The 57,517-nt window shown below is 66.1% G+C and carries 50 protein-coding genes and 1 pseudogene (1 of these 51 cut by a window edge); 33 read left to right on the top strand and 18 right to left on the bottom strand.

Going from position 1 to position 57,517, the window contains the following annotated elements; all coding sequences use genetic code 11:
• Together dnaG and QA600_RS19360 are read right to left on the bottom strand one after the other, a co-directional pair.
• A protein-coding gene (dnaG, locus tag QA600_RS19365) for a DNA primase DnaG (protein WP_278293575.1) crosses the window boundary here: on the bottom strand, positions 1 to 577 show its beginning. The gene continues 785 nt to the left of window position 1, outside the view; only the first 577 of its 1,362 coding nucleotides appear in the window; its start codon is at positions 575 to 577; its stop codon lies beyond the left edge, outside the window.
• Between the two features lie 129 nt (positions 578 to 706).
• On the bottom strand, positions 707 to 1,474 hold the full coding sequence (locus tag QA600_RS19360; RefSeq protein WP_278293574.1) for a helix-turn-helix domain-containing protein: 768 nt from the start codon (positions 1,472 to 1,474) through the stop codon (positions 707 to 709).
• A gap of 173 nt (positions 1,475 to 1,647) precedes the next feature.
• Here QA600_RS19360 and QA600_RS19355 point away from each other — a divergent pair, with 173 nt between their 5' ends.
• The 5 genes from QA600_RS19355 (at position 1,648) to QA600_RS19335 (ending at position 6,847) form a co-directional block, all read left to right on the top strand.
• A complete protein-coding gene (locus QA600_RS19355) occupies positions 1,648 to 1,917 on the top strand; it encodes a DUF3311 domain-containing protein (protein WP_278293573.1) in 270 nt (89 codons plus the stop codon).
• Positions 1,914 to 3,383, top strand: coding sequence for a sodium:solute symporter family protein (locus QA600_RS19350; RefSeq protein ID WP_278293572.1), 1,470 nt, complete (start codon positions 1,914 to 1,916; stop codon positions 3,381 to 3,383). Before QA600_RS19355 ends, QA600_RS19350 begins: the two co-directional genes overlap by 4 nt.
• A 141-nt stretch (positions 3,384 to 3,524) precedes the next feature.
• Positions 3,525 to 4,139 (top strand): hypothetical protein, encoded by a 615-nt coding sequence (locus tag QA600_RS19345; RefSeq protein ID WP_278293571.1) that lies wholly within the window; start codon positions 3,525 to 3,527, stop codon positions 4,137 to 4,139.
• Between the two features lie 120 nt (positions 4,140 to 4,259).
• Entirely contained in the window at positions 4,260 to 5,891 is a 1,632-nt protein-coding gene (locus tag QA600_RS19340) for a bacterio-opsin activator domain-containing protein (RefSeq protein WP_278293570.1), read from the top strand.
• A gap of 53 nt (positions 5,892 to 5,944) precedes the next feature.
• On the top strand, positions 5,945 to 6,847 hold the full coding sequence (locus QA600_RS19335) for a DUF6293 family protein (RefSeq protein WP_278293569.1): 903 nt from the start codon (positions 5,945 to 5,947) through the stop codon (positions 6,845 to 6,847).
• A gap of 104 nt (positions 6,848 to 6,951) precedes the next feature.
• Here QA600_RS19335 and QA600_RS19330 read toward each other — a convergent pair whose 3' ends face one another.
• The 3 genes from QA600_RS19330 to QA600_RS19320 all read right to left on the bottom strand — a co-directional run bounded on the left by QA600_RS19330 (position 6,952) and on the right by QA600_RS19320 (position 11,994).
• A complete protein-coding gene (locus QA600_RS19330) occupies positions 6,952 to 8,316 on the bottom strand; it encodes an AMP-binding protein (protein ID WP_345782040.1) in 1,365 nt (454 codons plus the stop codon).
• A gap of 117 nt (positions 8,317 to 8,433) precedes the next feature.
• A complete protein-coding gene (locus tag QA600_RS19325; RefSeq protein WP_278293568.1) occupies positions 8,434 to 9,069 on the bottom strand; it encodes a vitamin K epoxide reductase family protein in 636 nt (211 codons plus the stop codon).
• Positions 9,070 to 9,381: 312 nt separating this feature from the next.
• Entirely contained in the window at positions 9,382 to 11,994 is a 2,613-nt protein-coding gene (locus QA600_RS19320; protein ID WP_278293567.1) for an MMPL family transporter, read from the bottom strand.
• Positions 11,995 to 12,197: 203 nt separating this feature from the next.
• Between QA600_RS19320 and QA600_RS19315 the strand changes: the two genes are divergently transcribed.
• From QA600_RS19315 to QA600_RS19305, 3 genes are all read left to right on the top strand, one after another.
• Positions 12,198 to 12,836, top strand: coding sequence for a hypothetical protein (locus QA600_RS19315; RefSeq protein ID WP_278293566.1), 639 nt, complete (start codon positions 12,198 to 12,200; stop codon positions 12,834 to 12,836).
• A gap of 241 nt (positions 12,837 to 13,077) precedes the next feature.
• Positions 13,078 to 15,783, top strand: coding sequence for a valine--tRNA ligase (locus QA600_RS19310; protein WP_278293565.1), 2,706 nt, complete (start codon positions 13,078 to 13,080; stop codon positions 15,781 to 15,783).
• Between the two features lie 135 nt (positions 15,784 to 15,918).
• Complete coding sequence (locus QA600_RS19305; RefSeq protein WP_278293564.1) at positions 15,919 to 16,950, top strand: NAD-dependent epimerase/dehydratase family protein; 1,032 nt, start codon at positions 15,919 to 15,921, stop codon at positions 16,948 to 16,950.
• Between the two features lie 221 nt (positions 16,951 to 17,171).
• On the opposite strand, the gene QA600_RS19300 is transcribed toward QA600_RS19305, so the two are convergent.
• The 5 genes from QA600_RS19300 to QA600_RS19280 form a co-directional block, all read right to left on the bottom strand.
• Positions 17,172 to 18,584: an NAD(P)-binding protein gene (locus QA600_RS19300; RefSeq protein ID WP_278293563.1), complete on the bottom strand. Its 1,413-nt coding sequence runs from the start codon at positions 18,582 to 18,584 to the stop codon at positions 17,172 to 17,174.
• Between the two features lie 665 nt (positions 18,585 to 19,249).
• The gene (locus QA600_RS19295) at positions 19,250 to 20,236 is read right to left on the bottom strand and encodes a hypothetical protein (RefSeq protein WP_278293562.1); all 987 of its coding nucleotides are present in this window, start codon (positions 20,234 to 20,236) and stop codon (positions 19,250 to 19,252) included.
• A gap of 85 nt (positions 20,237 to 20,321) precedes the next feature.
• Positions 20,322 to 21,128, bottom strand: a complete 807-nt coding sequence (locus tag QA600_RS19290; RefSeq protein WP_278293561.1) for an ABC transporter permease subunit — start codon at positions 21,126 to 21,128, stop codon at positions 20,322 to 20,324.
• Positions 21,129 to 21,184: 56 nt separating this feature from the next.
• Positions 21,185 to 21,967: an ABC transporter permease subunit gene (locus tag QA600_RS19285; protein ID WP_278293560.1), complete on the bottom strand. Its 783-nt coding sequence runs from the start codon at positions 21,965 to 21,967 to the stop codon at positions 21,185 to 21,187.
• Positions 21,964 to 22,905: an ABC transporter ATP-binding protein gene (locus tag QA600_RS19280; RefSeq protein ID WP_278293559.1), complete on the bottom strand. Its 942-nt coding sequence runs from the start codon at positions 22,903 to 22,905 to the stop codon at positions 21,964 to 21,966. The genes QA600_RS19285 and QA600_RS19280 overlap by 4 nt, the downstream gene beginning before the upstream one ends.
• Positions 22,906 to 23,191: 286 nt before the next feature.
• Here QA600_RS19280 and QA600_RS19275 point away from each other — a divergent pair, with 286 nt between their 5' ends.
• Positions 23,192 to 24,115, top strand: coding sequence for a hypothetical protein (locus QA600_RS19275; protein WP_278293558.1), 924 nt, complete (start codon positions 23,192 to 23,194; stop codon positions 24,113 to 24,115).
• A 3-nt stretch (positions 24,116 to 24,118) separates the two neighbouring features.
• On the opposite strand, the gene QA600_RS19270 is transcribed toward QA600_RS19275, so the two are convergent.
• The gene (locus tag QA600_RS19270; RefSeq protein ID WP_278293557.1) at positions 24,119 to 24,829 is read right to left on the bottom strand and encodes a DUF1405 domain-containing protein; all 711 of its coding nucleotides are present in this window, start codon (positions 24,827 to 24,829) and stop codon (positions 24,119 to 24,121) included.
• A gap of 91 nt (positions 24,830 to 24,920) precedes the next feature.
• On the opposite strand from QA600_RS19270, the gene QA600_RS19265 reads away from it, so the two are divergent.
• The 3 genes from QA600_RS19265 to QA600_RS19255 all read left to right on the top strand — a co-directional run bounded on the left by QA600_RS19265 (position 24,921) and on the right by QA600_RS19255 (position 27,449).
• Entirely contained in the window at positions 24,921 to 25,682 is a 762-nt protein-coding gene (locus QA600_RS19265; RefSeq protein WP_278293556.1) for an acetoacetate decarboxylase family protein, read from the top strand.
• Between the two features lie 78 nt (positions 25,683 to 25,760).
• Entirely contained in the window at positions 25,761 to 26,669 is a 909-nt protein-coding gene (gene pdxS, locus QA600_RS19260; RefSeq protein ID WP_278293555.1) for a pyridoxal 5'-phosphate synthase lyase subunit PdxS, read from the top strand.
• A gap of 468 nt (positions 26,670 to 27,137) precedes the next feature.
• Positions 27,138 to 27,449: a hypothetical protein gene (locus tag QA600_RS19255; RefSeq protein WP_278293554.1), complete on the top strand. Its 312-nt coding sequence runs from the start codon at positions 27,138 to 27,140 to the stop codon at positions 27,447 to 27,449.
• A gap of 27 nt (positions 27,450 to 27,476) precedes the next feature.
• Here the strand turns inward: QA600_RS19255 and QA600_RS19250 are convergent, their stop codons facing one another.
• The 5 genes from QA600_RS19250 to QA600_RS19230 form a co-directional block, all read right to left on the bottom strand.
• The gene (locus tag QA600_RS19250; RefSeq protein WP_278293553.1) at positions 27,477 to 27,827 is read right to left on the bottom strand and encodes a hypothetical protein; all 351 of its coding nucleotides are present in this window, start codon (positions 27,825 to 27,827) and stop codon (positions 27,477 to 27,479) included.
• Between the two features lie 10 nt (positions 27,828 to 27,837).
• Positions 27,838 to 28,722: a homoserine kinase gene (locus tag QA600_RS19245; protein WP_278293552.1), complete on the bottom strand. Its 885-nt coding sequence runs from the start codon at positions 28,720 to 28,722 to the stop codon at positions 27,838 to 27,840.
• Positions 28,723 to 28,788: 66 nt separating this feature from the next.
• Positions 28,789 to 30,057 (bottom strand): MFS transporter, encoded by a 1,269-nt coding sequence (locus QA600_RS19240; protein WP_278293551.1) that lies wholly within the window; start codon positions 30,055 to 30,057, stop codon positions 28,789 to 28,791.
• A gap of 76 nt (positions 30,058 to 30,133) precedes the next feature.
• On the bottom strand, positions 30,134 to 30,439 hold the full coding sequence (locus QA600_RS19235; protein ID WP_278293550.1) for a HalOD1 output domain-containing protein: 306 nt from the start codon (positions 30,437 to 30,439) through the stop codon (positions 30,134 to 30,136).
• 215 nt (positions 30,440 to 30,654) lie between these two features.
• A complete protein-coding gene (locus QA600_RS19230) occupies positions 30,655 to 31,251 on the bottom strand; it encodes a DUF6149 family protein (RefSeq protein WP_278293549.1) in 597 nt (198 codons plus the stop codon).
• Between the two features lie 243 nt (positions 31,252 to 31,494).
• Between QA600_RS19230 and QA600_RS19225 the strand changes: the two genes are divergently transcribed.
• From QA600_RS19225 to carB, 9 genes are all read left to right on the top strand, one after another.
• On the top strand, positions 31,495 to 32,733 hold the full coding sequence (locus QA600_RS19225) for an FAD-dependent oxidoreductase (RefSeq protein WP_278293548.1): 1,239 nt from the start codon (positions 31,495 to 31,497) through the stop codon (positions 32,731 to 32,733).
• A gap of 149 nt (positions 32,734 to 32,882) precedes the next feature.
• Complete coding sequence (locus QA600_RS19220) at positions 32,883 to 33,104, top strand: hypothetical protein (protein WP_278293547.1); 222 nt, start codon at positions 32,883 to 32,885, stop codon at positions 33,102 to 33,104.
• A 61-nt stretch (positions 33,105 to 33,165) separates the two neighbouring features.
• On the top strand, positions 33,166 to 33,576 hold the full coding sequence (locus QA600_RS19215; RefSeq protein WP_278293546.1) for a hypothetical protein: 411 nt from the start codon (positions 33,166 to 33,168) through the stop codon (positions 33,574 to 33,576).
• Between the two features lie 109 nt (positions 33,577 to 33,685).
• Positions 33,686 to 34,597: an ArsR family transcriptional regulator gene (locus QA600_RS19210; RefSeq protein WP_278293545.1), complete on the top strand. Its 912-nt coding sequence runs from the start codon at positions 33,686 to 33,688 to the stop codon at positions 34,595 to 34,597.
• 173 nt (positions 34,598 to 34,770) lie between these two features.
• Entirely contained in the window at positions 34,771 to 35,688 is a 918-nt protein-coding gene (locus tag QA600_RS19205; protein WP_278293544.1) for an ABC transporter ATP-binding protein, read from the top strand.
• Complete coding sequence (locus tag QA600_RS19200) at positions 35,685 to 36,557, top strand: ABC transporter permease subunit (protein ID WP_278293543.1); 873 nt, start codon at positions 35,685 to 35,687, stop codon at positions 36,555 to 36,557. Before QA600_RS19205 ends, QA600_RS19200 begins: the two co-directional genes overlap by 4 nt.
• Positions 36,558 to 36,686: 129 nt before the next feature.
• Positions 36,687 to 37,223: a DUF5815 family protein gene (locus QA600_RS19195; protein ID WP_278293542.1), complete on the top strand. Its 537-nt coding sequence runs from the start codon at positions 36,687 to 36,689 to the stop codon at positions 37,221 to 37,223.
• A gap of 396 nt (positions 37,224 to 37,619) precedes the next feature.
• On the top strand, positions 37,620 to 38,183 hold the full coding sequence (locus tag QA600_RS19190; RefSeq protein WP_278293541.1) for a GrpB family protein: 564 nt from the start codon (positions 37,620 to 37,622) through the stop codon (positions 38,181 to 38,183).
• A gap of 126 nt (positions 38,184 to 38,309) precedes the next feature.
• Entirely contained in the window at positions 38,310 to 41,540 is a 3,231-nt protein-coding gene (gene carB, locus QA600_RS19185; RefSeq protein WP_278293540.1) for a carbamoyl-phosphate synthase large subunit, read from the top strand.
• Between the two features lie 546 nt (positions 41,541 to 42,086).
• Here carB and QA600_RS19180 read toward each other — a convergent pair.
• On the bottom strand, positions 42,087 to 43,742 hold the full coding sequence (locus tag QA600_RS19180) for a hypothetical protein (protein ID WP_278293539.1): 1,656 nt from the start codon (positions 43,740 to 43,742) through the stop codon (positions 42,087 to 42,089).
• Positions 43,743 to 43,962: 220 nt separating this feature from the next.
• Between QA600_RS19180 and QA600_RS19175 the strand changes: the two genes are divergently transcribed.
• The 12 genes from QA600_RS19175 (at position 43,963) to QA600_RS19120 (ending at position 56,755) form a co-directional block, all read left to right on the top strand.
• A complete protein-coding gene (locus QA600_RS19175) occupies positions 43,963 to 44,748 on the top strand; it encodes an ABC transporter ATP-binding protein (protein ID WP_278293538.1) in 786 nt (261 codons plus the stop codon).
• Between the two features lie 91 nt (positions 44,749 to 44,839).
• Positions 44,840 to 45,718, top strand: a complete 879-nt coding sequence (locus QA600_RS19170; protein WP_278293537.1) for a DUF5518 domain-containing protein — start codon at positions 44,840 to 44,842, stop codon at positions 45,716 to 45,718.
• A gap of 66 nt (positions 45,719 to 45,784) precedes the next feature.
• The gene (gene folP / locus QA600_RS19165) at positions 45,785 to 48,247 is read left to right on the top strand and encodes a dihydropteroate synthase (RefSeq protein WP_278293536.1); all 2,463 of its coding nucleotides are present in this window, start codon (positions 45,785 to 45,787) and stop codon (positions 48,245 to 48,247) included.
• 81 nt (positions 48,248 to 48,328) lie between these two features.
• The gene (locus QA600_RS19160) at positions 48,329 to 49,042 is read left to right on the top strand and encodes a hypothetical protein (protein WP_278293535.1); all 714 of its coding nucleotides are present in this window, start codon (positions 48,329 to 48,331) and stop codon (positions 49,040 to 49,042) included.
• Between the two features lie 28 nt (positions 49,043 to 49,070).
• Positions 49,071 to 50,147: a hypothetical protein gene (locus QA600_RS19155; protein WP_278293533.1), complete on the top strand. Its 1,077-nt coding sequence runs from the start codon at positions 49,071 to 49,073 to the stop codon at positions 50,145 to 50,147.
• A 250-nt stretch (positions 50,148 to 50,397) separates the two neighbouring features.
• The gene (locus QA600_RS19150) at positions 50,398 to 50,538 is read left to right on the top strand and encodes a hypothetical protein (RefSeq protein WP_278293532.1); all 141 of its coding nucleotides are present in this window, start codon (positions 50,398 to 50,400) and stop codon (positions 50,536 to 50,538) included.
• Positions 50,539 to 50,542: 4 nt separating this feature from the next.
• Entirely contained in the window at positions 50,543 to 51,532 is a 990-nt protein-coding gene (locus tag QA600_RS19145; RefSeq protein ID WP_278293531.1) for a putative sulfate exporter family transporter, read from the top strand.
• Positions 51,533 to 51,883: 351 nt separating this feature from the next.
• Entirely contained in the window at positions 51,884 to 52,864 is a 981-nt protein-coding gene (locus QA600_RS19140) for a substrate-binding domain-containing protein (protein WP_278293530.1), read from the top strand.
• A 1-nt stretch (position 52,865) separates the two neighbouring features.
• Complete coding sequence (gene pstC, locus QA600_RS19135) at positions 52,866 to 53,804, top strand: phosphate ABC transporter permease subunit PstC (RefSeq protein WP_278293529.1); 939 nt, start codon at positions 52,866 to 52,868, stop codon at positions 53,802 to 53,804.
• Complete coding sequence (locus tag QA600_RS19130) at positions 53,804 to 54,664, top strand: ABC transporter permease subunit (RefSeq protein WP_278293527.1); 861 nt, start codon at positions 53,804 to 53,806, stop codon at positions 54,662 to 54,664. Before pstC ends, QA600_RS19130 begins: the two co-directional genes overlap by 1 nt.
• A complete protein-coding gene (locus QA600_RS19125; RefSeq protein WP_278293525.1) occupies positions 54,661 to 55,494 on the top strand; it encodes a phosphate ABC transporter ATP-binding protein in 834 nt (277 codons plus the stop codon). The genes QA600_RS19130 and QA600_RS19125 overlap by 4 nt, the downstream gene beginning before the upstream one ends.
• 277 nt (positions 55,495 to 55,771) lie before the next feature.
• Positions 55,772 to 56,755 (top strand): putative sulfate exporter family transporter, encoded by a 984-nt coding sequence (locus QA600_RS19120; protein WP_278293524.1) that lies wholly within the window; start codon positions 55,772 to 55,774, stop codon positions 56,753 to 56,755.
• A gap of 1 nt (position 56,756) precedes the next feature.
• Here the strand turns inward: QA600_RS19120 and QA600_RS19115 are convergent.
• Positions 56,757 to 57,517, bottom strand: a pseudogene (locus QA600_RS19115) (hypothetical protein); the annotation flags it as partial.

Here is a 57,517-nt window from a genome sequence, read left to right as displayed (position 1 = left end):
CGACGGCGATAGCGTTCTTGACGCCGTACTTCAGCAGCGTCAGCACGTCCGAGCGCCCCTCGACGACGATGATCGCGTCGCTGTCGGTGACTCGCGGACCGGCGGGCAACCCCTCGTACTCGGTGATATCCTCGACGCGGACGTGCTGGCGAACCTCCGCGAGGATCTCCTCGGAGCTCATCATCGAGTCGTCGAATCCGGTTCGGAGCAGCTCCTTCGCCCGATCGACGACCTCCTTTCGTTTGGCCGTGCGGACGTCCTCGATCTCGCGCACCTCGAGGGAGGCCCGGCAGGGACCGACTCGGGTGATCGTCTCGAGCGAGGCCGCAAGCGTGGCCGTCTCGACTTTGTCGAGACTGGTCGCGATGGTGAGGGTTCCGTGTGACTGACCCTTGGTGCTGGTTATTTCGACGTCGATACGGCCGACTTTCTGTGACTGACGAAGGTCGCGGAGGTCGAGTTCGTCGCCCAGCAGGCCCTCCGTCTGGCCAAAGATCGCACCGACGACGTCGCTTCGCTCGACCACCCCGTCAGCCGTCACGTTCGCGTGGATGTGATATTTCGAGGTGTCTTCCATGGAGATCTGCCCCCGACGGTCCGGGGACGCCGAGACGAGACCGCGCGTCCGGGAAGTTACCTAGAGAGAGGGCAGTGAGACGCAAATAGCTGTTGACCTGGAGACGGCCGAACGGGAAAACAGTCGGGCTCAGTAGGCGGGCCGAGACCAGTACCAGTAGCACGTGACCGCGAGCAACACCGCCAGCCCACCCAGAAAGAACAGCAGTCCGGGCGGCACGGTTGCGAACACCGCCTCCGCGGTCTCGCCGCCCCCGAGGATCGCATCCCCTCCCTCGGCGCCGTCCCCGTTCGGGTCGCGCGTGCCGGGGTCGTCCGCCTGATCCGGCTCGTCGGCGTCCTCGCCGGCGATACCTACGTCCTCGTCTTCGGTCTCCGTATCCTCGGTCGTGACCTCATCACCCGCGGTGTCGGCTGTGTCCCCGTCATCGGCCCCCGGCGCCGTTCCCGCGGCCGCGCCGAACCAGCGGGTGACGCTGTACTGAACGAGCAGACTCGCACCGGCCAGCGCGGTGAGCCCGCCGACGAACCGTGAGAGGGCCGCCCGAAGCTGCGAGGCTTTCGACTCGTCGCTGGTGACGATCAGCGGACCGTCGGTCGCCGCGTACACGCTCATCTCGTTGCCCCGCGAGGAGTACCAGGTGTCGACGACCGTCACTAACCCGGCTTCCTCGAGGTTCTCGAGGTGGTAGCGGACGTTCTGAATCGACGAGTCGATCGCCTCCGCGATATCGCTTGGCGTGCTCGGTTCGTCGTCGACCTGCGCGTAGATCCGGCGGGCGGTCGTCGACGAGAGGGCGCCGAACACCGCGTCGGCGTCCTCCCCCTCGAGGTCGACGATTCGGGGCTGTCCCTCCTCGGACTCCGGCTCCGACCGGAAGGGAAACAGCCGAGCCATGTGTTGTACCCATTCGATTCCCGACACATATACCCCTTTTCCTCGCTGAAATGCCGGTTTCACCCAACAACAGTCGCCGGACGTGACGGGAACTGACCGACCGATGGAAAAAAGTTATTCAATAGTCGGTATCGAACAGAAACAGTTACACACGTAGAGACGAACGGCGACGTATGTCACGCCCGGCGCTGTGGGGATGGATCGCCGTTGCGATCGGACTGAGTGCGCTCACGATCCCGTGGTTTCTCTGGGGCGACGCGACGCTCGTCGCGGGGGTTCCGCTCTGGCTCTGGTGGCATGTCGGCTGGATGGGGCTGGCCTCGCTCGTCTTCTGGCTGTTCGCCCGCCGGTTCTGGGGGCTCGGGATCGAATCCGACGGCGACTCGAGCGGCGGTTCTCCAGGTTCGGGCTCGAGGGTCGACGCCGGGGGTGAGCGGCGGTGACGGTCGCGATCCAGCTCGGGATCATCGTCGGCTACCTCCTGCTGGCGCTCGCGATCGGGCTGGTCGCCTACCGTCTGACCGATCGGACGGCCGAGGACTTCTACCTCGCGAGCCGTACGGTGGGGACGATCGTCCTACTGTTTACGACGTTCGCGACGCTGCTGTCGGCGTTTACGTTCTTCGCGGGACCGAACGTCGCCTACGAGCAGGGTCCCGAGTGGGTGCTGGTCATGGGGCTGATGGACGGAATCATCTTCGCGATCCTCTGGTACGTGATCGGCTACAAACAGTGGCTGCTCGGCCGACAGTACGACTACGTCACCCTCGGCGAGATGCTCGGCGATCGGTTCGCCTCCCGCCGACTCAGGGGACTCGTCGCGGGCGTCAGCCTGCTCTGGCTGTTTCCGTACGTGATGCTCCAGCAGGTCGGCGCCGGCACCGCCTTACAGGCGCTGACCGAGGGGACGGTCCCGTACGCCGTCGGCGCCGGACTGATCACCGCCTTCATGATCCTCTACGTCGTCGTCGCCGGCTTCCGGGGGATCGCCTGGACGGACACCCTCCAGGGCGCGTTCATGCTCGTCACCACCTGGATCGCGCTCGTCTGGGTGCTCGCCGTCGTCGGCGGCCCGAGCGCGGCCTCGAGCGCGCTCGAGGCCGAAGCGGCCCACCACCTCGCGCTGGGAAGCGACTTCTACACCGTCCAGTGGATGCTCTCGACGGCGATCACGATCGGCTTCGGCGTCGCGATGTTCCCGCAGGTGAACCAGCGCTTCTTCGCCGCGGGCTCGAAGACGGTGCTCAAACGATCGTTCGCGCTCTGGCCGCTGCTGTGCGTGTTGTTGTTCGTCCCCTCGTTCTTACTCGGCGCGTGGGCCCGCGGGCTCGACGTCACGATTTCCGAAGGCGAGAACGTCCTCCCCGTGATCCTCGCCGAGTTCACACCAGTCTGGTTCGCCGCGCTGGTCATCGCCGGCGCGATGGCCGCGATGATGTCCTCGTCGGACTCGATGCTGCTGTCGGGCTCGTCGTACTTCACGCGGGATCTGTACCGCCCGTTCGTCGAGAGCGACCTCTCCGAGCGCCGCGAGGACCTGCTGGCTCGGATCGGCGTCGTCGGCTTCGCAACCGCTTCCTTCCTCGCGAGCCTCTGGAACCCCGCCACGCTGTTCGAACTCGGCGACGCCGCCTTCAGCGGCTTTGCCCAGCTGGCCCTCCCCGTGATGGTTGCGCTCTACTGGCGGAAGACGACCCGGGCCGGGATCACGGCAGGGATCCTCGCCAGCCAGGCGTTCTACCTCTCGAGTCTCTTCACCGCCGTCGTTCCGAGCGCGTACGCCGGCTGGACGGCAGGTCTCGTCGGGATGGGACTCGGGCTCGTCGTCACCGTCGGCGTCTCGCTGCTGACGACGCCCGCGGCCGACGAGCGGCGGACGATCTACTTCGACGGGCTCGAGGCGGACTGATACCGACCGCTGTACGTCGTTTCCGGTGCGACCGAAGAACGCGTGGCGGTCGCGCCGGCAAATCGTCACAGCATTCCGTACGACGGCGCGGCGGCACACGAGAGCAACACACCGAAAGGGGGTGACTGCGTACCGCTCGTCATGACGTCTGCGCTGCCGGAAGCCGTCCCCGGAACGTGGCACCGCGCCGGAACCCGGACGGGGAAGTCGAACGTCCTGATCGCGACGATCACCGCTGAAACGACCGTCTACGAACCCGCCGAGGAGGCAGCGTCCCTCGCGGCACTCGGTGCGAGCGACGTCCCCGTCCGGTCGCTGTTCACCGTCGATATGCAGTTTTCACCGTCGCTGTCGGTCGTCGGCGTCTCGCCCAAGAGCGTCCTGTCGACCGCAGCGCCGAAGGCGAGGCGCCAGTTCGTCGACATCGTCGAGGACGAGGGGGTCGTCGTCGAGGACACCCGCGAGACGCTCTCGTTCGAGCGCCCCGACGGAACGGCGGGACGCTGGTACGTCCTCGACGTCTCCTATCCGCTCTCGCCCGACCTCGAGACCGACCGAGCGACGATCCCTGCCGAGACGAACATCGCAATCTGGCCGACCGACGACGCCTACGGGATGGCCGGCGGAACCCTCCCACTCGAACTACCCGACGGCGTCGCGGAGACCCTCGACGGGCTCGAGGTCGATCCCGAGCGCGATCGCGAGACGATCGCGGCGCTGATTCGGTCGGTCGATCCCGACAGAGCATCCGAGTAGGGGACGAGGAGCGGTCGACCGGAGTATATACTAACGTCTGAAACGATACTGTACCGTTCATCAGCAGTTTCCTGTTCAATAATGTAGTACCCTTATTGTGCTGAGCAACACTCTGTGGCTATGGACGAGGACTTCCGCGAGGTCACAGCCCTCCTCGAGAGCGGCGACGGCGAGAGCGCGGAGGCGCTTCTCGACCGGCTCCCGGTCGGCGTATACGTACTCGACGCCGACCTCGAGTGCGTCTTCGCCAACGATCGGGTCGGCGAGTTTCTCGACACCGACCGAACGGAGACGCCGATCGCGGAACGGCTTCGTTCGCGGTTCGACGACGCACACGAACGGGCACTCGAGAACGGGGAGTCGATCACGGCCGACACCTACCACGAGCCCGCCGAGACCTGGCTCGAGGTGCGCCTCGAGCCCACCGGCTCGGGTCTGACGGGCTGTCTCCGGGACGTGAGTAGACGGAGGGAACGCGAGCGGCGCTTCGAGCGCCAGCGCGAACGAATGGAGGCGCTGAACGGCGTCTACGAGGTCATGCGGGCGATCAACGACGTGGTCGTTACCGACGCGAGCCGGGCGGAGCTCGAGCGGACGACCTGCGAGACGCTGGCGGACACGCCGGGGTACGAGTTCGCGTTCGTGGCCGGCGTCGACTCGGCGACAGGGGAGATAACCCAGCGGATCGAGGCCGGCATCGAGGGCTACGTCGAACGCATTCCGCTCTCGACCGATCCCGACGAGCCGTCGGGTCGGGGACCGGCCGGGCGGGCGATCCGAACGCAGCGGCTGCAGGTGTCGAACGACGTTCTCACCGACCCCGATTTCGAGCCCTGGCGCGAGGACGCCCGCGAGCTCGGCTACCGATCGGCCGCCGCGATCCCGATCGTCCACGGCGGCGGCCTCTACGGCGTCCTCGGCGTGACGAGCGCACACCGACATGCCTTCACCGAAGAGGTCGGCGAGGGGATCGGTCAGCTCGGCGAGATCCTCGGCCACGCGATCGCCGCCATCGAGCGCAAGCGCGCCCTGATGGGCGATCAGCTGATCGAGCTCGAGTACGAGATCAAGAACGCGGTCGACATGTTCGACGGCCCGGAGATGACCGACCGACACGTCTCGTTCGAACGGGTCGTTCGGGTCGACGACGAGCAGTTTCTCGAGTACGGCGTGACGAGCGTCGAGGCGTTCCCGGAGGTCGAGACGCTGGTCGAGCGGGTCCCCCACTGGGAGGACGTGACCGTCCTCGACGAATCGGCGGGCGAGATCACGTTCGAGCTCACGATCACGTCGCCGCCGCTGTTCTCGGTCGTCGCCTCCCACGGCGGCTACGTCGAGTCCGCCGCCATCGACGGCGGCGACTACCGGATGACGATCCACCTGCCCGAGAGCGCGGACATCCGGGCCGCGACCGAGGCGATCCAGGACGTGTACCCGGACGCGACGAACGTCGCCCGGCGGCAGGTGACGCCCTCGAACGAGTCGATCGCGCAGATCCAGGACCACCTCTACGGCGTCCTGACCGACCGCCAGCGCACCGTGCTCGAGACGGCCTACTACGCCGGTTTCTTCGAGTGGCCCCGACACAGCTCCGGCGAGGATATTTCCGAGACGCTCGGCATCACGCCCGCGACCTTCCACGAACACCTCCGCTCGGCCCAGCAGAAGATCGCCGCGGCGGTCGTCGACGAACCCGATACGACGCGAACCGACGTCGAATCCGCCCGCCCGTCGACGGACGACTCGAGGTGATCGATCACGACGGTTCTCACTGGTTTCATTACGACGCCGACGAAGTATCGGCCATGCAAACGCACATCGTCCCGGTCGGCTTCGACTACGACCGGCTGATCGCGCCGCTGGTCCGCGATCAGATCGACGTCGACCGCGTCATCCTGCTCGAGGGCGCCGTCGGCAGCGAGGCAAACGTCGAGTACTCCAGACACCTCTCGGAGAAGCTCGAGACCGACTTCCGAAACCTGCTGGGCGCCGAGACAGAACGGTTCGTCCTCGAGGACGTCTACGACTACGACGAGGCGTTCGAGCAGGCGTACAACCTAATCAGCGCCGAACTCGATCGAGGCCACGAGGTCTGGGTCAACGTCGCTGCGATGCCCCGCACGGTCAGCTTCGCGTTCGCGACCGCAGCCAACTCGCTGATGGTCGAACGCCAGGAGGATCGCGAGTCGATCCACACCTACTACACCGCCCCGGAGAAGTACCTGGAGACGGAACTCGCCGAGGAGCTGCGCGAGGGGATCGACCTGCTCCGGGATCTCGAGCGCGAGGGCGATCTCGAGGACGAACGGATCGAGAGACGCCTCGAGAGCGCCCGCTCGCTGCTCGCGGAGTTCGACGAGCGCGGGACGACGATCGGCGCCAAGGAGATCGACGGCCACCACGTCGTCGAGCTGCCGGTCGCCTCCTTCTCGAACGTCAAGCCGTTCGAGGAGCTCATCCTGTACAAGCTCGGCGAGGACGGCGAGTTCGCCTCGGTTTCCGAGCTCGCTGAGGCGCTGGCCCGCGAGTTGAACGAGGAGTACACCGACAGCTTCCGCTCGAAGGTGATCTACAACGTCGATCGGCTCGGCCCCGGCGGGAAGGGGTACATCGAGCGCGAGGAACACGGGAAATCGTATCGGACACGACTCTCGCGAATCGGCGAGCTGTGGGTGCGGGCGCACTCGAACTCGACCGGAGAGGACTGACTGAAGTCGGGAGCGCGTGCTTCGAGTGTGTCGGTACCGACTCGAAAACCGCCGCTGGCGATCGCGTTCCCGAGAGTAGGCCCCTACGAATCAGCCGACATGCGTTACCGTTCGCCGGCGTCGTCGGCCCGGCCCTCGAACCAGAAGTAGCCGTCCTCGTCGATCCGTCCGAGGTCGCCAGTCAGGTACCAGTCGCCGACGAACGCCTCGTCGGTGCGCTCGGGGTCCTCCCAGTACCCCAGGAAAAAGGATGGGAACTCCCCTTTGACGGCTATCTCGCCGGTTTCACCGACCTCGAGTTCGTCGCCGGTGTCGGGATCGACCACGCTGGCCTCGACGCCGGGCAGCGGTTTCCCCATGCTGCCCGGTCTGGTCTCGATCGAGGGGTAGGTGTTGATCAGCATGTTCCCCGTCTCGGCCTGGCCGTAGCTGTCGGCGATCGGCGTTCCCAGCGCCTGCTCGCCCCACTCGATCAGCTCGGCCTCGAGGGGGTCGCCGGTGCTCATCGCCCGATGGAGGTCCAGATCGTCGGGCTCGAGGTCGTCGGCCTCCTCGCGCAGCCGACGGTAGTGGACGGGAACTCCCGAGAGCACGGTGACGGGGAACTCCTCGAGCAGGGCGGTCCAGGTGTCGGGATCGAACCCACCGCCGTAGGCGAGAATGCTGTGGCCCCAGAACCAGACGCCCAGCGCGTTGACGGGCGCGGTGAGCCACCCCCGGTCGCCGGCCCCCCAGTAAAGGTCAGTCTCGTGTTGCTGGAGGTCCGCAGCGTACAGCTGGGCCGCGGCGACGCCGACGATCCAGCGGTGGCCGTGGACGATTCCCTTCGCCGACCCCGTGGCACCGCTGGTGTAGTACAGCAACGCGGGGTCCGAGCCCTCGGTCCGGACGGTCTCGTACTCGTTTTCGGCCCGGTCCATCGCTTCGTAGTAGCTGACGTCGCCCCGGCGAACGCCGACGCCGTCGTCGCTGACGACGATCACGTGCTCGACCGAGGGGACGTCCTCGAGGGCCGTCTCGAGGGTATCGCGGTTCTCGGGCGTCGTGACGACGACGCTCGCTTCGGCATCGGCGAGCCGGTAGGCGACCTCCTCGGGGCCGAGCTGCGGCTCGATCCCGCCGTAGACGCAGCCGGCCTTCAGGGAGCCAAGCATCGCGACGTACTGCTCGGGGATTCGGGGCGTGTAGCCGAAGACGCGGTCGCCCCGCTCGACCCCGAGGGTCTCGAGGACGTTCGCGAACCCGTTCGACCACTGCGCGAGCTCCCAGAACGTGATCCGCTCGCGCTCGCCGTCGTCCCCGACGAAGTACAGCGCGACGGTGCCGCGGTCGGTCCGGTAGCGGTCACAGACCTCGTGGGCGACGTTGATCTCGTCGGGCGCGCCCCAGTCGGCGTCGGCGTAGATGCTGTCCCACTCGAAAACCTCCGAGAGCCCCTCGTAGTCGGCCAGGTTCGGTGCCGTCTCCATGCACGAAACACCCACGTGAACGATCATAACTCATCGGACGGCACGGGCGGGTGGTTCGACCCGGTCTCGGATCGAGTGCATCCTTCGAAAACGACAACGAACGACTCGGTCGAAGAGTTAGACGAACGAAACCGCGTCCGGGAGCGGCAGGAGCGGAACCGCGAACAGCCCGGTGAGCGTGGCGAGTCCGACGAGGACCGTCACCATGATCAGCGGGACGTTCGTTCGTCCGAGCAGGCTTCCGAGATCGCCGGTCATACTCGAGAGCGAGGGCGTCGAACTCGTTCGCAGGATCGCCAGCTCGAGGCCGAACAGGGCGACGGTCGCGCCGGCGGACACCATACAGAACGGGCAGATCTCGCCGATCACGCCCAGCTGCAGGTAGACGAAGTACGACGAGAAGACCACGCCGCTCGCGGTGATCGGCGTCAGGATCTTGATCACCAGCGGATGGCGGGTGTCGAACCACCAGAGCGCGAGTCCGATCGTCGTCAGGTAGTAGAACCCGCCGAGCGTCGCGAGCGGAACACCGAAGACGTACGCCCATGGACTCGTGATCACTTCGATGCTTCCCTGGACCGGTGCGTCAGGAGGTATTGCTGGAAGTGCGAACAGGTGGATCGCCGTCAGCATGACCGTCACCAGCCACCCGACTACGGCAACGATCGTGAACGCGCCAAACAGGCTCGTCACCTTCGGGGAGTACTCCCACTCGTAGTCGAACGGTAGTCGTCGAGGGTTTTCAGCCGACATACAATACTACCTCCGTCCCCCAGTGTAATAAGTATTGCTCAAACAACCCAATTTCAAACAATAGTTCCCGGGCAGATCTGGGATGCAGTGCATTTATCGCACCAAATACGTTCTATTGCCACTTCAGGCGACGACATGTTTTGTGCATTTCACACAATAACATTCGAGCTACTGGCGTAGCTGGCAGCAACCGAGAGCAGCTATCGAAAACTGTCTCCGAGACCGTGTCTCATACGGTTTACTGTACGTCATGACCGGCGCACCCGCCCCACGGGTCGCGGTTACGCCGGGATATCGGTACAGCAATCCGTATCAGGCGACTCGCTCGAGGACGCGTTCGCGAACCACGAGCAGACACGGCAACACGGTAAGGCAGGCGATAAAGGCGAAGATGATGCTCAGCCCCGTCACCAGCCCGAACCGCTGGAGCGGTGGCGCCAGCGCGAGCGCGAGCACGCCGAAGCCGGCCGCCGTGGTCAGCGCGCTGCCCAGGAGCGCTCCGCCGGTACCGGTGACCGTCGCGGCGAGGGCGTCCTGCAGAGAGTCGCGACGGTTCGACTCGTCCTGAAACCGCTCGCCGACGTGGATGCTGTAGTCGACGCCGAGCCCGATCGCGAGGCTCGTGATGACGGCCGTCTCGCTGTTGAAGGGGACGTCGAGCAGGGCCATCGTCCCGAGCAGCCACGCCAGCGCGGCGACCACCGGGGCGAGCGTGATCGCCCCCAGCGTGAGTGCGCGGTGGCGCACCCAGTACAGCACCGTCAGGAAGACCAGAATCACGACCAGCGTGACCGCGAAGGCCTGGACGAGCGTCTCGAGCAGCGCGTCCTGAACGACGGCGTTCGTCACGGGGCCGCCGGTCGCGATCGCCGACACCGGGGCGTCGCCCTCGATGACGCTCGCGAGAGCGCGCGTGTCGTCGGCGACGGCCTGCGCGGAGGCGTCGCCGCGCACGTCGACGAGCATCCGCGCGGTCTCGTACTCGCCGTCGTCGGTGCGGTACAACACGGTAGCGGCTGCGTCCTCGTCGGCCTCGTACAGTTCGTCGTACAGCCCCTCGAGGTCCTCGTCGGGCAGCCCGTCGCCGTCCGTGTCGCGCTCCTCCAGAGCCGCGGCGACGGACTCGTTCTCGTCGGCGACCTCCTGGATCACCGAAACCGGACTTTCAATCGAGGGGACGCCGCCCGGACCGGTCGCGATCGTGCCGCTCGAGTCGCCGTCGATTCCCGCGGTCCCGTTCTCGATCGCGGCCAGCGTCGCGGGATCGGTGACGTCGCCGCGTATCAGTATCTGGGCCTGACTCCCCTCCCCTTGCTCCTGGAAGTTGTCGCCGAGGTAGGCGGCGTCGTCGCTGATCGTGTACGTGTCGGGCGCCAGTGGCCCCGGGAGCGACTTCGCCCAGTCGGGGGCGTCCTCGGGCAGGAAGTCGGCCTCGTTGAACTCGGTGTCGATCCCCGTGGCGCCGTACGCTCCGCCGATCGCGAGCAACAGCGCGACGGCGACGACGGCCAGCGGCGCGCGCTGGACCAGCGAGACGACCCCCGAGAGCGCGCGGTTAACCGGACCTGCGCTCCGGCCGAAGGGGTCCTTCTGCCGATCGATTCCGAACCGTCCCTCGAGCAGGTCGTCCACCTCAACTTTCAGCGCGGGCACGAGGACTGCGAAGGCGACGAACGTCGCGAGGATCCCGCCAGCCGAGAGGATCGCGAAGTCCTGGATCGCGGGCAGCGGACTGACGACGTTCGAGAGGAAGCCGACCCCGGTCGAGAACGTCGCGGCCGCGAGCGCGAGGACGACGCCGGCCAGGCCGAGGCGCATTCCGTTTCGGGCTGTTCGCCCGTCGCTTCCTCCGTCAGCGGCCGGTTCTTCGACCGTCTCCGGATCGGCGCCTCCGCGCGTGTCGCGCTCGAGAACGCCAGCCCTCGCCTCCCGTGACCGCATGATAACGTGTAACGAGTAGTCGATGCTGAGCCCGATCAGCAGGAACGGAACTGCGATCAGCAGCTGGCTCGTGGGAATCTCGAGCCACCCGAGGATGCCGGCGAGCCAGGCCATCACGACGCCGATTCCGAACAGGCTGACCAGCACGTCGACGACGTCGCGGTAGGCGACCCCGAGCGCGAACAACACGAGCACGAGCGCGACGGGGGTGATTATCGCGAAGCTGTCGCCGACCGCGTTGCTCGAGGCCTCGTCGGTGACGCCCTGACCGAAGAGGAAGGCGTCGTCGAAGCGGTCCTCGACGAGGCCGTCGATCTCGACCTGGGCCGCGTAGGCGGCCTCCGGATCGTCGTCCTCGCCGCTGTCGTCGACCTGGAAGAGGAAGGCGATCCGTGACTCGGCGGTCGTCGAACCCGGCTCGTAGTCGCTCGGCAGAAACTCGTATGGGTCCTCACCCTGGTTGTCCGCGTCGGGGTCGAGGACGTCGGCCAGCAGCTCCTCGACCTCTTCGTCCGAGCGGTCCTCGAGCGCCTCGATCTGCTCCTCGAGCGTGGGCTCGCTGGTATCAGGGGGCCCCTCGGCTTCGGCCGCGCGGTCCTCGAACACCGCCCCCGTCGCGACGACGTTCTCGAGAGCGACGAAGCCTTCGTCGGCGAGCGTCTCGTTCAGGGACTCGTTCTCGCGGACCTCCTGTTGCAGATAGAGGCCCTCGAGCAACGACTCGCGCGTGAGCACGTCGCCGCCTTCGTCCCGGACGACGAGTTGGGCCACGACCCGGTCGTCCGTTCCGTAGGTCTCGTCGATCTCCTCGAGGGCCTCGGTCTCCTCGGAGTCGGTCTCGAACTGGCCGATCTCGCCGTCCTCGCTCTCGCCGATCGCGGCGCCGGCGGCGACGACGGCGGTGAGCACGAGCACGAGCAGAACGACCAGCTTGCTGTGGGAGACGATCAGGTCGGCGTAGCGGTCGGCAATCGACCCGCCCATTCGTTATCGTCCCCTGCGGTGTACTGATGCGTCGGAAGCCGGCTTTCGAGCGGCTCGTCGGGGGCCGGGCGACGCTCGATCCTCGAGGGACGAGTCCGAAACGTCGACGCTCGACCGTTCGCTGGCGATCATGTACATCCCTCGAACCCAAGCGTTCATATCGGTTCGCATAGAAGCCAATGTCGTATAATCGGAAACCGATTATGAACACCGATATCGACCGCGACCGAGGGATGTTGACGCCGGCCGATCGGGCGTTTCTGCTCGGTGAACGGGAAATGGGCCACGAGCAGTCCCGGCGAAACGCCGAGGCGCGCGTCCGTCGGCGCGTCGTCGACGCGATCCTCGATTTCGACCTGCTGTTGCACACGCTCTCGGCGAAGGATCGCCGGCAGGTCTTCGAGGAACTGACGAGCGACGCGGACACGCTGGACGGGCTCAAGGCCGTGCTCGCGTTCGCCTACGTCGGGACCGATGAACAGGGCGTCGACTTCGCGGACGTACTGGTGCCGGCCGTCCGCCACTCCGAGGAGGCCTGTGCTGCCTCGAGACGCGGCGCGAACGTCTCCGTCGACGTCACCTTTGAGGTCGAAACCAGCGTCGAATCGACCCTCGAGGGCGTCGCCGACCGTCTCGACGCCGGCGACCCCGTCACCCCGCGGGAGCTGTTCTCGCTCGTGATGCAGGGTGAACACGATCCCGGAAGGCACGACCGAATCGACCTCGCCGTCGGCGGCGAGGCGGACGTCGACGACCAGTTCCTCGAGCGGCTGGCGACCTACCTCGAGGGCGAGCTTCGCCGACCGACGCCGTCTCGAGCCGTGATTCGGCTTTCCGGCTAACTCCACTCGAGCGACGCGAAACACCTAACAGCGCCCGCGCAGAAGTAGTGCTATGATCCGCGCTGTCGGACCCGGCGCGTTCCGCGACGTCGTTTTCGTAGGGGCTCCGTAGCCCCACACGCCAACCCCGTATCGACGGATGTATTGTAGCCGACCAGCATTCACCGACAACGACCGGTATGTACGATCGAATCCTCCCCACGACGACGCACCGACGACGCCCCCCTCGGGCGGTGAGAGCATGAGTACGGACCCCGAAACCCGCGAGCGAGAGGAGCCGAGTCTCGAAGGCGGCTACGACCCCGAAGCCGTCGAAAACCGCTGGCAGAATCGCTGGGTCGACGCCGAGGTGTACGCCTACGACGGCGACCCTGGACAGGATCCCAACACCACTTACGCGATCGACACGCCGCCGCCGACGGTCTCAGGAAGTTTGCACATGGGTCACCTCTACGGTCACACGATCCAGGACTTCGCGGCCCGGTTCCAGCGAATGTACGACGGTGACGTCCTCTTCCCGTTCGGCTACGACGACAACGGGATCGCCAGCGAACGGCTGACCGAGAAAGAACTGGACATCCGCCACCAGGATTACGAACGCCGCGAGTTCCAGAAGCTCTGTCGCGAGGTCTGCGAGGAGTACGAGGCCGAGTTCACCGACAAGATGCAGGGACTGGGCTGTTCGATCGACTGGGGTCACACCTACAAGACGATCGAACCCCGCGTTCGGCGCGTCTCGCAGCTCTCCTTCCTCGATCTCTACGAGAAGGGACGCGAGTATCGGAAGAAAGCGCCCGCGATCTGGTGTCCCGACTGCGAGACAGCGATCTCGCAGGTCGAAATGGAGGACGACGAGCGCGGCTCGCACTTCAACGACATCGCGTTCGGCGTTGCTAGCGACGGCACGGACCGCGAGGAGTTCGTCATCTCGACGACCCGTCCAGAACTGATCCCGGCCTGCGTCTCCGTCTTCGTCCACCCCGACGACGAGGCGAACCAGGACCTCGTCGGCGAAACCGCTCGAGTGCCGATCTTCGGCCACGAGGTGCCGATCATCGCCGACGACCGCGTCGACATGGAAAAGGGCAGCGGCGTCGTCATGTGCTGTACGTTCGGCGACCAGAACGACATCGAGTGGTACCAGGCCCACGACCTGCCGCTGCGAGTGGCGATCGACGAGTCCGCGACGATGACCGACCTGGCCGGCGACTACGAGGGCATGTCGACCGAGGAGGCCCGCGAGGCCATCGTCGAGGATCTCGAGGACGAGGGCGTCCTGCGCGATCGCTGGGAGATTTCCCACGCCGTGCAGGTCCACGAACGCTGCGAGACGCCCGTCGAGTACCGCGTCTCCAAGCAGTGGTACGTCGAGATTCTCGACCACAAGGAGGAGTACCTCGAGGCCGGCCGCGAGATGGACTGGTACCCCGAGAAGATGTTCTCGCGCTACCGACACTGGATCGAGGGCCTCGAGTGGGACTGGCTGATCTCCCGCCAGCGCGACTCGGGGATCCCGTTCCCGGTCTGGTACTGCAGCGAGTGCGACCACGAGGTCATGGCTCGTCGGAAGGACCTGCCCGTCGATCCGCTCTCGGACGAGCCGCCGATCGACACCTGCCCCGAGTGTGGGAACGACACGTTCGACCCCGAGGAGGACGTCTTCGACACCTGGGCGACCTCCTCGCTGACGCCGCTGATCAACGCGGGCTGGGACTGGGACGAAGAGGCCCAGGAGTTCTCGATGGCGAATCCGGAGCTCTACCCGTTCGACCTCCGTCCGCAGGGCCACGACATCATCTCGTTCTGGCTCTTCCACACCATCGTCAAGTGCTACGAGCACACCGGCGAGGTCCCCTTCGACGCGACGCTAATCAACGGCCACGTGCTCGACGAGAACCGGGAGAAGATGTCCAAATCGAAGGGCAACGTCGTCGCCCCCGAGGAGGTGCTCGCGGAGTATCCCGTCGACGCGGTGCGGTTCTGGGCGGCCAGCGCCGCAGTCGGTGACGACTTCCCCTACCAGGAGAAGGACCTCACCGCGGGCGAGAAACTACTACGCAAGCTCTGGAACGCCTCGAAGCTCGTCGACAATCTGGCACCCGCAGCTCCCGAGGGGCCGGCCGAACTCGAGGCGATCGACCGCTGGCTGCTCGCCGAACTCGACGACGCGATCGAGGAGCTCACGGGCCACCTCGAGGCCTACGAGTTCGCAAAGGCTCGCGACCGTCTCAGAACCTTCTTCTGGAACACGTTCTGCGACGACTACCTCGAGATCGCCAAGGAGCGCGAGGACAACCCCTCGACGCAGTACGCGCTGCGAACCGCCCATCGCACGTTCCTCGAGCTGTGGGCGCCGTTCTTGCCCCACGTCACGGAGGAGATCTGGCAGGCGCGCTACAGCGAGGCGCAACGCGCCTCGGAAGATCGAGCGGCGGAGCCGCGAGAGAGCGGAGACCTCGCCGAAACGAGCATCCACGTCCGCGACTGGCCGACCCCGCAGGGGTACGAGGCCGACCTCGAGGCCGGCGAGACCGCGATGGAGGTCATCTCGGCGCTGCGTCGCTACAAGAGCCAGAACCAGCTCTCGCTGAACGCCGATCTCGAGGCCGTCTCGGTGTACGGCCCGATCGAGGGCTTCGAGGACGCCATCCAGAACGTGATGCACGTCCAGGAGCTCGACGTGCTCGAGGAGCCTCCGGAGATCACGACCGAGGTCGCCTCGATCGACCTCGACTACTCGACACTCGGCCCCCGCTACGGCTCGAAGGTGGGCGAAATCGATTCGGGAATCGAGAGCGGGGAGTACGAGATTGACGACGGCGATGGTGTGCTGCGAGTCGCCGGCGAGGAACTCGAGGACGAACTGTTCGAAGTCGATCTCGAGCGCACCTACTCGGGCGACGGCGAGATGCTCGAGACCGATTCGGCGATCGTGATCCTCGAGTAGGCGCCCGGGCTCGAATCTCGATTGCGATACTGCGTTACGTATAGAGTGCGTATCTCTCGTCGACTGGTGCTCTTTCGACGCTTGCAGATTCGTCATGGGGTGACGCTTTGAAACTGACCCACATAGTGAGACGAAATGGAGTACTTCGTTACAGGAGCGACTGGCTTCATGGGGACGAAACTCGTCGAACGATTAGTGGACGATGGTCACGACGTCACCGCGTTAACGCGGTCCCGTTCGAACGCGGGCCATCTTCCCGACGATGTGACCGTAGTCAAGGGAGATATCACCGACAAAGAGAGCATGCGCGAGCCGATGGCCGGGGTCGATCGTCTCTTTCACATGGCTGCATGGTGGTTCATCGGTCCGGGGCCCAAAGAACGTAGGCTGGCCCAGCGGATCAATGTCGAGGGGACTCGTAACGTTCTCGAACTGATGGACGAACTCGACATCCCCAAAGGCGTCTACACCAGCACCGTCGGTGTCTATGGCAACACTGACGGCGAGATCGTTGACGAATCGTATCGCCCTGACAAGCCGGGTCTCTCCGTCTACTTCGACACGAAGTGGCGTGCTCACTACGAGGTCGCTGGGCCAATGATGGACAACGGGTTGCCGCTGGTTATCGTCCAGCCTGGCGGGGTCTACGGCCCGGGAGACAAGGAGTACGGGTCACTCCGCGAAGGCTTCGTGAACTGGTTGCAGGGCGACCTCCCGATGTTCCCACGACGATTTGCTCTCCCGTACGATCACGTCGACGATACTGTTCGTGGTCTTCTACTTGCGATGGAATCGGGAGACGTTGGAGAAGAGTACATCATCTCGAGCGAGTCCCGTGAGGTGATCGAAGTCTTCGATATCGCAGAAGATCTTACCGGTGTCTCTGCCCCACGAACCGTCTCGCCGTTATGGTTCAAACTTCTCGGGAAGATACTGACGCCGGTCGAATGGGTTACGACGCCCCCAGAAGGATTTGAACCAGAAACGTTCCGAACCTTTGGGGGGACGGAAATCCTGGTCGATAATTCCAAGGCAAAGCGGGAACTCGGGATCGAACACCGCACGATAGAAGACGGGCTTCGTGACTATCTTGCGTGGGAGATGGAACAACTCGGAATGGAAGGACAGACAACACCGTCACGGAACGCCGCTGACACTGTTCCTTGACTACCGCTTAACGCTGGCAAGCAGTTCCAATCTGCTACCGACGGTTGCTATATGTGGTCTCCGTATCTCGCATACCCCTACCGAGAGACAATCGATTGTCCGCTACACCTTCGCAAGAGACAAGGCGCGTATCGGTCACGGCACGCCGCTCAGGGTACCGGCTTGCACGAAGGACGGCTGAGACACCACGCAAGTTGGGACAGGCGCCCCCTCAAGACCGTTCAGGCGGTCGAAGGCTCGGCGGGTTCCCAGAGTCGCTCGAGGTTTGCAATCGCCGATTCTTGGTACTCACCGATCCGCTCGAGTGCACCCAGCACGCGTGGGTCGTCGAGGTGTTCGTTCATTCCTCGTGTATAGCTGAGTCGACAACGTTGTCGCCAGTCCTCGATGTCGGGTTCTGCCTGCCAGGCGGCGAAGGCCCGTAGCATGACGAGGGTTTGGCCGACTAATTTCTCCGCGTCGCCGAACCCGGGGTTGGGCGGGCACAGTCGGTTTTTCTCCGCGTCGTCGTCGCGGGTCGCCTCGACGTAGGCGGTGATAGCAGGGCTGAAGGGAATGGTTCCGGGAGCGATAATATACTGAATGGTAATCCGGTCGGGGGCGAAAATCGGCTGCGGCGGGGGTGTCTCGACGCCGCGAGCGGTGCAGTCGACGTGTACGTGCTGTGGGTCGGTAGATACGGACCCGTCGTCAAGCACGATGCGGTCGGCCTCAAGACGCTGGACGTATCCTTTGCGGATGACGGTGCGGATCCGGCGTAGGTTATCGCGTTCATCCTGGCTGAGGGTAGCCCCACGAAGAGTTTCAGGTTCGATCTCGGGATCGAGCGGGACCAGCACCTCGTTGTTTTCTAGTCGTTGGAAAAAGTCGTGAACGTCCTCAGCTACCGCAGCTGCTTTCATCCACAGCGAGAACGACTCCATGAACAACGGCACGTGTTCCAGGGGTTCAAAACTGCCCCGGGGGAAGGTCCAGGGGTCACGGGGTCGAATCCACCGGATCTCCCCCGGTGGAACACCCTGGCTGAGCAGCCAGCTGCAGGTGTCCATGGCCGTCTTCCCCGCACCGATGACGGTGAACCCGTCGGCTGGGTCGGCGAGCTCGACGAGTTCGTTGGGGGTGACCAGCCGCGTGTCCGGGTCGACGTCGAACGGCGGCGTGTGGGTCGTGGGTGTGGACGATTCCACGTAAGTGGCGTCCACGACCCGGCGCCGGACGGCCACCGCGGTCGTCTCGCCGGTCAGCCGGGACTCGAATCGATGGCTGCCCTCATCGGGACCGATGTAGTTGGACGTGCCGAAAAAGCGGACCTGCCCCGAGGCGAGCAGGTCCTTCTCGAGCACGCGGCGATAGTAGTCACAGATCTCCGCGCCGGTCGCCCGCTCGTAGAAGCCGGCGTTCGGGCCGACCTCGTCGATCTCGTCGGTGCCGAGCCGCCGCGAGTTGACCCCGTAGACCGCAGACGGATTGTGCAGCCGTACGAACGGGTAGGCGTCGTTCCAGTGGCCACCCGGATTCGCCCGCCGGTCTACCATCACGACATCGGCGTCGGACTCGTCGATCAACGTGTCTGTAAACGCCATCCCCGACGCCCCGGCACCCACTACCAGGTAATCCGTCTCAAGCGTCTCCATATCGAACCACCCCGGTCGTTAGACGCTCAGTGCGATTGCTGCCGGAAGAACCCCTGTTGATCTGTTTCTCGTCGGTTTCGAACTGATCACTCTCGTCTGTCATCTGATGGCTTCTCTATGCGACACAGTCACATATAGCCACTTTGTGACGGATCTGCAGGGGTTGAGCAGGAACTACTACGTGCAGGTCTATCGGTCAGTGAGGGATATGCGTCCTGCATCCATGTGACCAAATAACGTAGTGGTATCTGGTAGAAAACGCGGCAGGAACCAAGCGTGTGTAGTGAATACGCGGTTTAGCTATTTCAGTGTGAACAAATGAAGGGGTCGTGCTGCATATATGCTCTATAGTTAGGACGCCGTCCTTGACGACTATCGGTGAGCTCGAGTGGTACTCTGTTGGCTACTCGATCTGTACGTAACTCAGTGTCCGTCTCGGACAGACTCCTCAAACTGGCAGCAGTGAATTTCCACGCCCTCTCCAGCTAATTCGCTCGCTCATTCCGTTCGTTGGCTCATCCACAGGAAGGCACGAAGCGCCTTTCACGCTTTACTCGCTCTGTTCGCGAAGACCTCGCACGAAATCGAGCGACGGGGCGCTTGCCACTTGCCCTCGCTCAGCGCGCGCCACCGCGACATCGATCGGTCCTCGCCGCCACCCCTCACTACTCTCGAGTGCCCGTCACGGCCTCTTCCCGCCACGTCGCCGTCGCGGTCACCCGATCGCCGTCGACGTCGACCGACCGATCCTCGCCGGAAGCCCCGAGAAGGTCCTCGAGCGCGGCCTCGTCGGGGTCGTCGATAACCGCCGCGAACTCGCCAGTGGAGGTCTCGGCGTCTACGATAGAAAGCGAGGAGACGACCGTCTCGGCGTCCTCGAGGTCCTCGTAGTCGAAGTCGACGACTCCCCCGTCCCCCGCATTCGGTCCGTACTGACCGACGACGGCGTCGGCGCCCCCAGCGCTCGAGAGTACCCACGCGAACGCCTCGCTCTCGTCGGTCGCCTGCGCGCCGTCGCCCTCGGCGGCGCCGACGAACGTCTCGAGCGTCCCGATCGGATCGTCGGTTTCGGAAGCCACCGCGAGGGCGTCGTCGCCGACGGCGATCGCAGCGTCGCCGGCGTCGACCGGAGTGTAGACGTCGTACGCGCCGATCCCGTCCGTTCGCTCGAGCTGTCTGATGAACTCGGCCTCGGGTTCGGCGGTGACTCGGGCATCGATCTCTCCGGGGTCGATCGTCCCGAGCGCGACGAACGCCTCGGGCGTTCGGAGCAGTCCCTCGACGCTCGAGTCGAACGCCTCGTCGTCGAGGAGCCCGCCGAGGCGGTACTGCGCGAGGTCCAGTCCGACGTAGAAGTAGGTCCCGAGCGCCCCCTCCGAGACGGGCGCGATCATCGGGTCGGCCTCGTACTCCGGTGGCACCTCCTCGTCGGGTTCGGCGGCCTCGAGTTCGTCCGTCACGAACTCCTCGAGAGCGGCCCAGTCGAGGAAGGCGAACTCGAGGGGTGCGTCTGTGATCGGGAGCCACCGACTGTAGTCGGGAAGCTCGTCGTCCTCTTCCTGTGCGGTGACCGTGACGATGCTCGTCGTTCCGACGGTGGCCGCCGCCGTTGCACCCGCGAGCTTCAGTACGTCTCGTCGATCCGGTGTCATACGAAGGGTACACGCCGTCGGCTTCGATATAGCCCCGACCTTCGTTCCTCGCGGACCGACTGTTCGCTCGAGGGGACGACCCGCCTCAGATGTCCCGGCGCACGAAGACGAAAACGGCGACGCCGAGCAACGCAAGAAACGCCACGAGGAGAATTCCGGCGTCGGCGAACGCGTACTCCTCGCGAACGAGGATCGCCGTCTCGTCGTAGTACCGGCTCGGACCGACCGCGCCGATCCACTCGTAGTTTTCGTCCAATCGGGAGATACCCTCGACCAGCCACAGGACGAAGACGACGGTCAGTGCGGTTGCCCGGGCAGTCCGGACGTGGTCGATCACGACGGAGACGAGCAACCCGATCGTACCGCAGACCAGCAGGTACGGGATCGAGAGCAGGTGCACCATCGCGACGGCAACCGGATCGAGCGGTTCGCCGATGATGATCCCGCCGAGGAGGACGATCCCGCCGACGCCCACGTTCAGCACGACCAGCGGGAGCCAGAGGGCGGCAATCTTCTGGAGTACCACCGATTCACGCGAGACGGGATTGGAGAGCGTGAGGTCCATCTTCCGCTCGTCGACGTCTTTCGCGATCATGCCGGCGCCGACGTAGGCGAAGTAGATGCCGACGAGAACGATCCAGAAAAACGAGTAGATCTCCGCGGCGATGAACCCCTCGATGGTGTGCAGCGCTTCGATCCCGAACATGTCGAAAAAGACCGCAGGAAACGCCTCCTCGAGCAGTTCCGCCTCCTCCTGGATGCTCGGAAACATCGCGAAGTACATCGCGGCAAGCAGGGCGAAGACGACCACCAGCACGACCGAACTGCGGACGCGCTTGCCGGATTCGACGCGCAGGATGGCCGTCGCGGCGCCGCCGATAGCGGATTGCATGTCGAATTTCGACGCCTGGCGTGCGTTAGTGCCGTCGGATTCCGGTTTTGCCCCCATCAGATATCCCTCCGCGCGAACACCAAGAGTGCGAGTCCGAGCAGTGCGAGAAACGCCACCAGCAGGATCGCGGCGTCTCCAAGCGCATACTCCTCGTGGACGAGGATCGCGGACGGATCGTAGTACCGGCTCGGCGAGACGAGACCGATCCAGTCGTACTCCGGTGCCGTCTCCGAGAGCCCCTCGACCAGCCAGAGAACGAACACGAGTCCCAGCGCACCGGCTTGCGCGCTCTCGACGCGGTCGAGAGTGACGGAGAAGAGGATGCCGATCCCGGCACAGACCAGCAGGTACGGGACCGTGAGGAGATGCGCCACCCCGAGCGAGACGAGGTCGAGCGTCTCACCGATTGCCGCTGCCGCAGCGTACACGACGACGAATAGGCCGATATTCAGCGCCACCAGCGGCACCCAGAGCGCGGCGACCTTCTGGAGCACCACCGACTCGCGCGAAACCGGGTTCGAGAGCAACAGATCCATCCGGCGCGCGCGAACGTCTCCGGCGATCAGTCCACCAGCGGCGTAGGCGAAGTAGATCCCCGCGAAAAGGACCCAGATGACCGAGAAGATATAGCCGCCGACGAACCCCTCGATGGTGTGTAACTCCTCGATGCCGAGCAGGCCGACGAGAAACGCCGGAAACGCCTCCTCGATGAGCTCCGCCTCCTCGGCGAATGCCGGAAACACCACGAAGAAAAACGCCGAGAGGAGAGCGAACAGCCCCGTAAGGACGAGCGAGCTGCGAGACAGTTTCGTCGACTCGACCCGCAGGATCGCCGTCATCCCGCACCCGCCGGAGGATCGTCTCCGTAGTAGTGTTTGAAGATGTCGTCGAGCTGTGGATCGCTGATGTCGACGTCCTCGACCGCGAACTGGACGAGATACTCCAGCAATTCGGCGGGCTTGCCGGTGTAGGTGAACCGGACCGTGGCATCGATGATTTCGACGTTGATCATTTCCGACGTAACGAACGCCGACTCGTCCACCGGCGCTGCCAGCTGCACCCGGACGCGTTTGCCGCCGCGTTTGAGCAGGTCGTCGATCTCCTCGAGCGCGACCAGTTCCCCGTTCCGAATGATCCCGACTCGATCACAGACGCGTTGGACTTCGCTGAGGACGTGTGAGGAGAAGAAAATCGTCTTGCCGGCGTCGCGTTCCGCCTCGAGAAACGCGTGCATCCGATCCTGTTTGAGCGGGTCGAGGCCGGACGTCGGCTCGTCGAGAATCGCGAGGTCCGGATCGTGCATGAACGCCTGGACGATGCCGAGCATCCGTTTGTTCCCGTGGGAGTACGTTTCGACGCGCTTGTCCAGCGGCGGGCGAAACAGCTCGAGTAGCTCCTCGCGGCGCTCGTCGCCGCGCATCCGGGCGAAGTAGTCGAGCACCTGGCGTCCCGTCAGGCGCTCCTCGAAGCCGAGCGAGTCGGGAAGATAGCCGATATCGGCTTTCACGTCGGTGAGCGCCCGCCGATCTCGGATATCTGCACCCAGCACTTCCGCGGAGCCCGAGGTCGGTTTGATGAGACCGAGCAGCAGCCGGATCGTCGTGGTCTTGCCTGCGCCGTTCGGGCCGAGATAGCCGAAGATCTCGCCGGCCCCGACCTCGAAGCTAACGGTGTCGTTGGCGGTGACCTCGCCGTAGCGTTTGGTGAGGTCGTCCAGTCTGATCGGTGACGCGCCGCGGTCCGGTTCGGTGTCGAGGGTTTCGGTCTGGGCACACATACGTGACCACTCGTGTCGGGAACTCGCGGTCGGCCGCGACGACCGCTGTAGCTCGTTCGACACCGATCCCGAATATAAAGTCGTATTCACAGTAGCGAACACTCTCTTCTCGTGATGACGGAATCGGTCTCACCGAACGACGTCGGCAAACTGTGTCGTAACACAACACGACCGTTGACGACGGGGTGGCGGTCTCGTCGAAGCTACCGGCGAGCATCGTTCGACGTCCCGAAACTGGCGTTTCAGTTTGCCGGACATTTATGTTGGAAGTTGTGATACATCTGATATGCGCAGCCCCGTTTCGCGCCGCGCCCTCCTCGCACTCGGTGGGACGGGTATCGCAGGCGTCGGGTTCGGAGTAGCAACGAACGCCGATTCGGACCGACCGACTGCCGCACGAATCGACTGTCCCGACTATGGCGATCGGATCGACGCGACAGTTTGCAACGAGGCCGGCCGAGTGGGATTACTTTTCGAGCCGTCGACGGCGTCGATGACCGCTCCCGGATCGATCACGTTCGCGCTCAGGAACCGCTCCGGACGGACGTTCAACACGAACCAGTACGGCTGGCGACTCCACAAGTACGAGGACGGGACGTGGTTCAACGTTGCTCGTCGAACGATTCCGCTGCCGCTTCACTCGCTTCGCGTCGGCGGTTCGATGGAGTGGACGCTCTCGATCGACAACGACGGCCTCGAGAACGGCGGACGACTCGATTCGCCGGACCGGAGCCACGCTCGATTTCGGGGCCTCAGGGACGGGATCTACGCGTTCGGTATCGACGGCTGGTCGGCGAGCGACGACGCCGACGCGAAGACGGCGCTCGTCGAGACGTTCGAACTGACCGCGGAGCCACTGTCGCTCGAGCCCGCACCCACGGTTTCGTCGGTGGAGTGGAGCGAGGACGACGGGTCGGAGACGCTCGTCGCACGAACCGACCGGCTCAACGGCGCCGAGCGGGCTACGGCATACGAACTGGTTCGAGTTGACGGGTCGCGATCCGGCGAGCGCATTATTTTCGAACAAGTCGTTCGCGACGAGCAGCTCCGAACCCTGCTCGCGCTGGCCGAGAATCGCGGCGCGGGACGCGTCCGTCTCGAGGATCGACGCGAAACCGGCAGCCGGTTCGGGCGGACGGTCGACAACGGAGACATCCTCGAGTACGATGGCATCGAGTACCGGTTCGGGTCCCGAGATCTCGAGGAGTGATCGTCAGCTCCGCGGGCGCTCCGAGGACGCGAGCTCGCACTTCTTGACCCGCGTCGCGAGCGCGAAGAACAGTGCCAGCAGCACGAACGTCGTCTCGCCGGCCCCGACGACGCCCAGCGCGTCGGCGCCGAGGAACATCGGTTCGTCCTGGGCCACGGGGATCGTCGTGTGGTGGACGCCGTGGGGACCCTCGAGTATCGGAACGAAGTAGTCGACGATCAGGTTGAACGTATACCAGACGAGGGCGACGGCGACCCCCCAGACCGGAAAGTCGGTGATCCGATGGAGGACGAACGCCTGGACGACCATCGCGAGGTGGCTCCAGAACAGGAACTGGTACATCAACGGATGTGTCTGGGCGGCGTAGGTCTCGTAAAACACCAGTAGGGTGTACGGCGTCCACAGCCCGAGGACGATGTTTCCGAAGAAGGCCAGCGCGGTCAGCCAGGGCAGTTCGTGGCCCAGCTTCCAGGCGGCGATGGCGAGCGCGATAAACAGCGTCGCCAACGGGCTGTCTGGAACCCACGGCCACATCACCGTCGGCGTCGCCGCGAGCTGGGCCGAGTAGTACCAGAACCCGAAGGCGGTGCCCGCGAGGTTAATTGCGACGACGACCCACGCGAACCGCAGCCCGAGGTCCTCGAGCGTCTTCGGGACGGGAGCGAGGTAGCTCGGCAACGGATCGCGGTCGGGCAGCCCGGTCGACGCGGTCATCGTTCGGCGCGACGAACGGAACCCGCAAAACGGTAGCGGTTGCGCCCGGGCCGGCCACAGCACTACTTCGCTCGCCGCCGTCGGTTAGCCTATGGACTCACACGCCGGAACTCTGGACCGGGACAGCCAAGAGCAACGGCAGCTCTCGACCGGACACATCGTCTCGCTCCCCCTCGAGCTCTCGTGTACACTCGGTGGGGTCGTCGTGCCGGCTCGTCGGACGATCCTCGAGGGGATCCTGCCGGACCGGCTCTCGCCGCTGTCGATCGCCCCCCGCGTCGGCTGCGTCGCGCTCGTCGGGATTCAGTACCATTGGGTCGGTCACGGCGACGAATTCAAGCCCTACAACGAGTTCGCGGTGATCGTCCCGGCGGTTTGGGCGAGCCGAACGGACCGACCGCTCGCAAGGCTCCTCGGCGGCGAGCCGGGTGGGTACGTCCACTGGCTGCCCGTGACGAGCGACGCGTCGGTCGCGCTCGGCCGCGAACTCTGGGGGTATCCCAAGGAACGGACTCAGATCACCGTGACCGACGGACCGCGGGGGCTTCGGACCGTCGTCGACGGCCCCGATGAAAAGGGGGACGCGATCCGACTCGAAGTCTCCCGACCTCGGTGTGACGTATCAGTTCAGGACGTGGAGAGCTCGAGTTTCACCGCTCGCGACGGCGGACTGATTCGAGCGCGGATGCAGCTTCGCGGCGAGGTCTCGGTCGGCCCGCCGCTCGGAACCCGCCTCGAGGTCGCTCCGGAGCTGGCGTCGGAGCTCGGACTCCGGCAACGGCCGCTGGCTCGGCTGTACGGCGCTCGAGTCCGGGCGCGACTGAGCCGAGGCGAACCGGTCTCCTCTCGGTGAACCGACGGTTCGAGGAACGCGTCCGACCCTCACTCGATAAAGGACACGCGTAAGTGCAGTGCGTCCTAACGCCGCCACATGGCCGAAACTACCAATCTCGAGGAGCTGCGACGCGGTACGGACCTCGTGAAACGCGGCTTCGCACAGATGCAGAAGGGCGGCGTTATCATGGACGTCGTCGACAAAGAACAGGCTCGGATCGCCGAGGACGCCGGCGCCGTCGCCGTCATGGCCCTCGAGGCCGTTCCGGCAGACATCCGCAAGCGTGGCGGCGTCGCCCGAATGGCCGACCCCGCCGACGTCGCCGAGATCGTCGACGAGGTCTCGATCCCGGTGATGGGCAAGTCCCGAATCGGCCACACGAAGGAAGCCCAGATCCTCGAGGCTGTCGGCGTCGACATGATCGACGAGTCCGAGGTGCTCACCCCGGCCGACGACGCCTACCACATCGACAAGCGCGACTTCACCGCACCGTTCGTCTGTGGCGCCCGCAACCTCGGCGAGGCCCTGCGCCGGATCGAGGAGGGCGCGGCGATGATCCGCACGAAGGGCGAGGCCGGCACCGGCGACGTCAATCAGGCCGTCCACCACCAGCGGACGATCAAGGGCGCGATCCGCGAACTCGAGGGAATGAAACACGAGGAGCGCGAGGCCTACGCCCGCGATATCGAAGCGCCCGCCGAGCTGGTCCACGAGACCGCCGAGATGGGCCGACTTCCGGTTGTGAACTTCGCCGCCGGCGGTATCGCGACGCCGGCCGACGCCGCACTCATGATGCACCACGAGTGCGACGGCATCTTCGTCGGCAGCGGCATCTTCGGCGCCGAGAACCCGACCGAGATGGGCGAAGCGATCGTCGAAGCGGTCAACAACTGGGACGAGCCCGAGCGCCTCGCCGAGATCGCCTCGAACCTCGGGAAGGGAATGAAAGGCGACGCCAACGCCGACCTCGAGGAGGAGGAGATGCTGCAAGGTCGCGGTGTCTGATCGGGTAGCGATCGAGACTGTTCTCGTATACTGGCGGTTTTCGTTCGAACGAATCGGTAAGCAGCTCCGTTTTTTCGGTGCCGGGCGTACCGACCCTATGAGCCAGTCGACATCTCTGAAGCAGCTGTTCGGTCGCCTTACGAACGCCCTCGAGGGGCTGCTTCGAGCCGTCGCCGAGGAGGCCTCGGACGAGACGCTGGCGTCGACGGCGAGGCGCTCCCCGACGTCCTCGACCTCGAGCGGCTGTCCGAGGCGATCCGGGAGCGGGATCCGACGCTGGCGCTCGATCTCGACGCCCTCCGACGCGCGATCGAACTGCGGGAGCTCTGGAACGCCGTCGACCTCGCCGACTTCGGACGGGAGTCCGGCGAGCTCCGGACCGAACTCGAGGACGTCCTCGGCTCCGACGCGTTCGACTCGAACGACGATTCGGAGGCGGCCGAGGAGTTCGAGGCGTTCGCCGAGGACGTGAAGGGGGAGGCCACGAACGCGGCGTTTCAGCAGGAGGTCAGGGAGCGACTCGAGCCCGCCAGGGAGGCGGTGATCGACGCCCACTCGACGGTCGAGGAGCTGTACGAGTCCCACCAGCGCGGCTCCGGCTACGAGGGCCGACGACCGTCGTCGAACAACCCGACGGCGGTGTCCTCGATGCCCGTCGGCCCGCTGCCTGCGAGCGTCTCGACGCGAGTTTCGACCGTGCCGACCGACGTTCGCCACGCGAAGGTCGAGACGTTCCCGCGCGTGTACGGCCGTCGCTGGCGGAGCGCCCGACGCGACTAAGGGCATGGGCAAAGTGCCAGGTCGGCCCTACCACCACGTCCGAGGGGGCGGGACAGCCCCGACTCGGACGAGTCCGAGAAACACGAGATAGGTCGCTACCGCGCCACAACACAGCGACAGTACCGGCGCGGGCGCGACTCGAGCGCCGACGGCGGCGAGCCCGATCGCGGCGGCGAGCGAGGCGGCCTGAACGTCCCGTCGCTCCCAGTGCCGGCGGACGAGGTCGTACTCGCGGGACGCAACCAGTTCGAACAGGATCGCTCCGAGACCGCCGACTGCCAGAAAGAGCGGGGAGATCGACGCGTCGACGAGAGCCGCGAACGCGACGAAGACGGCGAGCGCGACGAGCGAGAGCGCCGCGTCGGTTCGCGTGCCCATCGAACACGAATCAGCCGTCCGAGTAGAGCCGCGCTCCCTCGCCGATCGTCGTCTGGTACGCTCGGCTCTCGATCCCCTCGGCGTCGAAGGCGTCCATCATCGCGCCGGCGATCGCCCGCCGATCGGCGGCGTAACAGACCGCGAGCACGCCCGGGCCGGCACCGCTGACGGTGACACCGGTCGCGCCCGCCTCGAGGGCGGCCTCGCGAACCGCGTCGTAGCCGTCGATGAGGGCGCTGCGCTCCGGCGTGACGATGGCGTCGTTCAGCCCCTGGCCGACGAGTTCGGGGTCGTCCCGGGTCATCCCGACGGTGAGGGTGGCGGCGTGGCCGACGGTGTCGACGACGTCCTCAAGGGCGGCCGTCTTCGGGACGACGTCCCGGGCGTCCCGCGTCGAGACGCTCGTCTCGGGGAGGCAGGCGACGACCGGGAGCGACGCGTCGACCTGAGTGACGCCGTCGTCGGTTGCGATCGTGAAGCCGCCCAGCAGCGAGGGGGCGACGTTGTCGGGGTGGGCCTCGCCCGAGACCAGGGCCTCGCCCTTGGCGGCGACGGGGACGAGTTCCTCCCTCGAGAGCCCCCGGTCGTAGAGGGCGTTGAGGGCGACCGCGGCCCCCGCTGCGCTAGCTGCCGAGGAACCGAGGCCGGAGGAGGGACGAACCCCCTTGTCGATCCGAATCGTCGCCGGGGCGTCGAGGGCCTCGGCGACCGCGCCGACAGTGTTTTTCTCCGGATCGGTCGGGATGTAGTTGCTTCCGGCCCCGGTGATCGAAATCGACGTCTCCGGGGCGCGCTCGACCCGGATCACGTCGGCGGGCGCTCCGAGGGCGACCCCGAAGATGTCGAAGCCGCTCCCGAGGTTCGCACTGGTCGCCGGAGCCCGCACGGTGAGCATGCCGAGTGCTTTCCAGAGAGCGGCCAAAAAGGTAGCGAACGACGAGAGAATCGACGGAACGACGCGTCAGTCGTCGGGAGCGGTCTCGGGCGTCGCCTTCGCGTCGGCAAACCAGTCGAGACCGGCCACCAGGGCCGCAGAGAGCACCATTCCGGCGAACGCGAACGCGGCGATCATCACGAAGAACCAGCCCAGCGAGACGTCGAGGACGAACCCGCCCAGCGCGATGCTTGCGGCCCCGAGGCCGAACTCGCCGAGGTAGGTGTAGCCGTAGGAAAGCCCACGAGTGTCGGCGGGTGTGTAGACCGCGACGGCGTTCTGGTAGAACGGCTGGATCGCGAACAGGAAGAACCCGAAGACGCCACAGAGGGCGACGATCGCCCACAGTCCCATCGTCGTAACGGGAATAAACGCCAACGCGAGGACGGCGAAAACCGCGAAGAGGACCGCCAGGCCCCGTGCCGGCGCAATTCGATCCGTGAGCTTTCCGCCGACGTACTGGCCAGCCATCCCGACGACCAGCAGACCGACGTAGATGTAGTCGGCCGGCTCGATCCCCTCGAGCCCGTCGGGCAGTGCGAGGGCATCCATCGCGGGCAGCCCGTGAAGGATCTCGGGGAGGTAGGTGAGCATCCCACGGTAGTACAGCCCTTCGAAGGTGACGATGACGAAGACGATGGCGAACGCGCTCGCGAACAGCGCCTTCGAGTTGTCGAGGAGATCCGACAGCGACAGCGCCTCGTCGGCACCCGCGTCGACGCCGTCCTCGACTGCGGCGGTCGGATCGAACTCCGCGGTCAGGCCGTACAGCACGGCCAGGAACCCGGGAGCGGCGAGGATGGCGGCGACGTACTGCCAGTCGAGAAAGATCAGCAGCGTCGCGGCGACGAACGGGCCGAGCGCGATCCCGGCGTTGCCGGCGATCCCGTGCCAGGCGAACACCGTGCCGCGCTCCTCGACGCCGGTGCTGATCAGCGAGAGCCCGGCGGGGTGGTAGATGCTGGCGGCGATGCCCCAGAGCAGGAGGCCGACGGCGATCGCGTAGATCGACGTACTCGTCGCGAGCACGAGGAAGGCGAGGCTCATCCCCGCGAGACAGAGCACGATGAGCCGTTTGGTTCCGTAGCGGTCGGCCAGGATCCCGCCCGGCAGGGCGCCGATGCCGAAGGGAGCGTAGCCGAGCGCGACGACCAGCCCGAGCAGGGCGATGCTCACGTCGAACTCCGCGAGCCAGACCACCAGAAAGATCGGAATCGCCGTCTCGAACCAGTGAACCAGCGCGTGACCGGCCATCGTGAAGCCGGCGATCGATCGATCGTTTGCGTTCAGAGCCATCGAGTCAGTACTCGAACGGCGACGCGCCGTGTACTTAGCGGCTTGGAATGGACTCGGCGGAGTCGGTCTGTCGGCCCTACGCCTGGACGACGACGAGTCCGGAGCCGTACACCGTGACCGTGCAGATCTCGAGCGGGAAGATCAACCGCGCGCTCCCCGGGTCACGGTCGGTTCGACGCCGGTCGAACAGGCGGTTCAGCGACTCGGGATCGAGGCGGTCGTGAAGCCGTTCGACCTCCGTCTCGTCGCTGCCGGTGACGTCGGCCACCGCCGCAACGACCTTTTCCACGAGGTTCTCCCGAGTCGTCCAGTCGTGGCGGAAGACGACCGTGTTCGTCGGCGCGGAACCCGCATCCCCCGGAGTGAAGTTTCGTGACGTCATGGCTCTCGTCCCTCGCACGTGGGCCTGTATGTGGAGCTATCTCATAAATACCTGTCAGACAATATTTATAAACCTGTCGTACAAAATAAAGAAGGGGCCCTTCCCGCTCGGGAATTTGCCGTCTTACGGACCCAGCGAGTTCGCTGCGAACGTTCGGCAGGCCGGAAGCGGGTCAACTCGAGGCTGCTCTCGACCCCCGCTCGAGCGACGTGTCGTCACCGCGTGTCGTCCATCTCCTCGTCGACGCCGACCGCCTGCGAGACGTCGACGTCTTCGGGTTCTTCCTGCCCACCGACGATCAGCTCACCGTCGTCGGTCTCGACGTAGACGTCGTCGGCGAACCCGCCCTCGGCGTAGGGGTGTTCGGGTTCCTCGAGCTTCTCGGGCGTCGAGGGCGCCTCGGCGACGCCGTCGACGGGCGCGAACTGGCCGAGCGGGTCGTCGATCGTCACGTCCCAGCGCTCGAAGAACTCGCGGTACCGATCGTAGTGGTCGCCGAGTTCGTCGACTGGAAACTCCATCATCTCCGTCCAGCCGTGGTTGTAGAAGTCGAAGTTGGCCTGGATGTGGGTGATCTCGCGGGCCTCGGCCTCCGAGTATCCCTCCTGGAGCGCGCGGAGGTAGGTGTCCATCGTCGCGTCGAAGAAGTCGTCGAGGTGATCCGTTCGCTCCTCGGCGTGAGCGGGATCGGCCTTCTTCGTGAAGATTTTCGTGTGCATCCGGACGAGTCCGGAGTTGGCGACCGACCGAATAACTGGGGTCTCGAGGGCCTTCCGAGAGGCGAAGTGACGTACGTTCTGGCTGATTTTCATGATAACGGATACGGACGCCGCCTTGAAGAGCGGTTCGGATACGTACGTAGGCTCATCCGGGTCGACGCTGGTCGCGACTTCGGTTCTGTACGATCAGCAAGCCGACCTCGGGTTCGGGTGGGAGAGTTGTCGTTCCGTGAGTCCAACGGCCCGTTCGTCGACAACTGTTGTGGCTGTCCGGCCGAGCGAAGAAAATAGACGAGATAGCAATATCCTTTAACCCGCATTACGAACGGTCACGGTATGACCGAGTACGTCATCATCGGTGACGGGATCTCGGGCAGCTCGGCTGCCGAGACGCTTCGGGAAGAGGACCCGGAGTCTTCGATCACCGTCATCACCGATGAGGGGGAGGCACTGTACAACCGGATCCTGATCAAGGAACACGCGAAGGGCAAACTCCCCGAGGCGCCGATCTCGATCCACGAGGAGGACTGGTACGCGGAGCGCGACATCGAGCTTTCGCTGAACACCCACGTTACCGGCGTCGACACCGACGAGAAGGTCGTCCACACCCACGAGGGCGACGAGATCGGCTACGACAAGCTGCTGATCGCGACCGGCGGCACCCCGACACAGCTTCCCGTCGACGACAGCGACGCCGAGGGGATCCACCACTTCTGGACGTTCCAGGACGCCCGCAAGATCCGCGAGAGCGCCGAGGCGGCCGAGAAGGGCGTCATCGTCGGCGCCGGGCTCCTGGGGATCGACTTCGCCGCCGTCTGTGGCGCCCAGGGCGTCGAGGGCAAGTACCTGATGCGAGGCGACCGCTGGTGGCGCTACGCGCTCTCGGGCGAGGGTGCGGAGATCATGCACGAGGGCATGCGCGAGGTCGGCGTCGAGCCCGTCTTCGACAGCGGCGTCGACCGCTTCGAGACCGACGACGACGGAAAGGTAGTTGCGGCGATCGGCCCCGACGGCGAGCGCTACGAGTGTGATTTCGCCGGCGTCGCCATCGGCCTCACGTTCAACACCGAGTACCTCGGCGACATCGACCTCGAGCAGGACAACGGGATCCTCGTCGACCAGTACATGCAGACGAACCTCGAGGACGTGTACGCGGCGGGCGACATCACCCGATTTTACGACGTCCTGCTGGGCGAACAGGCCCAGAACGGCTCCTGGGGGTCGGCGAAGGAGCAGGGACGGATCGCCGGAGTCAACATGGCCGCCGACGACGAGGCCGAGGAGTTCGAGTGGGTCTCCTCGTACTCGATCACGCACTTCGACTTCCCCTTCCTCTCCTTCGGTCACCCGACGCTCGGCGACGAGCACGCCGAGCGCAAGTACAGCGACACCGAGTGGCGACGGATCGCGTTCAAGGACGGCAAGGTCGTCGGCGGCGTGCTCATCGGCGACCTCTCCCCGCAGAGCAAGCTCAAACAGCTGATGCGCGAACAGCGCGACGTCGCCGACCAGAAGGAGGTCCTGCTCGAGGAGACCGTCGACCTCGACGACCTCGCGCCGCCACAGGAACAGTAGGTCCGCCGGGTCGCTTCCCCTGAAGCGGCCGTCGTTCCGAGACGCTGCGGGCGGCGAACGGCGGCCACTCCGGATCGTCGCTTCACCGATTGATCCAATCCGTGCAGTGACAACAGTTAAGGTATAGCACGAGTTTGGTAATCACACCCATGGCAACAACTACCAGTACAGGGCGGTCGCTCACGCTCAGACGCGTCGACTCCGTCGCGCCGGACGCGACCGTTCGACACATCGACCAGCTCGACGACCGAACCCTCGAGCGGTTCTACGCGGCGCTCGAGGGTGGCTGTCAGCTGACCGCTACTGGTACCGACCTCGTTCCTGGCACCGTCGTCGTCGCGACGGACTACTACCGGGTCGAGGCGGCGTAGTCGTTCCGACCTCGTTGGAAGTATCGAAGCCGTTTTCCCCCGTGCGCCGCTTCGATAGCGTATGAACGGCGGTAGCGACATGACCCTGGCGTTCGAGCTCGAAGCGCTGAAAGCGCTCGCGTCGCCCGAGAGCGTCTTCGAGGACGCCAGAGGCTGGAGCGAGTACATCGGCGTCGTCTCGGAGAAACCGACCTACGTCGTAACGAACTACACGCGCAAGAACCGCATCCGGCAGGACTTCTTCTCGGGTCCTCGAGGGAAAGCGGAGAGCCTCGAGGCCGTCAAGGACCAGTTCGACACCGACCGATACGTCTTCATCGCCGACGACGAGGCCGACGAGGAGCTGGCCGAGGACGTCGGCTGGGAATATCTCCCCGTCGAGGACGCGGCCGAGGCCGCCGACTGGGTCGTCGCGACCGACCTCGAGGACGACGAGGCGGACGCCGAGCCGGTTCGGGACGACTGGCCCTGAATCGATCGCGGGAGCGAAAACCTCACGACCGACGCGATACGGGCGGCTTCCTCCCGGGCTCGAGACGGTTGTCTCGTTTCGGTGAAAATCCCACCCAAAAGACCGACCGATGACTTCGAGGAAGGACGAAGCGCGAATCGACGAGGACGTCGTCGACGCGATCGGCGCACTCGGGAACCGTACCCGCCTCGAGATCCTTCTCGCCCTGGCGGAGGCGCAGCGGGAACGACAGGAACAGTGGCTTCGGATGTCGTTTACGGAACTCTACGATGCCGTCGACGTCTCGAGTACGTCACAGTTTTCCTACCACCTCGATCGACTCGTCGGTCCGTTCCTCGCCGAGACCGACGACGGCTATCGGCTCACCTACGGCGGCGACAAGATCGTCCGGACACTCCTCGCCGGGTTTTACGAGAACGCCCGAAGCTTCGGCGACACCGAGGTCGACGGCGTCTGCGTCTTCTGCGAGGGCGAGTCGCTCGTCGCAACGGTCGAGCGAGAACAGTTCGTCGTCCGCTGTGACGCCTGCGAGTCGGGGTTGCTCACCGACCTCCTCCCCGAAAGCCAGACGCGACACCGGTCGGCGTCGGAGATCGTCGACAGCGTCGGGGCCCGGATCTGGGGATCGTTCACGCTGATCCGGGACGGGGTCTGTCCGGAGTGTTACGGGCCGATCGACACCGACGTCGACGCACACCACCACGACGGACGGACACTGTACACGCTCGAGGGTACCTGTCGGGAGTGCTGGCTCGTGGTCCACGCTCCGCTCGAGGCGGTCGCCGTGCTCCACCCCGCCGTAGCAGGGTTCTTCTGGGAACACGGAAGTGCCGTCCTGGAGCACCCACTCTGGGAGTTTTTCGAACACATTGCCTCGAAGACGGTGCGGACCGACGTCGAGAGCGTCGATCCGCTCGCAGCGACCGTCGAGGTCACGCTCGACGGCGAGACGCGGCGATTCGAGATCGACGACGAACTGATCGTAACCCCTGTCGCGCAGCCCGACGCAGACGACCCCTAACGTGTGAATCCGCTTGCTCAACTGATTTTGAGTAGTTGTGCTGCCAATATGTAACCAAAACTACAGTATTTATCTCGGTCGACGCCAATCGGGAGGTATGGACACTATTGTAGCGGAGTCGGAACGCGTCCCGGTCCTTCCACGTTCGCGGTCCGTTCCCCGGAGAGGTTCAGATGGCGGCGATTGAACTCGAGGGACTGACCAAGCGGTTCGGCGACGTCGTCGCCGTCGACGGCCTCGACCTCACGATCAGGGAGGGGGAGATCTTCGGCTTCCTGGGTCCTAACGGCGCGGGCAAGTCGACGACGATCGACGTCCTGCTCGACTTCATCCGGCCGACGGCGGGGACCGCGACCGTTCTGGGCCACGACGCCCAGGAGGCGGGCCAGCTCGTCCGCAGTCGAACCGGCGTCCTTCCGGACGGCTACCACGTCTACGATCGGTTGACGGGACGCCAGCACGTCGAGTTCGCGATCGAGATGAAAGGGGTAAGCGAGGATCCGGACGCGCTGCTCGAGCGAGTGCGCATCGCCGACGCGGCCGACCGGAAGGCGGGCGGCTACTCGAAAGGAATGCGCCAGCGGCTGGTGCTGGCGATGGCGCTGGTCGGCGACCCCGACCTGCTCGTGCTGGACGAGCCCTCGACCGGCCTTGATCCGAACGGCGCCCGCGAGATGCGCGAGATCATCCGCGAGGAGAACGATCGCGGGACGACGGTGTTCTTCTCGAGTCACGTCATGGAGCAGGTCGAGGCAGTCTGTGACCGCGTGGCAATCATCAACCGTGGGCAGTTGGTCGCCGTCGACACGATCGACGGCCTCCGGGATTCGACGGAGCTGGGCGAGACGCTGTACGTCTACGTTACCGACCTCGACGAGGGCGTTCTCGAGCAGGTTCGGAGCCTCGACGGCATCGGTAGCGCGGCGATCGACGACGGTCGGCTTCGGGTGTCGATCGACGGCGTCTCGAAGTTCGCTGCTTTGCACGCGATCGACCGCGTCGCGTCGGTCCAGGACTTCTCGGTCGTCGAGTCCTCGCTCGAGGACCTGTTCGTCCGCTACACGAACGACGCACAGGAGGTCGAAGCGTGACCTGGCTCACCGTCGCGAAGAAGGACTTCCGCGACGCCGTCCAGTCGCGGGCGCTGTGGGCGCTCGTCGCCGTCTTCGTCGCCCTTTCGCTCGTCTCGACGTACGCCTACGTCGAGGTGCCCGAGATGTTCGGCTCGCCTGCAGGGGCGACGTTCGGCGGGTTACTGTTTTTCACGATCGGCCTCGTCGGGCTATTCGTTCCGATCGCGGCGATCGTCGTCTGCTACAAGTCCCTCGCGGGCGAGCGCGAACTCGGGAGCATCAAGCTCCTGCTGTCGCTGCCGACCACCCGGGGGCAGGTCTTCGCCGGCAAAGTTCTCGGCCGGGCCGCCGTGCTCGCGTTCGGCCTCGGCGTCGGGCTGGTCGTCGGCCTTGGGTTCGGCGCCGCGCTGCTCGGCGAGATCGAACCCGTCGCCGTGCTGGCGTTCGTCCTCCTCACGCTTTCGTTCGCGGCCGTCTACGCGAGCATCGTCGTTAGCATCTCGGCGACGACGGGATCGACCTCGCGCGCGACGACGCTGGCGCTTGGCTTCTTCGTCGTCTTCGAACTGCTGTGGGACGTCGTGCCGATGGGAGTGCTGTACGTCGTGGAGGGCTTTTCGTTTCCGGCGACGATCCCCGACTGGGTGTTCACGGTCACGCAGCTCTCGCCGTCATCGGCGTACTTCTCGGCGGTCGTCGCGCTGCTGCCCGACCTCGCGGAGACGGTCGGCGCCGACCCGGGTCAGGCGGGCGCCGGCGTCGAGGTGAGCGCCACGAACGCGGAGCCGTTCTACGCCAGTCCCGAGATCGGACTCGTCGTCCTCGCGCTGTGGCTGGTCGTCCCCCTCGCCGTCGGCTACTACCGGTTCGACTCGTCGGACCTCTGATACGGTCCCCTGTACCGACGTACGGGGGCAACCCCAGGGTGGCTCACGGTTTCGCAGTCAATGACGTACAGCGGTCCGTACGACTGTGGAGTCGTCGACCTTTTACTGTCGACGCCCCAACCGCACGTAATGGCAGAGCCCCGCGTCCCAGGTTCCGAGCCCGACGATCACCTCGAGCTGCCCTGCGGGAAGACCCTCGACCCCCACGAGATCGACCTCGGCATGCGCGAGTACGCCTGTTCCTGTGGCGAGACTCACGCCGTCGTCACGGACGTCCACCCGCCGTCCCGATTCTTTCCCGAGTCGTTCGTGGTCGTCCTCCAGGAGCTGGTCGAGACCGACGACGAGTTCGACGAGTTCGGTACCCCCCACCTGCTCGGCGTCACCATGGAGGAGTTTCCCGAGGCCGTCGTCACCCACGACGCGAGCGACGACGGGGCGGTCGGCTACTCGATGCTGTGGGTCACCGACTTCGACTCCCGGCGACTGCACGAGATCATCGTCGAACTCGTCGTCGAGCTGATGGAGCACGCGATCAGCCACGCCGAGGACGACGCCGCGATCACGGAGTTCGAAGAGCAGATGCTCGAGTTCGACGTCGGCGAGTTCGTCGAGCAGTACCGCCGCCAGCGGGAGTTCGAGAGCGAGCACGACCGGGCGCTCTGACGGGAAGCGCTAGCTGATCGCAGCCACCACGTCGTTTACCGTATCCGGGCGGAGATCCCCGCGCTCCGCGAGAAGAGCGCGTATTCGACGGCTCGCTTCCTTCCGGTGGAGTCCACCGAAGCTCTCGGACGTGATCCTCCAGCGACCGAAGAGCGCCGTAGTTCGCAGACGAGTTCTGATATCGGGGGGGACTCGTCGCGGCATCGAACGGAGGCTGTCGAACGTCGAGCTTCAGCGAAGGACGTCCGCTGGAAAAATACTTCCAATAATCATACTTGGAAGTATCATACCTGAACGTGTCGTACCGTCAACGGGTGTACCGACTTGTCTCGTGACCTTGGTTACTCCTGACATGCCTGAAGAAGTTCTAAATAGCCGTTCCGAGTTGGCAAAACAATGGTCAACGCCGACCAGGATCCGATCGAACTCGTTCCCGCCGATCACGAGAGGTGGCACGAGCGATTCGTCGCCGAGCGCGACCGCGTTCGCGACGCGCTCTCGAGGGCCGGACTCGAGGACGACTACGAGCGAATCGAGCACGTCGGCTCGACGGCCGTCCCGAATCTCGCCGCGAAGGATATCGTCGACCTCGACATCGTCGTCGCGGACGACGCCGTAAGCGAGGTGTCGAAACTGCTCGCCGACGAACTCGGCGGGACCCGCCTCGAGAACTCCGGAGAGTGGCACCCCGTCTTCCGCGAGCACGACGGCCAGCGGTTCAACGATCACGTCTTCGCGGTCTCGAGCGACGGCTGGAAGGTCAGCGTGGCTACGCGCGACGTTCTCGCCGCGTGTCCCGACCGCCGCGAGGAGTACGAGCGGCTGAAGCGCGACTTAGCCGCCGCACACGACGACCTCGTCGCCTACTCGGAGGGAAAGTCGGCGTTCGTCGAGCGACTGCTCGAGGTTGCCCGGGAGGACGACGTCGACGTACGCTGTCCCGTCCCGACGACCGACTGACCCCGGTCGTCACACTCGACCGCGGCGCGGTTCCCCGGCAATATTCGAAATTCGAAATCGAATTACGAGAATCGTATCGTTTCGTGGGGCTTATTACGATGTGCGAACTCCGGACGGATAGGACCAATGAGTACGGATCACCAGAGCGGCGGGGACGTCGCCACAGGGGACGGACGCACGATCCTGCTGATCGGCAGCGGACCGATCCAGATCGGACAGGCCGCCGAGTTCGACTATTCTGGCGCGCAGGCCTGCCGAGCGCTCCAGGAGGAGGGCGCTCGCGTCGTCCTCGTTAACTCCAATCCCGCGACGATCATGACGGATCCGGAGATGGCCGACCGGGTCTACATCGAGCCCATCACGACGGAGGCCATCGCGGAGATCATCCGGAAGGAACAGCCCGACGGCGTCATCGCCGGTCTGGGGGGACAAACCGGGCTGAACGTCACCGCCGAACTCGCCGAGGAGGGCGTGCTCGAGGAACACGACGTCGAGATCATGGGCACCCCTCTCGACACCATCTACGCGACGGAGGATCGCGATCTGTTCCGCCAGCGCATGGAGAAGATCGGCCAGCCCGTACCCGCCTCGACGACGATCGCGCTCGACGAGGGCGAGACGGTCGCTGAACTGACCGAGGACGACCTCGAGGAGCGCGTCCAAGCAGCCGTCGACGAGGTCGGCGGCCTGCCGGTGATCGCCCGCACGACGTACACGCTGGGCGGGAGCGGGTCGGGTGTCGTCCACGAGTTCGACGAACTGCTTCGCCGCGTCCGCAAGGGACTGCGCCTCTCGCGCAACAGCGAAGTTCTCATCACGGAGTCGATCGCGGGCTGGGTCGAGTACGAGTACGAGGTGATGCGCGACGCCGACGACTCCTGTATCATCATCTGCAACATGGAGAATATCGATCCGATGGGGATCCACACCGGGGAGTCGACGGTCGTCACGCCCTCCCAGATCGTCCCCGACGAGGGCCACCAGGAGATGCGCACCGCGGCGCTGGACGTCATCCGCGAACTCGGGATTCAAGGTGGGTGTAACATCCAGTTCGCCTGGCGTGACGACGGCACCCCTGGAGGAGAGTACAGGGTCGTCGAGGTCAACCCGCGCGTCTCGCGGTCCTCGGCGCTGGCCTCGAAGGCGACGGGGTACCCGATCGCCCGCGTCACCGCGAAGGTCGCACTCGGCAAGCGCCTCCACGAGATCGAAAACGAGATCACCGGCGAGACGACGGCGGCGTTCGAGCCCGCGATCGACTACGTGGTGACGAAGGTACCGCGCTGGCCCAAGGACAAGTTCGACGACGTCGACTTCGAGCTGACGACGGCGATGAAGTCGACCGGCGAGGCGATGGCCATCGGCCGCACCTTCGAGGAGTCGCTGCTGAAGGCCTTGCGCTCGAGCGAGTACGAGCCCGACGTCGACTGGGCCGACGTCTCGGACGAAGAGCTCGAGGAGCACTACCTCTCCCGGCCCTCGCCCGACCGTCCGTACGCGATGTTCGAGGCGTTCGAACGCGGCTACGATGTCGAGGAGGTTGTCGAGCTGACGGGGATCTTCGAGTGGTACACCGAGCGCTTCGCCCGCATCGCGGAGTCGACCCGCGCCGCCCAGGAGGGTGACTTCACCGAGGCCGCCATCGCCGGCCACACCAACGCAACGATCGCCGCGGCGGCGGGCGGCGACGTCGACGTCGACACTGTCGAACAGGCTGTCCCCGGTCGCACCTACAAACAGGTCGACACCTGCGCCGGCGAGTTCGAAGCGCAGACGCCGTACTACTACTCCGCCCGCAAGTCCGAGTTCGACTCCGGCCCGCTCGAGGGTGCGGCCGCCGCGGGAGAGCTCGAGGTCGACCGCGACGTCGAGAGCGTGATCGTCGTCGGCGGCGGCCCGATCCGGATCGGACAGGGCGTCGAGTTCGACTACTGTTCAGTCCACGCCGTCCAGGCGCTGCGCGAGCAGGGGATCGACGCCCACGTCGTCAACAACAACCCGGAGACGGTGTCGACGGACTACGACACCTCCGACGGGCTGTTCTTCGAGCCGATAACTGCGGAGGAGGTCGCAGACGTCGCCGAAGCCGCAGACGCCGACGGCGTGATGGTCCAGTTCGGCGGTCAGACCTCAGTGAACATCGGCGACCCGCTCCAAGACGAGATCGATCGCCGCGGGCTCGACTGCGAGGTTATGGGCACGAGCGTCGAGGCGATGGACTTAGCGGAGGACCGCGACCGGTTCAACGAACTGATGGACGAGCTGGGGATCGCCCAGCCCGAAGGCGGCGCTGCCCACAGCAAAACGGAGGCGATGGAGCTCGCTCACGATATCGGCTACCCGGTGCTCGTCCGTCCCTCCTACGTGCTCGGCGGCCGCGCGATGGACGTCGTCTACGACGACGAGGAACTCGAGCGCTACATCGAGGAGGCCGTCCGCGTTTCGCCCGACAAGCCGATCCTCGTCGACGACTTCCTCGCCGACGCGATCGAACTCGACGTCGACGCCGTCGCGGACGGCGAAGACGTGCTGATCGGCGGCGTGATGGAACACGTCGAGACCGCCGGGGTCCACTCCGGCGACTCGGCGTGTATGATCCCGCCCCGCTCGCTCGACGACGAAACGCTGGCCCGCGTTCGCGAGGTCACCGAGGAAATCGCCGAGGCCCTCGAGACGGTCGGGCTGCTGAACGTCCAGCTCGCCGTCAGGGACGGCGAGGTGTACGTGCTCGAGGCCAACCCACGATCCTCCCGTACCGTCCCCTTCATCTCGAAGGCGACGGGCGTCCCGATCGCCAAGCTCGCGGCCAGAGTGATGTCCGGCGAGTCCCTCGCCGACCTCGAGATCGACGAGCAGATCCCCGAGCAGACCTCGATCAAGGAGGTCGTCCTGCCGTTCGACCGCCTGCCGGGGTCGGATCCGCGTCTCGGCCCGGAGATGAAGTCGACGGGCGAAGTGATGGGCAGCGCCGACTCCTTCGGCAAGGCCTACGACAAGGCCCAGGACGCGACGGGCAAACCGATTCCCGAGTCGGGGACGGCGATCGTCGACCTCTCGGCCGATAAGTTCCCCGATCCGGACACCGAGGCCGGTGACGAACTGGTCGAAGGCTTCACGACGCACTTCGACCTCTGCGAGGCCGTCGACCTCGTCGACGCCGTCAAGAAGGGAGAGGTCGACCTGATCATCTCGCGAGACCGCGACTTACTCGAGGTCGCCGTCGAGGAGGAAGTGACGTACTTCTCGACGCCCGCGAGCGCGAAGGCAGCTCTCGAGGCGCTCGAGGCCAAAGACGAGCCGATCGACGTCCAGCCGATCACCGAGCGTCCGAAGCGGACCGCCGAGTGGGGACGGTAACGAAGTCGAGTACGGTTTTCTGTACGTAGTTTTACAGGGTGAGCTGAGTCGCTCGAGTCGTTACGTAGAGCGGCGAATGGAACATCCGCGTCGAGTCTACACCCCTGATTAGCCACCGCTGGGTGGGACTGAAAGGGGCTGGCCGACTCGAGGGGCGAGGGGACGCAAGCACCGCAGGGAGCGATGCGACCGAGAAGCGTGGTTCGAGAGAGCAAAGCTCTCTCGTCATCACGAAAGGCGCTCCGCGCCTTTCGAACGACAGCGAGCCGCAGCCCTCGAGCGGGCCAGGGGCTTTCGTGGTAATATCGACAGGAGCAGATTCTGCTGGCACGAACACAGGGGATTGCCACGCCCTCCCCAGCCGATTCACTCGGTCGCGTTGCTCCCTCGCTCATCCCTCGCACAGCATCGTCGACCGTCCTCTGACGTTCGGACGGCCGACAGCGCGCGCCACCGCAGGTGGATGGTCGGACCGAGCTGAGACGTCGTTCGCCTGTACGGAACGCGAGTCTCACAGGCAGCCCTATATAACGAACCGGTCGAAGATCACTCGAGCGTGTACAGATCGAACGTCTCGCAGGCGTAGAGGAACGACACCGGCGGGGCGAGAAGCCCGATCCCGAGAACGGTCCAGGCGACGACGGTAAGCTGGGTACCGGTCACGGCGAGTTCGGGCATCGGCGCCCAGACCGACATCATCGTGAGGAAGTCGGCGATCGACCCTGCCGCGTCGGTGTAGAGTACGGCCGCAGCGGCCGCCGGGAGGACGACCGCGACCGAGTAGGTGACGAACGCCGCCTTGCTCGGCATCACCGCCTCGCGGCTGTTCGTGACGTTGACGCTGCCGAATCGGGGTAGCGCCGTGCCGATCCCGGTCGCCAGCGCGGGCGTCGCGACGGTTCCGACGACCGTCGCCGCGACGAGCAGTGCCGCCTGCTCGAGCGAGAGCGGACTGACGAAGCCGAGCGCGAGCGAGCCGGCCAGCCCGATCGGTGCCGCGACGAGGACGCCGGCGACGACGAGTCCGGCGATCGCCCGGCGGCCCGACAGCGTCGAGGTCACGACCGCGGGGAGCGCCGAACCCAGGTCGCCCAGCGGGTTGAGCGTGAAGAGGGCGCCGGCGGCCCAGACGAGGTACAGCGAGAGGATCGCCGCGACGTAGGCGGGGACCGTCCCGGTCTCGAGGATTACCTGGACGAATCCGACCGCGCCGAAGAGGGGGTAGCCGACGTACGCCAGCCGGATCGGCGCCCGTCGGGTTCGCCGGATCGCGGTGAGCGTCACGGTTCGGGTCGGGCGGCTGAACCCGCGCGAGAGCGCAGCGGCGAGCCGGCTCGAGGAGTCGCTCGACGACGGCCGATCGTCGAATCTCGCGGGGTCGGCGAACCAGTGGATCCCCGCGGAGGCGACGCCGAGCGCGAGCGCGACCGATCCCAGTAGGGCCGTGCCGATGATCGCCCCGAGGATCGCCGTCGTCGATGGGGGGACGTTGGGCACGCCGATCAGCAGGAGGTGGCCGAGCCAGCCCAGCGGCCCGTCCTGCAGGGCGACGAACAGTTCGCTTACGACCAGGTCGAGCCGGCCGGTCGCGATCGCCCCGAAGTACAGCACCCAGAAGCCGACGAACAGCACCCACCGGTAGCGGGCGATCGGCTCGTAGACGGTCACCAGGTGTCTGAACCAGATGCCGACCACGAATCCGACCGGAACCGCGGTGAGCAACGCGAGCGCCGCGGTCGCCGCCGCGGCTCCGACGGAAAGGGCCGTGCCGGTGCCGACGGCGAACGCACTCGCCAGCAGGATCGTCGGGGGAAGGACCCAGACGGCAAACAGCAGTATCTCGGCGGCCACGATCCCGGTCGCGGCGTTTCGCGTCGACGTCGAGACGAGCAGGAACGCGGGCTCGTCGGGGTTCGCCGCGGCGGTGAACGCCCGGATCGCGCTCATCCCGACCAGGAACAGCCAGGCGACCGCGACGCCGCCCGCGGCGGCTTCGGTCGCGAGCGCGACGTGGTCCGAACCCGGCGCCCCGGCGTAGTGCTCGCCGAGGGAGGGAAGCAGGTAACCGCCGGCGACCGTCACCGAGCCGAGCATCAGGGCGCCGAGCAGGACCAGCAGGAGGAGCTTCGTCCGCTCGGTCGTCACCGCACGGATCGTCCGCCGGAACTCCGTGCGGGCGACGAGGAGCGCTGCACGCCTCACCAGGAATCACCGCCGGAAAACGGGAGGCCGCGCGTCGTCGGGGTCATAGCCGATACCGGGAGCCCCACCGAGTAAACGGTTCGGATCCGATCAGCCAACGAGACTGTCAGTAGCGGGAACTCGAGGTCGACACTCGCTCGGGACCGACTCGAGCGGCCGACCGGAGCGGTTGGCGAACGTGAACGTACGGTTTTACGTGCGGCAAACCGAAACGGAGGGTATGCATCCGAGCGACGGCCCCGCGATCGAGACCGACTCGCTGACGAAACGCTACGGGGAGACGACGGCCGTCGCCGGGCTGACGATGTCCGTCGACCGGGGAACGGTGTACGGCTTTCTGGGTCCCAACGGCGCGGGCAAGACGACGACGATGCGGATGCTGACGACGCTGACGAAGCCGACCTCGGGGTCCGCCCGGGTTGCGGGCCAGTCGATCACAGATCGGGAGGCCGTTACCCCTCACATCGGTTACCTGCCGGAGGAGCCGCCGATCTACGACGAGCTGACCGGTCGCGAACAGCTCGAGTACGCCGCTGGGCTCCGGGATCTGCCCGAGGACGAGTCCGCCGAACGGATCGAATCGCTGCTCGAGCGTTTCGCCCTGCTCGACGACGCCGATAGGCGGATCGAGGGCTACTCGAAAGGAATGCGTCAGAAGGTGGGTGTCATCCAGGCCGTGCTCCACGAACCCGTGGTCGCCTTCCTCGACGAGCCCACCAGCGGGCTCGATCCCCGCGCGGCCCGGACGATGCGGGAGACGATCGCCGACCTCGCCGACCGGGAGATGACGATCGTCCTCTCGACGCACATCCTCCCCGTCGTCGACGAACTGGCCGACGAGATCGGCGTGATCCACGACGGCGAACAGGTCGCCCAGGGCGACCCCGAGACGCTCAAGTCCCGCGCCGAGACGGGCGAGACCCGCAGCCTCGAGGACGCCTTCCTCGAGATCACTCGGGAAACGCCCGAGGAGATCGATCAGTCGCCGGTTCCGTCCTCCGAGTGAGCGGGTGACCGTGTTCGTTCGGCCCCACTGTTCACCCTCCATGATAAGTTATCAACACAATATATTCATGCTGAGGAGAATATAGGAGAGTATGAATATGCTTCGAGGGTACCGGGAGACGGTAGCCGGCGACCCCCTTCGGTTCGCCGTTCTCGTCGGCCTCGCGACGGTCCCGTTCACGGTTGCGCTCTCCTGGCAGCCGCCCGACGAGGCGACCGTCGTCGGCGGAACCGTCTCGGGGGTTCCCCTCCTGGTGGCCGGTACACTCGTCGGCTATCGTTACGGCGACTGTGCGAGTCGAACCCGCCGCGCCGGAATCTGGGCCGGACTCGCCGCCTCGGTCGCGACAGTGTTGCTGTACGCCGCCACCGCAGCGTCGACGATCGGAACTGCGTCGACGACGATGACAGTGCTCGCCCTCGTCCTGACGCCGATCGCCGTCGCGGTCGGTGTAGGACTCACCGTGCTGGTGACGGCGGCGACCGCCGTCGTCGTCGGCTGGATGCGACGGCGGAGCGCTCGAGCGTCTCGGAGTCGAGACGCGACCGACAGCGGAAGCCGGAACGCGCTCGAGTCGCGGTGGTGGCTCCCCGTCGTCGCGTACGTCCTGCTGGTGCCGGCGGTCGTGCTCGCGGAAGGGGTAGTCGAACCAGACGGCGGTGCGGGCTTCGCGGTCGCGTTGCTGCTGGTCGGCACCGTCCTTCTCTCGGTACCCGCCGCCCTCGGCGTGTTCGTCGACGCGACCGTTCCCCGGTGTGAGTCGGCGTGGCTTCCGAACGTGCGGGCGTACGTCGGGCTCCCGGCTCTCGGGTTCGCGGCTGCGTACGTCGGCGCTACCCTCTACGGATCGCCGCGCCCGTCCGCACCCGCGACGTTCGGTTTTCTCGTTGTGCTCTGGCTGACTGCCGTCGTCTACCTCGCGAACAGGTATCGCAACCTCGAGCGGATCGCCGACGAACGGCCGCGCTGACCGGACTCCCCGTCGTCCGCTTCTCGGGTCCGACATCCCTAAGCGCGCGGACTCTGTGATTCCAGTATGGAGTATCACGAGGCGGCGGAGTTCCTGTTCGGGCTTCGTCGGTTCCGCCCGAAACCAGGGACGGAGTCGACGGCCCGGCTGCTCGCCCACCTCGAGGACCCCCAGGAAGACGTTGATTTCGTCCAGATCGCGGGGTCGAACGGGAAGGGAAGCACGGCGCGGATGGTCGAGCGAACGCTGCGGGAGGCGGGGCTGTCGGTCGGCCTCTACACCTCGCCACACCTCGAGAATCTGCGCGAACGGATCCGTGTCGACGGGCGGAAGATCCCGAAGTCGTCGGTGTCCGCCTTCGTCGCGGAGATTCGCGAGCACGTCACCGAGCGGGCCGCCGACGGGGAGTCGCCGACGTTCTTCGAGGTGCTGACCGCGATGGCGATCAGGGAGTTCGACCGGGCCGACGTCGACGTCGCCGTCCTCGAGGTCGGGATCGGCGGGCGCTACGACGCCACAAGCGTCGTCGATCCGGTCGCGAGCGCGGTGACGAGCGTCACCCTGGAGCATACGGGGATCCTCGGCGACACCGAGGCCGAAATCGCCCGCGACAAGGCCCACGTCGCGCCCGCCGACGCGCCGCTCGTTACCGGCGCCTCCGGCGAGGCCCTCGAGGGCGTCCGCGAGGTCGCGGGCGAGGTCGTCACCGTGGGGTTCGACGGCGAGGACGACCGCCAGCCGGACGTCCGCGTCGCCTACGAGGGACGGGTGAACCACACCGAGGCGGCCGTCTCGATCGACGACGGCAGGCCGCTCGAGGCCCGTATTCCACTCCTCGGGCGCCACCAGGCCGAGAACGCGGGGATCGCGGCGACGCTGGCCCGACAGATCGCGAGCGTTTCGGATGGAGAGCTCCGGCGGGGGCTGCGAAACGCCCACTGGCCGGGTCGGTTCGAGGTGCTCGAGACCGAGCCGCTGGTCGTCCTCGACGGCGCGCACAACCCGGGGGCCTGCGAGGGGCTGGCCGAGACGCTCTCGAGCTACGAGTACGACGACCTCACCCTCGTCGCCGGCGTGATGCACGACAAGGACGTTACGGGGATCGCCGACGCGTTGCCGACCCCCGACGCCGTCGTCGCGACCGAGCCGGGCCTCGAGCGCGCCGAGGATCCCGAGACCCTCGCGACGGTGTTCGAGCGGACCGGCGTCCCCGACGTTCGGACGATCCCGGACGTCCGAGACGCCCTCGAGGACGCGATCGCCGAGAGCGGCGACGACGACTGCGTGCTCGTGACCGGATCCCTGTTCGCGGTCGCCGAGGCGCGCTCTCGGTGGACCTCGCTGCAGGTTCCCAAGCGGGCTCGCGATCTCGAGGACGCCCGAAAAGTACTCTCGAGTACGGACGCGACCGGGAGCGACGTCGACGACGCGGCCGAGTCGACCGTCCACCGGGTCGTCAAGACCTCGCTCCGGTACCGACAGGCGACGACCCTGCGGGAGGAGCTGCTCCGGATCGGCGGCGAGTGTACCCTCTCGGGGCTCCGGCGGAACGACGAGCGGATCGACGCCGTCCTCTCGGGGACGCTCGAGCAGTTCGCGCGGCTCGTCGACCGGCTCGCGGAGCGCTCGGACGGGCTGGCCGCGGTCGGACGGGAGCTCGAGTCGACGCTCGACCTCGAGGACGGAGCAACGGTAGTGGAGGACGACGAGTCGTCGCCTCCATGGACGGACGGGACCGCCGTGATGGGCATTCTCAACGTCACGCCCGACAGCTTCCACGACGGCGGGGAGTTCGACGCGCTCGAGGATGCTGTCAGTCGGGCGGAGGCGATGGTCGAGGCTGGCGCCGACGTGATCGACGTCGGCGGCGAGTCGACGCGACCGGGCGCCGATCCCGTCCCGGTCGAAACCGAGATCGAGCGGGTCGTCCCCGTCCTCGAGGCGATCAGCGACCTCGACGCCCTACTTTCGATCGACACGCGGAAGGCGGCCGTCGCCGACGCGGCCCTCGAGGCGGGCGCCGACATCGTCAACGACGTCTCCGGCCTCGAGGATCCCGAGATGCGCTTCGTCGTCGCCGACCACGACGCGACGCTGATCGTAATGCACAGCGTCGACGCACCCGTCGTCCCCGATCGAGAGGTCGAGTACGACGACGTCGTCGAGGACGTGGTCGACCAGCTCCGCGAACGGATCCTGCTGGCCGAGAAGGCCGGCCTCGAGCGTGAGAACGTCATCGTCGACCCCGGGATCGGGTTCGCCAAGTCGGCCCCCGAGAGCTTCGAGCTGCTCGACCGGCTCGCGGAGTTCCGGGCGCTTGGCTGTCCAGTCCTCTTCGGCCACTCGCACAAGTCGATGTTCGCACACATCGGCTGCGAGTCCGGCGAGCGCCTCGAGCCGACCGTCGCGGCCAGCGCGCTCGCGGCCGACCGCGGTGCCGACCTCGTCAGAGTTCACGACGTCCCCGAGAACGTCGCCGCGGTTCGAACGGCGCTCGCGGCGCGCGATCCCGACCGCTTCGAGCCGTAGTCGGCGGCGCATCTGCCGGTCCAAGCTTCAACTGTCGGGGCGCGGTATTGGTCGTGAGCGCAGCGTGCTCGAGGCCAATCTATGACAGACGAATACGATCACGATCTACAGGGCGAGGAGCTCGAGGAACTGGCGGACGACCCGATGGACGCGGCGCGGGAGATCGCGGGCGAGAGCGCCCGCGACGGCCGCCTCGCCGTCGTCAGCGGCGGACTCATGCTGCTGTCGACGCTGCGATCGGTCGCTCGCGGCCAGCTTCGCGCGCTCCCGAAGGCGGCCGTCGGCGCCGGGCTGATCGGCATCGGACTCCGGCAGCGTCGGACGTCGGAACCGACGACGTTCGAACCCGATCTCGACGAGGTCGACGGCGAGACCGAGGACAAAGAAACGTCCGATCAGGCCGCCGCGGCGGCCGAGCGGCCCGACGCCGGCCAGGAGTCACAGATCGATGCCGAAGGCAACGTCGACGAGGAACCACAGCTCGGCGAGGCCGATGACGACGATGGCGGCGAGATCGAGTTCACCGACGACCCCGAGGAGGATGAGCCACGATCGAAACCCAGCGCCGACAAGGACGACGAGGACCCCCGCAGAACCACCGACGACGAGACGACGGAGGTCGACGTCTCCGAGACCGCGATGGCCGAGGAGACCGCCGAGGCAACGGGGCCGGACCCCGAACAGGCTCAGCCGACCCAGACCGACTCGACGGAACCCGAGGAAACGCCCGAGGAGGACGCCTCGGACATGAAGGTCGAGCCGGACGAGGACGACGAGGACGACGAGAACAACTGATACGCGATCCGTTTCCTTCTTCGATTCGATGTCAACCACGATCACCCTCCGCTACTACGCCCGGGAGCTCCGGCGACGCCTCACCCACTACGCCGAGAAGCGTCGCCGCGGTTACCGGCGAGCGGGGGCGCTCGAGCGCGCCGCCGACCGGATCCTCTCGATGCGGGCCGAGCGCGGCCTCGAGTCCGGCGGTCACTTTCACGGCGTCTGGCCCCGGGATCTCTGTTTCGCCGCACCGGGGCTCGTGGCGGCGGGATACGACGACGTCGTCGCCGACACTGCAGCGGCGCTGCTCGCGGAGCTCTCGACCTCGGACGTCTTCTACACCGACTTCCACCCCGGCTACAGCGCCGCGACGCCGGCCGAGGGCGTCGACACCGTCCCCGCGGTCGTGCTCGCGCTGGCCGCGGTTGGAGGGCTCGGCGGGCACGCCGACGCCGTCGTCGAACTCGTCGCGCGCCACCGCGAGCGGTTCGTCGAGGGCGGGATCGTCACCGGATCCGGGAGCTCCTGGTGGGACTCGGCCGCGGCCCCGCGGGAGACGTACAACACTGCGATGTGGCTGGCGACGGTCGAGGCCCTCGAGGGACGCGGGCTCGAGACCGCCGGCGCGGACTCGTCGAGGATCCGAGACGGGCTCGAGACCCTGTGGAACGGCCGGCACTTCGACGAGCGCCGCGGGTCGGGGATCCTCGCCTGCGACGCGAACGTCGTCCCGCTGTACTTCGGCCTCGTCGGCGACGACCGCGCGCGATCGATCGCCGACGCGCTCGAGGACCTCGAGACGCCGACGGGGCTGTGTATGCGCGAGCGGTCGTTCGGGGTCGGCGAGGTCCACCCCTTCTTCGCGCCCCACCGGGACTACCACTACCACGTCTGGCCCTGGAACAGCCTCATGTACGCCAACGGCCTCGAGCGGTACGGGTTCGAGGAGCGGGCCCGTCGGGAGGTCGAACGGATCGAGCGCGTCATGGCGCCGTACGGCACCTTCCTCGAGGTACTCACGCTCGAGGGCGAGCCGTACGTCAAACGCGGGTACGCGAGCGCCGAGGAGTTCACCGTCGCCGCCGCGCTGTGGCGGGAGTTCGCCGACCGGCCGCGCTGACTCTCGAGGTCGTCCTCCCTTCGCCTCCGCGGAACTACCCGGCGGTGTTGGTCGGGAGTTCGGATCTGCGAACGCGGCGATTTTGCTCGAAAGTCGACGCAGATAGCAGCAAAAGGATGCCTCGTGTCACAAGCCGTCGCAATATCTACTCTCACCTACGACAGTACCGTCCTAGATGGAGGCAATTTTCACACCTATCTCCGACGGCATCGACAAGGATTAAGTGCGCAGGTTCGCAGATCTAATACGAATGGGTAGTACTCGACTACACCGGGGCGTTGCGGCCGTTCGATCCCGCTGGAGGGACCTCGAGCGCGACTGGCAGAGCGTCGCCGTCGGCGCGACGACAGTGGCGGCGATCGCCGTCTTCGAGCTGCAGATCCCCTGGTAGCGAGATGTCGGCCGCGCGGTTTCTTCCGGGGCTGGCAGCACTCCTTCTCGGCGCCGTTCTCGCGCGAGCGGTCGAGCTGACCGTCGGGTTCAACCACCTGCTCGTCGCCATCGCGCTCGGGTTCGTGCTGGCGAACACCGTCGGCGTTCCCGACCGGCTCGAGCCGGGGATCAACACCCACAAGCTCTGGCTGGGTGCCGGGATCGTCCTCATGGGCGCGTCGCTGACCCTCGAGACGATCCTCGAGGTCGGCGGACTCGTGTTGCTGGTCGTCGTCGCCGTGACGACGCTGACGATTCTCGTCGTCGAGTTGCTCGCGCGCAACGTCTTCGGGCTGGCGGACCAGCTCGGCTCGCTGCTCGCAGCGGGATCGGGGATCTGTGGCGTCTCCGCGGTCGTCGCGGTCGCCGGCGCGATCCGGGCCCGGGAAGAGCAGATCGCCTACGCGGCGGCGACGGTGTTGCTGTTCGACGCGATCACGATCGTCGTCTACCCGATCGTCGGCGATCTGCTCGGGCTCTCCGACGTCGTCTTCGGGGTCTGGGCCGGCGTCAGCATGTTCTCGACGGGACCCGTCGTCGCCGTGGGGTTCGCCCACTCGGAGGTCGCCGGCCAGTGGGCGACGATGGCGAAGCTCTCGCGCAACGCCCTGATCGGCGCCGTCGTCATCGCCTACGCGAGCTACTACGCCCGCTCGGGATCCGCGGGTCGTCCCTCCCTGCGAACCCTCTGGGACGAGTTCCCGAAGTTCGTGCTCGGCTTCCTCGTTCTGGTCGCGCTGGCGAGTGCGGGGGTCTTCTCGTCGGCCCAGCAGGCGTCCATCGAGAACGCCTACAACTGGCTGTTCGTACTCGCGTTCGTCGGGCTCGGCACGGAGATCCAGCTCGCGGAGCTTCGGAGCACAGGACTGACGCCCGCGCTCGTCGTCCTGCTCGCACTGGTGGTCGCCAGCACGGTCTCGCTCGTCGTCCTCTCGATGCTGTTCGGCGCGTAGCGACCGGATCGGACGCTCGAGCGTCCGTGCGGTCGGTCGACCGTCGAAGTCCGAGGCAATACTTGCGAGGTCGGCGTACCGGGCTCGTTCCGTCGAATATCGGGAATCAGGAGCGCCGAGGGCTGCGGGAGCCGCCGCAGAGAACGGCCGTAGCGTATGGAGCGTCACACGGGACGGGCCGTTGTCCGGCCGTACCGCCCGCAGAGCCGTCCGTGGCGGGATCGGCGCGGCGAGGAACGCACCGTGGGGCGGGACCGCGTTCCACCGAGAGCTTTGCTGGTTTCGGGTGGAGAACCAAAGAATTGCAGGCTCACGAGGGGATACAAGCGTCTAGCCTTTAGGGAGGCACGTATGAATCGGGGTTACTCGCGTCGTTCTGCACTAGCTGCCCTCGGGGCCAGCTCTGCGGTTGCGCTTTCGGGCTGTCTGGCGGGGTCGGACTCCGATGCCGGCTCGGAGTCGACGATTCGCATCTCCGGCGGCGTCGGCCCGCTGCCGATGGTACAGGTCTGGGCCGATATCTACACCGACGAACGCGACGTCGACATCGACGTCTCCGGCGGCGGAACCGGTGTCGGCGTCTCCGACGTCATGAACGACCAGGTCGACATCGCGATGATGGGACGCGACCCCGACGAGGAGGAGATCGAACAGGGGCTGGTCGCCACCGCGATGCTCATCGACACCGTCGTCGGCACGGTCAACGTCGACAACCCGATCTTCGGCGAGCTCTGGGAAAACGGCCTCACGCAGGACGAGCTCGCGGCCATCTTCTCCAAGGAAATCACGAACTGGGGCGAGCTTGTCGACGGCGACGTCGACGAACCCATCTTCGTCTACGGGCGCTCGGACTCCTCGGCGGCCTACCAGCAGTGGGGCGAGTTCCTCGGCGGCTACACCGAGAACGAACTCGAGGACATGGCCGACGGCAACTTCGACGGGGACCAGCAGGTCGCTCAGGCGATCAACAACGACTCCCACGGCATCTCGCTGAACAACATCAACTACGTCTACGACTTCAATACGGGCGACCTCGAGATGAATATCCGCCCGGTTCCGCTCGACCGCGACGAGAGCGGGACACTCTCTCCCGAGGAGGAGTTCTACGAGACCCGCGACGAGTTCCTCACCGCCGTCGAGGAGGACCGCTACCCCTCCCCGCCGGCCCGGGACATGTACCTGGCCGCCAACGGCGAGTTCGACGAGGAGGCGGCCGACTTCGTCAAGTGGGTCCTCACGGAGGGCCAGCAGTACGTCCGCGACAACGGCTACGCGCCGATCAGCGACGAACAGCTCGAGGAACAGCGCGAGATCCTCGCGGAGGCTTCCTGAGATGGGCACGGCAACCGAAACCGACCGATCCGGCGGTTCGAACCGACTCGACCGACGGCTCCTGCTCGAGCGCCTGAGCAGTTACTGGCTCGTCGGCGCCGGCCTCTTCGCCGTCGCGCTGTTCGGGCTCATCGTCCTGACGCTCGTCCAGCAGTCGATCCCGATCGTCTCCGAGTACTCGCTGTTCCAGATGATGACGTCCTCGAACTGGGATCCCGCAGCCGACGAGTTCGGCTTCCTGCCGGCGATCGTCGGTACGATCTACGTCACCGTCCTCTCGATGGCGATGGGGACGCCGCTGGCGATCCTCGCGGCGATCTACATCGCCGAGTACGCCGAGGGCCGGACGAAGGTGCTCGTCTCGTCGTTCATCGACGTGCTCGCGGCGATTCCGAGCGTCATCTTCGGGCTCGTCGGCCTGATCGTCGTCGTCCCGTTCGTCGGCGACTACCTCGCGCCCGCCGTCGGCGCCCACAGTATCGGACTCGGCATCGTGACGGTGAGTCTCGTGATGGCGATCATCGTCACTCCGTTCATGATCTCGCTGTCGGTCGAATCGCTCGAGGCGCTACCCGACGAACTCCGCGAGTCCTCGCTGGGCGTCGGTGCGACGAAGTGGGAGACGATTCGCACCGTCCTGCTGCGAGCCGCAGGACCGGGGATCTTCTCCGCAATCCTGCTCGGCTTCGGTCGCGTCTTCGGTGCGACGATCGTTCCCGCGATGCTGATCGGCGGCCAGACGGCGATTCCCGAGAGCCCGTTCGACGCCGGCGAGACGCTGCCGACGCTGATCGTCAACGACTTCGGCGAGCTGATGTCGATCCCGCTGACCCAGTCGGCGCTGATCCTCGTCGGGCTGATGTTGCTCGTCATCGTCTGGATCTTTAACTTCGGGGCGATGCTCGTCCGTCGCCGCCTGCAACGGAGGTGGCAGTACTGATGGACCGCTACACCGAGCAGCGACTGTTCGGCTTCCTCGCCCGCGCGAGCGCCGCGCTCATCCTCGGAGTCCTGGTGATGGTCGTCGGCGTCACCCTCTGGCGGGGCGGACGCGTCTTCGTCACCGATCCCGCGGTGATGGTGACGGCGCCGGGTTCGCGGTACATGCTGGACGGCGGCGGCGGGTTCCTCCACGCCGTCCTGGGCAGTATCTTCATCGTCGTCCCCGCGACGGTGGTCGCCTCGATCCTGGCGATCTCGACGGCCATGTTCCTCCAGAGCGACTACTCGAGCGAGCGCACGTCGGACGTGATCAACATGTTCCTGAACGTGCTTTGGGGGACGCCGCCGATCGTCTACGGGGTGTTCGTGCTGACGATCATCATCGCCGTCGGCGCCCAGACGAGCCTGATCTTCGGGACGATCGCGATCGCGATCTTCCAGTACCCGATCATGACTCGCTACGCCGACGAGGCGCTGCGGGCGGCTCCGGACGCGGTCAAGGAGGCGTCCTACGGACTGGGCGCGACGCGGTTCGAAACCGCACGGATGACCGTCCGCGCGGCCCTACCGGGTGTCATCGCCGGGATCATCATGGGCTTCGCCCGCGGGATCGGCGACGCCGCCACCGTCCTCTTTACGGCCGGGCGGAGCACGCAGATGCCCGGCGGCCCGTTCGATCCCGCGACGACGCTGCCGATCCTCATCTTCGAGCAGGCGGCGTCGTTCAACGCCGAAGTCCGCTCGCACGCCTACGCGGCGTCGTTCGTCCTGATCGTCGCCGTGCTCGCACTGATACTGGCCTCGAAGCTCCTCGCCGGGAGGTTCGCTCGCTTCGCACCAGGAGGAAGACACTCATGAGTAACGATATCGCACTCCGCACCGACGATCTCGAGGTAACGTACACCGGAAACAGGGAAGTAACCGCGGTCGACGGCGTCAGCACCGAGTTCGCCGAGAACAAGCTGACGGCCATCATCGGGCCCTCGGGCTGTGGCAAGTCCACCCTGCTGAAGGCGCTGAACCGCCTCCACGAGATCCAGCCAAACGCCGAGATCACCGGCGAGGTGTACCTCGGCGACGAGGCGATCTACGACACCGACGACCCGCTGCCCGAGATCAGGCGGCGAGTAGGGTACGTCCCGCAGACGCCGACGGCGCTGCCGCTGTCGATCTACAACAACGTCGCCTACGGCGCGAAGATCCACGGCGACTACTCGAGCGAGGAGCTCGACGACCTCGTCGAGAGCTACCTCCGGAAAGTCAACCTCTGGGACGAGGTGAAAGATCGTCTGGACGACCCCGGCGCCGAGCTCTCGACGGGGCAGATCCAGCGGCTCTGTCTCGCCCGCTCGCTGGCCGTCGAACCCGAGGTGTTGCTCTGTGACGAGGTCACCTCCGCGCTGGACCCGATCTCGGCCGAACAGGTCGAAGAGACGCTCGAGGATCTCAAGGAGGAGTACACGATCATCATGGTCACTCACAGCATGGACCAGGCCAAGCGACTGGCCGACGACGTGATCTTTCTCTACCTGGGCGAGCTCGTCGAGGCCAACGACACGCGCTCGTTCTTCGAGAACCCCAAGCACGAGCGGACACAGGAGTTCGTGAAGGGCCACACCGCGGTCGACTACGACGACGAACCTGACGAGGAGTCGGTGACGGACCAACAGCCCGTCGCCACCCGCTAGTCGGTCGGCTCGAGTTCGGTTCGATCGTCGCGTCTCGCCTCGGCGCCTCCTCCCAGGGAAACGGGAGCGAGACGCGGGTGCCGAGCGTCTGCGGGCAGTATCGACAGCGGTTACCACCATCGCTTCGAAGCGCCGAACAGATGACGTCCGGCCAGTGGCTCCCGCCCGATACGATCGTCCGCTCCAGCCGGGCACCCCTCGAGCGCCGACCGAAACGCGTCGGTGTCGGTGCTCCTAACCGTCGCCGCGATCACTGCCCTCGAGCGCGCTACTCACGATGAGCGTACGAGACCGTCTTCCCGGGCTGCTCGCGCTCTGTCTCGGCGCCGCGTTCGCTCGCGGCGTCGAGGGAGTCGTCGGCTTCAACGCCCTGCTCGTCGCTATCGCGGTCGGGTTCGTCCTCGCAAACACGGTCGACGTCCCGAAGCGACTCGAGGCGGGGATCGCGACCCACGGCTTCTGGCTGGCCGCCGGGATCGTCCTCATGGGGGCGTCGGTGACGCTCGGCACTGTCCTCGAGACGGGCGCGCTCGTCCTCGCGATCGTCGTCTGTGTCTCCGCGGGAACGATCCTCGTCGTCGAGTTGCTCGCGCGCAACGTCTTCGGGATCACCGGCCGGCTCGGCTCGCTGCTGGCGGCGGGGTCGGGGATCTGCGGCGTCTCCGCGGTCGTCGCGGTCGCCGGTGCGATCCGGGCTCGGGAGAACCAGATCGCCTACGCCGCGGCGACGGTGTTGTTGTTCGATGCCGTGACGATCGTCGTCTACCCGCTAATCGGCGATCTGCTCGGCCTCTCGGGCACCGTCTTCGGTGTCTGGGCCGGCGTCAGCATGTTCTCGACAGGGCCAGTCGTCGCCGTCGGCTTCACCCACTCGGAGCTCGCCGGCCAGTGGGCGACGATGACGAAGCTCGCCCGGAACGCCCTGATCGGCGTCGTCGTGCTGGCGTACGCGAGCTACTACGCCCGATCCGGCGGGGGATCGCACCCCTCGGCGAGGACGCTCCTCGAGGAGGTGCCGACGTTCGTCCTCGGCTTCTTCGCGCTCATGGTCGTCGCGAGCGCGGGGCTGCTCTCGGCGTCCCAGCGGGCGGCGATCGAGGAGCTGTACGGCTGGCTGTTCCTGCTCGCGTTCGTCGGTCTCGGGACGGAGATTCGACTCGCCGAGCTCCGCCGGACGGGACTGTTGCCCGCCGTCGTCGTGCTGACGGCGCTGGTGCTCGTCAGCACGCTCTCGCTCGTGGTGTTGCTCGCCGTCCTCTGAGTCACTCCGCCTTCCACTCGAGCCCGTACTCCGGAGCGACGTCCTCGGTAATCGACTCGAACCGGTCGAACGCCATCGCCGGGGGGAGGGGATGGCGCGCGTCGATCTCCTCGGGCAGGTCGTCGTGGTACCTGACCTGCGTTTCGACGTCGTAGGGGAACTCCGCCTCGTCGACGCCGACGAACCCGTACTCGTCGCGGGCGCGCGAGAGGACTCCCTTCCACTCCGCAGTGGAGGCTAACCCCGCCGACTCCATCCCGTGGGAGAACAGCGTCGAGCGGATCTCGTCGTAGGGCTCGCTGTCGTCAAGGTACTCCTCGAGGTACTCCACATCCGAACGGGTGTTGAACGCGGTCCAGTAGGGGACCGATCCCGTCCGAAGGGTCCACCAGGGCTCGACCAGCGCGAACGACTGGACGAGCAGGCGGTCGACCGATCGGTCGCGGGCCTCGTAGCGCTCGCGGTAGCGATCGGCGACGAACGGGCTCAGCTCCCGCGGATCGTCGAACGCGAGCCGACGGAGTTCGTAGTCGCGTTCGTCCGCGATCCGCTCGAGGTCCTCGCGTAAGGCCGGGTCGAACCCCCACTCGGCCTCCGGTGCCCGTCGGTCGGGCTCGGGAACGTCCCACTCGCGGCGGTCCGCGCCCTGCAGTCGAAGAAAGTCGGCGACCTGCTCGCTGCCCTCGTAGTACTCCTCGGGCGCCAGCCCGCCACAGCCCCCGAGCTGGAAGGGGTGGCGGGGGGGGGGGGGGGCGGCGGGGC

This window comes from Natronococcus sp. A-GB1 (genome assembly GCF_029688845.1).
Lineage (GTDB): Archaea > Halobacteriota > Halobacteria > Halobacteriales > Natrialbaceae > Natronococcus.
The sequence above is the reverse complement of the archived record's forward strand: the minus strand, read 5'-3'. Positions and strand labels throughout refer to the sequence as shown.

What these genes read in the sequence shown, in the direction of transcription:
- QA600_RS19360 (WP_278293574.1), bottom strand. Translation starts at nt 1,474, where the DNA reads ATGGCTCGGCTGTTTCCCTTCCGGTCGGAGCCGGAGTCCGAGGAGGGA.
- QA600_RS19355 (WP_278293573.1), top strand. Translation starts at nt 1,648, where the DNA reads ATGTCACGCCCGGCGCTGTGGGGATGGATCGCCGTTGCGATCGGACTG.
- QA600_RS19345 (WP_278293571.1), top strand. Translation starts at nt 3,525, where the DNA reads ATGACGTCTGCGCTGCCGGAAGCCGTCCCCGGAACGTGGCACCGCGCC.
- QA600_RS19340 (WP_278293570.1), top strand. Translation starts at nt 4,260, where the DNA reads ATGGACGAGGACTTCCGCGAGGTCACAGCCCTCCTCGAGAGCGGCGAC.
- QA600_RS19335 (WP_278293569.1), top strand. Translation starts at nt 5,945, where the DNA reads ATGCAAACGCACATCGTCCCGGTCGGCTTCGACTACGACCGGCTGATC.
- QA600_RS19330 (WP_345782040.1), bottom strand. Translation starts at nt 8,316, where the DNA reads ATGGAGACGGCACCGAACCTGGCCGACTACGAGGGGCTCTCGGAGGTT.
- QA600_RS19325 (WP_278293568.1), bottom strand. Translation starts at nt 9,069, where the DNA reads ATGTCGGCTGAAAACCCTCGACGACTACCGTTCGACTACGAGTGGGAG.
- QA600_RS19320 (WP_278293567.1), bottom strand. Translation starts at nt 11,994, where the DNA reads ATGGGCGGGTCGATTGCCGACCGCTACGCCGACCTGATCGTCTCCCAC.
- QA600_RS19315 (WP_278293566.1), top strand. Translation starts at nt 12,198, where the DNA reads ATGAACACCGATATCGACCGCGACCGAGGGATGTTGACGCCGGCCGAT.
- QA600_RS19310 (WP_278293565.1), top strand. Translation starts at nt 13,078, where the DNA reads ATGAGTACGGACCCCGAAACCCGCGAGCGAGAGGAGCCGAGTCTCGAA.
- QA600_RS19305 (WP_278293564.1), top strand. Translation starts at nt 15,919, where the DNA reads ATGGAGTACTTCGTTACAGGAGCGACTGGCTTCATGGGGACGAAACTC.
- QA600_RS19300 (WP_278293563.1), bottom strand. Translation starts at nt 18,584, where the DNA reads ATGGAGACGCTTGAGACGGATTACCTGGTAGTGGGTGCCGGGGCGTCG.
- QA600_RS19295 (WP_278293562.1), bottom strand. Translation starts at nt 20,236, where the DNA reads ATGACACCGGATCGACGAGACGTACTGAAGCTCGCGGGTGCAACGGCG.
- QA600_RS19290 (WP_278293561.1), bottom strand. Translation starts at nt 21,128, where the DNA reads ATGCAATCCGCTATCGGCGGCGCCGCGACGGCCATCCTGCGCGTCGAA.
- QA600_RS19285 (WP_278293560.1), bottom strand. Translation starts at nt 21,967, where the DNA reads ATGACGGCGATCCTGCGGGTCGAGTCGACGAAACTGTCTCGCAGCTCG.
- QA600_RS19280 (WP_278293559.1), bottom strand. Translation starts at nt 22,905, where the DNA reads ATGTGTGCCCAGACCGAAACCCTCGACACCGAACCGGACCGCGGCGCG.
- QA600_RS19275 (WP_278293558.1), top strand. Translation starts at nt 23,192, where the DNA reads ATGCGCAGCCCCGTTTCGCGCCGCGCCCTCCTCGCACTCGGTGGGACG.
- QA600_RS19270 (WP_278293557.1), bottom strand. Translation starts at nt 24,829, where the DNA reads ATGACCGCGTCGACCGGGCTGCCCGACCGCGATCCGTTGCCGAGCTAC.
- QA600_RS19265 (WP_278293556.1), top strand. Translation starts at nt 24,921, where the DNA reads ATGGACTCACACGCCGGAACTCTGGACCGGGACAGCCAAGAGCAACGG.
- pdxS (WP_278293555.1), top strand. Translation starts at nt 25,761, where the DNA reads ATGGCCGAAACTACCAATCTCGAGGAGCTGCGACGCGGTACGGACCTC.
- QA600_RS19250 (WP_278293553.1), bottom strand. Translation starts at nt 27,827, where the DNA reads ATGGGCACGCGAACCGACGCGGCGCTCTCGCTCGTCGCGCTCGCCGTC.
- QA600_RS19245 (WP_278293552.1), bottom strand. Translation starts at nt 28,722, where the DNA reads ATGCTCACCGTGCGGGCTCCGGCGACCAGTGCGAACCTCGGGAGCGGC.
- QA600_RS19240 (WP_278293551.1), bottom strand. Translation starts at nt 30,057, where the DNA reads ATGGCTCTGAACGCAAACGATCGATCGATCGCCGGCTTCACGATGGCC.
- QA600_RS19235 (WP_278293550.1), bottom strand. Translation starts at nt 30,439, where the DNA reads ATGACGTCACGAAACTTCACTCCGGGGGATGCGGGTTCCGCGCCGACG.
- QA600_RS19230 (WP_278293549.1), bottom strand. Translation starts at nt 31,251, where the DNA reads ATGAAAATCAGCCAGAACGTACGTCACTTCGCCTCTCGGAAGGCCCTC.
- QA600_RS19225 (WP_278293548.1), top strand. Translation starts at nt 31,495, where the DNA reads ATGACCGAGTACGTCATCATCGGTGACGGGATCTCGGGCAGCTCGGCT.
- QA600_RS19220 (WP_278293547.1), top strand. Translation starts at nt 32,883, where the DNA reads ATGGCAACAACTACCAGTACAGGGCGGTCGCTCACGCTCAGACGCGTC.
- QA600_RS19215 (WP_278293546.1), top strand. Translation starts at nt 33,166, where the DNA reads ATGAACGGCGGTAGCGACATGACCCTGGCGTTCGAGCTCGAAGCGCTG.
- QA600_RS19210 (WP_278293545.1), top strand. Translation starts at nt 33,686, where the DNA reads ATGACTTCGAGGAAGGACGAAGCGCGAATCGACGAGGACGTCGTCGAC.
- QA600_RS19205 (WP_278293544.1), top strand. Translation starts at nt 34,771, where the DNA reads ATGGCGGCGATTGAACTCGAGGGACTGACCAAGCGGTTCGGCGACGTC.
- QA600_RS19195 (WP_278293542.1), top strand. Translation starts at nt 36,687, where the DNA reads ATGGCAGAGCCCCGCGTCCCAGGTTCCGAGCCCGACGATCACCTCGAG.
- QA600_RS19190 (WP_278293541.1), top strand. Translation starts at nt 37,620, where the DNA reads ATGGTCAACGCCGACCAGGATCCGATCGAACTCGTTCCCGCCGATCAC.
- carB (WP_278293540.1), top strand. Translation starts at nt 38,310, where the DNA reads ATGAGTACGGATCACCAGAGCGGCGGGGACGTCGCCACAGGGGACGGA.
- QA600_RS19175 (WP_278293538.1), top strand. Translation starts at nt 43,963, where the DNA reads ATGCATCCGAGCGACGGCCCCGCGATCGAGACCGACTCGCTGACGAAA.
- QA600_RS19170 (WP_278293537.1), top strand. Translation starts at nt 44,840, where the DNA reads ATGAATATGCTTCGAGGGTACCGGGAGACGGTAGCCGGCGACCCCCTT.
- folP (WP_278293536.1), top strand. Translation starts at nt 45,785, where the DNA reads ATGGAGTATCACGAGGCGGCGGAGTTCCTGTTCGGGCTTCGTCGGTTC.
- QA600_RS19160 (WP_278293535.1), top strand. Translation starts at nt 48,329, where the DNA reads ATGACAGACGAATACGATCACGATCTACAGGGCGAGGAGCTCGAGGAA.
- QA600_RS19155 (WP_278293533.1), top strand. Translation starts at nt 49,071, where the DNA reads ATGTCAACCACGATCACCCTCCGCTACTACGCCCGGGAGCTCCGGCGA.
- QA600_RS19150 (WP_278293532.1), top strand. Translation starts at nt 50,398, where the DNA reads ATGGGTAGTACTCGACTACACCGGGGCGTTGCGGCCGTTCGATCCCGC.
- QA600_RS19145 (WP_278293531.1), top strand. Translation starts at nt 50,543, where the DNA reads ATGTCGGCCGCGCGGTTTCTTCCGGGGCTGGCAGCACTCCTTCTCGGC.
- QA600_RS19140 (WP_278293530.1), top strand. Translation starts at nt 51,884, where the DNA reads ATGAATCGGGGTTACTCGCGTCGTTCTGCACTAGCTGCCCTCGGGGCC.
- pstC (WP_278293529.1), top strand. Translation starts at nt 52,866, where the DNA reads ATGGGCACGGCAACCGAAACCGACCGATCCGGCGGTTCGAACCGACTC.
- QA600_RS19130 (WP_278293527.1), top strand. Translation starts at nt 53,804, where the DNA reads ATGGACCGCTACACCGAGCAGCGACTGTTCGGCTTCCTCGCCCGCGCG.
- QA600_RS19125 (WP_278293525.1), top strand. Translation starts at nt 54,661, where the DNA reads ATGAGTAACGATATCGCACTCCGCACCGACGATCTCGAGGTAACGTAC.
- QA600_RS19120 (WP_278293524.1), top strand. Translation starts at nt 55,772, where the DNA reads ATGAGCGTACGAGACCGTCTTCCCGGGCTGCTCGCGCTCTGTCTCGGC.